The organism is Salipiger bermudensis HTCC2601 (genome assembly GCF_000153725.1).
Taxonomy (GTDB): Bacteria; Pseudomonadota; Alphaproteobacteria; order Rhodobacterales; family Rhodobacteraceae; genus Salipiger; species Salipiger bermudensis.
Genome location: NZ_DS022277.1, coordinates 95,342 through 152,243 on the forward strand (window position 1 = coordinate 95,342; position 56,902 = coordinate 152,243).

A 56,902-nucleotide genomic window follows, 5' to 3' on the forward strand; every position below is an offset into this window, starting at 1 on the left:
AGGCGATCTCGTAGAGCTGGCGCTCTTCCTCGGGGGTGGCGACCAGGAATGGGATCGACGACAGGATGAACACCGGGTCGATGCCCGACCACGGCGTCGCGAAGGAAGAGGCGAGATCAAGCGCGCCATCGCCCACCGCGTCGTACTGGTCGATGGATTTGTATCCCAGCGCCGCGCCGTGATGGGCGGTGACCACCACATCGCCATCGGAAACCTCTTTCAGCGCTTCGATGAAGGTGTCCGCGGATTGCGCGTGCACCGAGTTCGGCGGGTATTCATTGGCCAGATCCCAGGTAACCGATTGCGCCCAGGCGGGCAGCGCGGCGACGGCGAGCGCCCCGGCGAGAAGCGGTGTGGTCAATGCGTTGGTCATGTTCTGATTTCCCTGTTGCTATAGTTGTTCTTGATCTGGCGGGGCGGCATTGGTCCGCCCCGCCCATGCTCATCCGCGCCGCTGCGCGGGATAAATCCGGTCGAGAAAATCGGGGCTGTACTTGCCGGAAAGGGCATCCTCGGCGACGGCCTCGGGCGTGCGCTCGGCGGCGGGTCCGTAGCCGCCGGAGCCGGGCGTCTCGACGGCTATGGACTGATCGCGGCCAAGCGGCACGGCAGAGGGTTTGTTGGCCAGCACCGTCTCGTTGCCGTCGCCTTGCAGCACAAAGCGCCCGGGCCGCCCGTCGCCGCCGCCGAAGATCCCCCAGGGTGCGTGGGAAAACCGCTCGCCCGCGCCGTTGAAGGTACAGTCGTGATCCACCGGCGCGATCACTCGGCGCAAACCCGCGCCGCCGCGATACCGCCCTGCCCCGCCGGAGTCCGCGACAAAGCCGTAGCTGACCACTCGCAGCGGATATTCGGTCTCGATCGCCTCGATGGGCAGGTTGGAGGTGTTCGTGATATGGACCTGGACCCCGTCCTTTCCGTCACGATCGCTGCGCCCTCCGGCACCGCCGCCCAGCGTTTCGAGATAGAGATACGGCTTGCCGTTGCGCGGATCGATGCCCGAGAAGACGGCGGTGGTGTTGGCGCCGTTGGCGGCGCCAACGGCGGCATCGGGCAGCGCCGGGGCCAGGGCGCCGATGATCACATCCACCAGCCGCTGCGAGGTGTTCAGCCGCTGCGCCACCGGCGCGGGGGCGATGCAATCGACGATGCTGCCGCGCTCGGTCAGCAGTTCGCAACAGTCCAGAATGCCCTCGTTATTGGCGATCTCCGGGTCGAGCAGCGTGCGCAACGCGTAGGCCACCGCCGCCTTCGACGCGTTGCGCGTCAGGTTGATGTTGCCCCTCACCTGCGGCGCCGAGCCGCGCAGATCGAACACCGCCCGGTCGCCGGTCACGCGGATCTCCAGCTTCAACGGAATGTCCGACGTGCCGACGCCATCATCGTCCATCACGTCCTCGAAGCGATAGGCCCCGTCGGGCAGCTCGGCGATGGCGGCACGCATCCGGTCGTGGGTACGCAGCAGAAGCGACTCCCAGACCTGCTCGATCAGCTCGGCACCATAGCGCTCGACGATCTCGCCGACCCGCCGCAACCCGAGGCGGCATGCCGCGATCTGAGCGAAATGGTCCCCCCGGCGCTCTTCGGGAATGCGGGCGTTGAGCAGCAGCAGGTCGAGGATGTCCTGCTGCAATTCGCCCTCACGGAAGAGCCGCACAAGCGGAATGCGCAGCCCCTCCTGATAGATTTCGGACATGCCGCCTGCCATGGACCCCGGCACCATGCCGCCGATATCGGCATGGTGGGCGATGTTGCAGACAAAGCCCAAGAGCGCGCCATCGACAAAGATCGGCGCCGCATAGTTGATGTCGGGCAGGTGCGTGCCACCCGCCGCGTGCGGGTCGTTGGCGACAAAGATGTCGCCTTCACGGATGTCCTCTGGCGCATAGCGCGTCAGCACCGCCTGCATGAGCCCGGTCATCGAAGCAAGGTGAATGGGCAGCGACAGATCGGCCTGTACGATCAGCCGACCCTTGCGGTCGCAGATCGCCGTCGAATGGTCATGACGTTCCTTGATATTGGTGGAATAGGCGCTCTTCATCAGCGCGATGAAGGTCTCGTCCACCACCGAGCGGAAGGCCGACGAGACGATCTCGACGGTGATCGGATCGGGGCCGGCGTCGTTCGCGGCAGCTGGGGCGGTGAGTTTGTCATGAAGGGTCACAGGTCGGTCTCCCCGCGGGTGATGAGAATGTTGAGCGCGTCGTCGACGCGCGCGCGGTCGCCGGGAAACAGCAGCAGGGTCGAGTCGAACTGGTCGATCACGGCGGGGCCGCTCAGCTCCGCACCGGAGGCGAGTTCGGCGCGGTCATAAACCGGGGTGTCGAGCGCGCGCTGGCCGGTGAACCAGACCGGGCGCGTGGACTTGGGCTGCGGCTCTCGCGAGGCGGTCGGGCTTTGCGGCGGGCTGCCGATCTGCGGCCGGGCGCCCTGCGGCGTCATGCGCAGCGCCATGATCTCGACCGGATCCTCGGGGTTGAAGAAGCCATAGGCTTGGGTATGCGCCTCAAAGAACGCCTGCTTCAGCGCCTCCAGATCGGTGACGCTGTTGCCGCCAACCGGAATCTGAAGTTCGTAATTCTGGCTGGTGTAGCGCATGTCGGCGACCAGCTTTGAGCTGCGCTCATCCTCTGGGACGGCCTCGGCTTCGAACCAGCTTTCGGCCTCGGCACGCATCTCGTCCGCCAACCGCGACAGCAGCGATCCCGCCCGGTCGTCGAGCGCGATGCGCTGCGACCGCACGAGGCTCTCCGAGCGTCCGGCGACCAGCAGCCCCTCGGCGCAGAGGATGCCCGGAAGCAGCGGCACGAGGATCTGCCGGATCCCAAGCGCGCGGGCGCAGGCCTCGGCATGCAGTGGACCGGCACCGCCGAAGGGCATCAGCGCGAAATCGCGCGGATCGTGGCCGCGCTCGACCGAAATGGCGCGGATCGCGCGGACCATATTGGCGGCCATCACGTCGAGAATGCCGCGGGCGGCGGTCTCGACGGCGACTCCCAGGCGCTCGGCCACCTTGTTCACCACGCGGAAAGACGCATCCACATCGAGGGACATGTCGCCGCCGAGCAGACCGCTGGTCGACAGCCGTCCCAGCACAACGTTGGCATCCGTCACCGTGGCCTGGTCCCCGCCGCGCCCGTAGCAGGCAGGGCCTGGGCGCGCACCGGCGCTGGCGGGGCCGACCTTCATCAGCCCGTCGCGGTCGAACCAGGCGAGCGAGCCGCCCCCTGCCCCCACCGTGTTGATGTCGACCATGGGCATGCGCACCGGGAACTCCGCCACGTCGCGGTCGAAGGCCAGCCCGATGGTGTGGTCGCGGATCAGCGCCACATCGGCGCTGGTGCCGCCCACGTCGAAGGTGATCACATTGGCGATGCCCGACTGCATCGCGGTGTGGATCGCGCCGTTCGCCCCGGCCGCCGGTCCGGACATGGCGGTGCGGATCGGGAATTCCCACGCGGTCTCGACCGACATCAGCCCGCCGCTCGACTGGTTCACGCCAAGGCTCGAGCCGGGCGAGCGCGCCGCCACCTCGCGCTCCAGCGTGCGCATGTAGTCGGCGAAGGCCGGTTGCAGATAGGCGTTGAGCAGCGTCGTGGAGGAGCGTTCATACTCGCGGAATTCCGGCATCACATCGGAGGAGGCCGAGACCGCCACATTCGGCAGCGCCTCTTGGATGCGCGCCTTCACCGCCTGCTCATGCGACGGGTTGAGATAGGCGAAGAGGAAGGCGATGGCGACCGCCTCGACCTTTTCGGCGCGCAGCTCTGCGATCACCGCATCGACGCTGGCCATGTCGAGTGGCTCGACCACGGCACCGTCGGCGCCGACCCGTTCCGTCACCTCGAACCGCAGGTGGCGCGGGGCGAGCGGCGGCGGGAAATCCGCCTTGAGGTCGTACATCTTCGGGCGGATCTGACGGCCGATCTCGACCAGATCGCGAAAGTTGCGGGTGGTCACCATGGCCACCTTGGCGCCGGTGCGCTGGATCAGCGCGTTCGTTGCCACGGTCGTGCCGTGGCCGATGGCGCGCACGTCGGCAAGATCGAACCCCGCCTTTTCCGCCAGCGCGTCGAGCCCCGCAATGATCGCCTCCGCCGGGTTGGCGGGTGTGCTCGACACCTTGTTCAGCGCGATGCGCCCGCTGTCGCATTCGATGGCGCAAAGATCGGTGAACGTGCCTCCGACATCCACGCCTATCGTCCAGGTTCCGGCCATATTCTGCATCCTTGTCGTATTACAGTAAAATACACAGTGTATTTTTGATTCGAGTCAATGTGTTTCCGCCTGCAGCATTAGATCTTGGAAAACGCGCATGCGCGGATGTATACCGTGCTTGCAATTAATGCTGCGGAGGCAGGGAAATGGCGAAGAAGCCGGCAGTGTCGAAACCGGCTCCCGAGCGCGGCGCCGAGCATGTCTACCGCATGCTGCGGCAGGCGATTCTGTGCATGGAGCTGCGGCCCGGATCGGATCTGGACGAGCTGGAGATCTCGTCCCGCTACGCGGTGTCGCGCACGCCCGTGCGCGAGGCGCTGATCCGTCTGACCGCCGAGGGGCTGGTGCAGGCGGTACGCGGGCGCGGCTCACGCGTCGCGGCGATGAACCTCTTCGATTTGCGAGATTTTTTTGAATCTCTCGACCTGCTCCAGCGGGCCCAGACGACACTGGCCGCGCTGCGCCGGAGCGACGAGGAGCTGCGCGAGATCGAGGCCGCCGAACGCGATTTCGAAACGGCCGCGGCGGGACGCGACGTCGATGCGCTCACCGAGATGAATTTCCGCTTTCACCTGGCGATCAGCCAAGCGGCGCATTCGCGGCATCTGCATCACGGCTACGAGCGCGCGCTGATCGAGGGCATGCGCGTGGGCCATGTCAGTTTCATCGAACATGACGGCACGCATTCGCGCTTGCAGGAGCATCTCGACCGCACGATTGCCGATCATCGCGAAATGGTTTCTTTCATCCGCGATCAGGATACGGAGGGCGCCGAACGCGTCGCCACCCGCCATGTGGAGCTGTTCCGCAACCGCATCGTGACGACCGTACTGTCGCCGGACGCGACCCGCAGGGTGCAGATTCTGAACTGAGGCACCAAGGGCCACCCCAGGCGCCAGAGATCACCAAACGCGGTCGAGCAGGGACAGCCAGTTCTCGCCCATCACGCGGCGGATCTTGGTCTCGGTCCAGCCGGCGCGCTGCATGGCGGCGGTGAGGTTCGGGAAATCGGCAATCGAGCCGAGCCCATCGGGGAACTCGACCTCCCAGATTTCGGTGAGTTGACGGGCGTAACCCTTGTCGCGGTTGAGATACTCGAAGAACTTCGCGCCGTAACCCATGGTGAAATCGGTGCCGAAGCCCACGCGCTCCTCCCCCACGAGGTTTACGATGTAGTCGATGGCGGCAACGTAATCGTCGACCGTCGCACCGTTGCCGGCGGCGAGGAAGGGCGGGAACATGGTCACGCCGACGAACCCGTCATGCTCGGCGATGAAACGGAGCTGCTCGTCGCTCTTGTTGCGCGGGTGCGCCTTGAGCCCGGCGGGCAGGCAGTGCGAATAGGCTACGGGCTTCTTCGAGGCGAGGATCACCTCCTGCGAGGTCTTGGGACCCACATGGCTCAGGTCGCAGAGCATCCCCACCCTGTTCATCTCGTCCACCACCTCGTGACCGAAATCGGAGAGCCCGCTATCGGTGGTCTCGTAGCAGCCCGAGCCCACGAGGTTCTGGGTGTTGTAGGTCATCTGGACGATGCCCACACCTTGCTCCTTGAAGAGCTCGATGAACTCGAGCCGGTCCTCGAAGGCCGAGGTATTCTGAAAGCCCAGCACGATCCCGGTCTTGCCGGCGGCCTTGGCGGCGCGGATGTCGGCAACGGTCTTCGCCTTGACGATGAGGTCGGCATTGTCGCGGAACTGCGTGTTCCACGCGCCGATCGCCGACATGGTGTCGCGGAAATTCTCCCAGACCGAACAGGTGCAGTTGGCGGCGGTGAGCCCGCCCGCGGCCATCGCCTCGAAGACCGGGCGGCCCCAGTCTGAGATGATGAGCCCGTCGAAGACGATAAGATCGTCGTGCAGCGTGGTCATTTGGTGGTCCTTCGGTCAGAGATAGATGTTGCGCACGATGGCGTCGTGATCGCCCGCCATGGCGCGGACGTCGCCGCCATCCACCACCTCGCCGTCCCTCAGGACGATGAAGCGGTCGGCGGCGCGGAAGGCGAGGTTGAGGTTCTGCTCGACCATCAGCATGGTCACGCCGTCCTCTTTCAACGTGTCGATGATGCGGGCGATCTCTTCGCAGAACTGCGGCGAGAGGCCGCCCGAGGGCTCGTCGAGCAACAGGAGCCGTGGCCGGGACATCAGCGCGCGGCCGATGGCGACCATCTGTTGCTCGCCGCCCGAGAGCGTTCGGGTCGCTTGCTTCCGTCGCTCCTTCAGGCGCGGGAAGCGGTCGTAGATATGGGCCAGCGTCTGCGTCAGTTCCTTGCCGCCCCGGCGCATGGCGCCGAGGCGCAGGTTATCCTCGACGGTAAGGTCGGGAAAGAGATCCCGTGCCTGACTCACCTGCGCGATGCCAAGGGCGAAGATCCGGTGCGGCGGCAGTCCCGCGGTCTCCTGACCATCGAAGAGCACCGAGCCGGCGCTTGGGCGGACAAAGCCGCAGATCGCGTTCATTGAGGTCGACTTGCCCGAGCCGTTGGCCCCGAGCAGGGTGAGGCACTCGCCCGGCACCACGTCGTAGGAGGCGCCGCGCAGGATCGGCTTCTTGCCGTAACCCACGTGCAGGTCACGGATTTTCAGGAGCGGTTCAGGAGTGTCCAAGGTAAGCCTCCAGCACGGCGCGGTCTTCGCGGATTTCCTCTGGCGTGCCCTCGGCGATGCGCGCACCTGCGGCCATCACGAGGATCCGGTCGGCGGCGGCCATCACCAGCTCGACCGCATGTTCGATCAGCAGGATGCCGACGCCCTTCTCTCCGGCGAGACGGTGGATGATCTCCATCATCTGCGCGCGGGCCACCGGCGACAGCCCCACCGCCGGTTCGTCAAGCAGCAGCACCGGCGGGTCGGAGGCAACGGTGCGCACGATCTCGACGATGCGCTGCTGCCCGCCCGAGAGGTCCCCGGCCCGGGTGTCGGCCATGTGGTCCATCGACATGAGCTTCAGCAGCTCGCGGGCCCGGTGGATGTTGTCGGCCTCGGATTTCAGCGCCTTCGAGCGCCCGAGCAGGATGTCAAGGAACGAGCCGTGGGTCTGCGCGTGCAGCCCGGTCAGCACGTTCTCGAGCACGGTCAGGGCCGGGAACAGCCCGCCATTCTGGAAGGTGCGGCGGATGCCCTGCTCGGCGATCTCGTGCGGGGTGAGCCGGGTCAGCTCCTGCCCGCGCAGGTGTACGGTGCCTGCGGTCGGCGTGACATAGCCCGAGATCGCATTGAACAGCGTCGACTTGCCGGCGCCGTTCGGTCCGATCACCGCGCGGACGTTGCCGTCCTCGAGGGTGAAGGATACGTCGTCGAGCGCGGTCAGCCCCGAGAAGCGGACCGAGAGGCCCTCGACTGTCAGAAGCGTGCTCATGGGGCCTCCCGGTAGAAACGTTCGACGAAGATGGGCGAGACCCGGCGCAGCAGGCTCGCGAGGCCCATGGGCATGGCGACCAGCACGCCCGCAACGATCAGGCCGAAGAACAGTTCTTCCATGCCGGGGAAGGCGCGCAGGTATTCCGGCAGCGCGGTCAGCAGCACCGCGCCGAGCACGGCGCCGAGCACCGAGCCCAGCCCGCCCACCAGCACCATCGCGAAGGAGGCGATGAGATGCAGCATGCCGAAGCTCTCCGGAAAGACGTGTCCGACATGGCGGGCAAAGAGCGCCCCGGCGCAGCCCACCACGAAGCCCGACCACATGAAGGTCACGAGGATCACCCGCGCCGTGGGAATGGCAAGCGAGGCGGTGGCGATCTCGTTCTCGCGCACCGCCATCACGGCCCGGCCGAAATGCGAGCGCATCAGGTTCAGCGTGGCCTTCACCAGCAGCACGGTCACCGCGAGGAAGATGTAGAACTTCAGCGTGTCGTCGGTGAGCGAGATGCCCAGCAGCGTCTCGCGGGGCATCGGCATGCCATCGGTGCCTCCGGTCAACGGCTTGGCGTGCAGGTAGGCCCAACGCATCAGCTCGCCGAAGGCCAAGGTGATGATCGCGAGGTAATAGGTGCGGATGCCGCGCAGCGCCGCAGCAGAGGCGAGAAAGCCCCCCAGCGCGCCGAAGGCCCCGGCCAGCGGAATGGTCAGCAGCCACGGCACGCCGAGCTTGGCCGCTAGGATCGCCGAGCTGTAGGCGCCGATCCCGAAGAAGGCCGTGTTGGCAAAGGCGAGCTGGCCGAGATTGCCGATGGTGAGGGTGAAGCCGAGTGTCACCAGCACCGAGACCAGCATGCCGTTGGCGATGAACTGGGTGTAGGGGTTGGTGGTGAGCGGCAGCAGGAGCAGCACGGCGGGCACGGCCCAGAACAGCAGCGTGCGCGTCTTGCGTTGGCGGGCGGAGGGCATGATCTGGCTCATCGGATCACACCTTCACCACGGCCTTGCGGCCGAAGAGCCCCTGCGGCCGAATGAACAGCACCGCCACGATCACCACGTAGGCGGTGATCTCGATCAGCGCCGTATCGAGGTAAGCGCCGGCATATTGCTCGGCGATGCCCAGTAGCACGCCGCCCAGCACCGCGCCGCCCAGCGAGCCGAAGCCGCCCAGCGTCATGGCAGCGAACCCCTTGATCAGGAACGAGGCCCCAAGATCGGGATGCAGCAGCGAGACCGGCGCCACGAGGATGCCGCCAAGCGCGCCCAGGGCCGCGCCGACCCCCCAGGAGAAATCGTTGAACCGGTCGACATTGAGACCGATGAGCCGCGCGCCGCGCGGGCTCTGGTAGACCGCCTGCACCATCTTGCCGAGGTCGGTCAGGGCCATCAGCCCGAAGAACAGCAGCAGCAGGACAAGCACGGTGCCGATGATGAACACCGCGTCGCCGGTGATCACGAGGTCGCCGACGAAAATCGGGGCCATGTCGAAGACCGGCGGCATCGGCAGCACCTCTCGGCCCCAGACCATGCGCGCGATGCCGCGCAGCAGGTAGCCCGCCGCGATGCACATGAGCGCCAGCCCGATATGCGGGCCGCCGCGGATCGGACGGATCAGGCCGCGGTTGAACATCACCCCCAGCACGAACATCGCGATCATCGCCAGCGCCGCCGCGGGGAGGAAGGCCACGCCCGCCAGCACCACGAGCACGTAGGACAGGAAGGCCCCTGCCATGACGAAATCGCCATGTCCGAAATTCACCACTGTTGTCGAGCGGTAGACCACCGTCAGCGACAGCGCGATGAGCGCATAGATCATGCCCTGGGAGAGACCTCCCAAAGTCAGCTGCATCAGCATGTTGTCTGCTCCTTGAAAAGACCGGGCGCGACGGCTGCCGCGCCCGGCAGTCGGGGAGGTGTCAGTAGGGCTGGCCCCAGGCCTTGAGCACGGTCGGCTCGCCATCGACGAAGCCCGCCACCGCCGAGCCCTTGACGCCCTGATGGTCGTCGGCGGTCCAGGTGATCGGGTCCGACAGGATACCGGTGTCGAAGTCGCGCACCTCTTCCAGTGCCGCCATCAGCTTGGAGCGGGTGAGCTCGGGCCCCACCGCTTCCAGCGCCGAGACCAGCGCCTCGGCGGAACCGATCGAGACGAAGGAGAAGGTCGAGAGCTCTTCATCCGGGTAGTACTTGTGGATCATCTCGCCCCACGGCTGCATCAGCGGGCCGTCGAGATTGTCGACGTAGGAGTGGATCACGTAGTAGTTCTTCACCGTGTCGAAATCGCCGGTGCGCTTCAGGGTGTTCTCGAGGTCGGTGCCTGCGGTGCCCATGACCGGGACGTCACCCATGCCGTATTTCTTCAGATCCCGCAGGAAGATGGCGGTCTCGGCCTCGTAGAGCGCCGCGATGATGAAATCGGGCTTCTCCTGCCGCAGCTTCAGCACCTGCGCGGTGGCGTCGGTCTGGCCGCGCTCCATGGTCAGCTCGAGCGAGGGGGCGACGCCATTCTCTTCCAGGTAGTCGCGGGCCGGGTTCGAGTAGGAATGCGCCCAGTCGTTCGAGTGCTCGATGATCGCCACGTTGCTGGTGTCGGGCTTCGACAGCACGAAGGCGGCCATTGCGCGCCCGTTGGCGCGGCCGGTGGGAACGCCGTGGAAGATATTCCCGGCCAGAGGATCGGAGATCGAGTCGCTCACCGCGTGGGCGACGATCCACGGCAGGCCCGCCTCCTCGATGGTCGGCCGCAGCGCCAGCGCCACGCCCGAGCAGGAGTTGCCCTGCAGCATGAAGACCTCGTCTTGCGAGATCAGCTTCTTGGCGGCGGCGAGCCCCTTGGCGCTGTCGCAGGCGGTGTCTTCCTGCACCGCCACGAGCTTGCGCCCGTGCACGCCGCCCTCTTCATTGACCTTGTCGTAATAGGCCATCATGCCGATCAGCGCCTTGCTGTAGGACGAGGCGTTGCCCGAGAACGGCCCCATCACGCCGATGGTGATGGCATCGTCGGTCAGGCCCTCGGTTTCCCACTCCGCGTCCTGCGCAAGGAGCGGGCTTGCCGCAAGGCCGGCCGCAGCCAGTAGGGAGATATACTTCTTCATCGTGGTCTCCTGTTGGATCTCAGTTGGTGTGGTGCGATCTGACGCCGCATTGGGGGAAGGATATGCCCGTATATTTAAAACCGACCAGCTTGTTTGTTTTTGAGTTAACCGTTCTCCGCCGGCCGGACATGCACCGCGATCACCGCCTTCAGTGCCGCGAGCATCTCGAGGAAATAGGCTTCGTCCCGGCGCAGCACCGCCTGAACCGCCATGCCGCGGAAGACGTTCATCGCAAGGTTCAGCGCGACCCGCGACGACACCACGGCGGGATCGACCGCCACGAAGGTGCGCGACCAGGTGGTCTCGAAGCGCTCGTGCAGGTCGAGGATCAGTGGCGCAAGCTGGCGCCGCAGCTCGTCATCGCCGCGGGCGGCGACGATGATCTCGAGCGAGGAATAGAACCAGTCGCCGTTTAAGACGCCATCCCAGATTGCATCGAAAAAGGCGTCGTAGCTCAGCCGCCCGGCCCGCAGCTCGCCGGCGAGGGTTTCGAGACCGGTGGCGAAATTCGCGAACATTTCTTCGGTGGCCGCGACGATGAGGTCCATTTTGCCGGGGTAATGATGGGTCTGCGCCCCGCGCGAGACCCCTGCCCGCTTCGCGATCCCCGCGGTGCTGGTGTTGGCATAGCCAACCTCCATCAGCGACTGGATCGTCGCATCAAGCAACAGCCTCCGGGTCTTGGCGCTGCGCTGATCCTGGGTTCTGCGTGTGGTCACGGTCATATTGCCTCCATATACAAACAGGTCGGTTTGTTTTTATGATTCTGTCAAGTGTAGCGAACTCTCTCATGCAAGGGAGGACCGTCAGCCCCCTGGCGTGCTCAAGAAAACGGCACCGGGCCCGGGTATCCTTGAAGCTCGGCCGCGAGACCTGTGTCAAAGACACCGCGCCGGCCTGAGGGTCCCGCGCCTGTGTCGTGCTGTCGCCTTGGGCGATACGGGTATCTTCCGTCTGCTCGTGGTTCGGAAAATGGCGCAGCGTCTCGAGGCCGAAGGCCGCGAGAAAGCGCGCGGTGGTCACACAAGCAATAGACGCCCTGTGACGGGGCCTGCAGGGGCCCGTCCCGAGCAATCCCGATCCGTGCAGCCGCGAGATCGGGTCGCGGCTGATTTTCTCGCCGAAGATCTCTTACAGCGGGTCTGCCAACTTGGTCATGTCCGTGCCGAAAAGGCAGCGCAAGCGCAACCCATCAGGCGGTCGTTCCTGCATCATATCGAAAGGCCAGAGGGAAAGGCCGTCCGACCTAACCTTTCGATATTGGATTGCAGAGAGCTTATAAAGGCCCGGGCGCAAGGCGGCGCTGAACTCAGCGGCCCCGTCAAGGAGCCCCAAGCGCGCTGAGTTCGCGGATCTGGTCGACGTTGGCGGTGTCTGCAAAGACCCTCACGCTCTCGCCCCGGGGATCAGACCGCGAGGAAGCCGCCATCAACCGGCACCACCGCCCCAGTCATCATTTTCGCATCGTCCGAGAGCATCATGGCGATGGTCTCGGCCACCTCGTCTGCCTCTGCGAACCGCTCCATCGGGTGGCGCACCATCATCGGCTGTGCCTTGACCGGATCGGACCAGGCTTCGGCTGCAAGCTCGGTGAGAGTGATCGTAGGCGCGACACAATTGACCCGGATGCCGTGCGGGCCGAACTCCTTGGCCATGACCCGGCTCGCGCCTTCCAGCCCCGCCTTAGAGGCGGCATAGCAAAGATGTTCGGTAAACCCGCGATGCCCTGCGATCGAGGTGATGTTTACGATGGCCCCTCCGCCACCCGCTTCGACCCGCGCCCGGGCGAACTCCTGACAGGTGATCAAGGCGGCGCGCAGGTTGATGCCCATGACCGCGTCGAAGCCCGCCTCGGTCATGTCGAAACTCGACTCGAGCACGTTGATGCCTGCGCTGTTGATCAGCATGTCCGCGGGTCCGGCCTTGGCCATCGCGGCGCGCGTCGCGGCGGCACTGCCCAGATCGGCCTGAACGGTGGCGCAGCCGATCTCGGACGCGAGACTGTCCAGATCGGCCTGGGTGCGGGTGATCGCCACGACATCGGCGCCACGCGCGGCCATGAGACGCGCGCAAGCGCGCCCGATCCCTTTGCCGGCGCCGGTGATGATGACGGTCTTGCCAGTGAAATCCATCGCGGTTCTGTCCTTGTGTTTGCGTCTCTATTCGGTGAGGGCCGCCATCCGCGCGCGGCTCTCCCGCGCGAGCGTCTGGAAGGCGAGGAATGTGTCGTAGCGCGCGCCATGCAGCATTGCGGTCCGCCCTCCAGAGGGGGTGGAGCGGGTCGCGACACGCGACATGGCGGTCATGGCCTCGGGCAGGTCGTCAAAGGCGCCCGCGGCCACGGCGCCCAGCATGGCCGAGCCCAGCAGCACCGGCTCCTTGCATTCGATGATCTCGACCACGCGACCGGTGGCATCGGCCAGCATCTGCCGCGTGAGCGGATGCGCCCCAGCCCCGCCCGAGACCGAGATCGTCCGCGTCGGCGCACCGTTCGCATCCTGCGTCTCGATGATCTGTCGCAGCCCGTAGCACAGCCCGCACAGCCCCGCGACATAGAGGGCCACGAGCGCGTCGATGCCCTGCTCCATCCCCTGTCCCACGATGATCGCGCGCGCCTCGGGATCCGCAAAAGGGGCGCGGTTGCCGAGGAACTCGGGCACCACGTGCAGATCGTCGGCCAGCCGCAGCGCGCCGCATGCGTCGCCACCAAGCGCCAGCGCGCGATCGGCGAGAAACGGCATCAGCTCCTTGCCCTCGGCGCGCGCCATGCGTTCGGCCTCGGCATGGGCGGGGTGCAGCGTCACGAGATGCGCGAGCGCGGCCCCGGCGGCGCTTTGCCCACCTTCGTTGAGCCACATGCCCGGGACCATGGCGGAATAGTAGGGCCCCCAGACCCCGGGCACGAAGGCCGGCTCGGCGGTCGTGGTCATCGTGCAGGACGAGGTGCCGAAGACGTAGCCGAGGCAGTCGGACGCCGCGCCTCCCCCGCCTTCCGCGGCGACCGTGCCGATCCCGCCCGCATGGGCGTCGATCAGGCCCGCCGCCACGGCGATTCCGGGCCGCAGCCCCATCTGGGCCGCCGCCGCCGCAGTCAGCCCCTGCCCGAGCGCCGTGCCGGGGGTCACTACCGATGCCCCGATCCGGGCAAAGCTCTGCTCCGCGAGATCGCCAAGCCCGATGGCCTGGAAATAGGCGGGATCGAAGCGCCCCTCGTGGGCCAGGTAGGTCCATTTGCAGGTCAGCGTGCAGGACGATCGATCCAGCGCTCCGCTCGCTTTCCAGGTCAGGAAATCGGTCAGATCGAAGAACTGCTCCGCCGCTGCGTAGGTCTCGGGCCTGGTCTCCTTGAGCCACAGCAGCTTCGGCGTCTGCATCTCGGGCGAAATCCGCCCGCCGACATATTTCAGAACGTCGTGATGGCCCTCGTTGATCCGCGCCGCCTGCTCCGTGGCGCGATGGTCCATCCAGACGATGATATCGCGTTCGGGCGCGGCGTCGTCGCTGACCGGCAGGCCGCCCTCCGGCCCCATCACCACGAGCGAGCAGGTGGCATCGAAGCCGATGCCCGTCACCCGCGCCGCATCGAAGCCCGCGATCGCCTCCTGCACCGAGGCACAGACCGCGTCCCAGACCTGCGCCGAGCTCTGCTCGACGAGCCCCGCGTCGTCGCGGTGCATGGCGATGTCGCGCTTGGCGGTGGCGAGAAGCGCGCCCTCGCGGTCGAAGACACCCGCCCGTGCCGAGCCCGTGCCCACGTCGACGCCGATAAAGAGATCCGTCATGGTCATTCCTTCCTCTCCGGTGTCCCGGAAAGACCTGATGCGGCGGCCCCCAAGGGAGGAAAGGCGCCGCCGCGCCTTGCTCACATCCGCTCGAACGCCGACGGCATCACGATCAGGTCGCGCACCGTCACCTGCCGCTTGCGGGTGAGCATGTATTCCAGCGCGTCGGCGACCTCTTCCGGGTCCATGAGCGCGCCGGCTTCCTTGGCCTTGCGCAGGTTTTCCTCCGGCCAGTCGGCCAGCAGCGCCGAGACTACGGGCCCGGGCGAGACCTGCGCCACCTTCACGCCGTAGGGGATCATCTGCCGGCGAATGCCCTGCATGAAGCTGGTGATCGCCCATTTCGAGGCGGAATAGACCGGCTCCCAGTAGGCCGGGTAGTGCCCGGCGATGGAGTTCGTCACCACGATGTCGCCGGTCCTGCGCTCCATCATGTGGGGCAGCACGGCATGAATGTTCTTCATCACCGCGTTGACGTTGAGGTTCAGCATCCGGTCGATGGTGGCCGGATCGCTCTCCCACAGGTCGCCGCCGATATAGCTGCCCGCGTTGCAGTAGAGGATGTCGATCTGCCCGGTCTTGGCGAGGATCTCGGGGACCATGGCATCGCAGCTCTGCGGGTCCAGAAGGTCTGTCACCTGCGCCACGGCCTTGTCGCCGTACTTGGCGGTCAGCTCGGACAGCGCGGCCTCGTTGCGGTCGGTCATGACCACGGTGCAGCCGTTCTTCAGCAGCATCTCGGTGGCGGCAAGGCCGATGCCCGAGGCCGCGCCGGTGACGACGGCGACCTTGCCGTTCAGCTTCTCAGACATGTGTGTCTCTCCTTCGTATGTGCGGAGGCGGCAAAGGTGAGGGCCGTGCGGCCCGTCACCATTCGCGGCCGATATAGATGGCCAGCAGGATGATCAGGCCCTTGATGACATCCTGAAGGTACGGGTTGATCCCCATGAGGTTCAGACCGTTGTTGAGGATGCCCAGAAGCACCGCGCCGATCAGCGTGCCGAGGATCAATCCGCGACCACCGGCGATGGCGGTGCCGCCCAGTACGACCGCCGCGATGGCGTCGAGCTCGAAGCCGACCCCGGCATTGGGCTGGCCGGACATCAGGCGCCCGGTGAGGATCAGCGCGGCGAAAGCCGAGGTCAGGCCCGAGATGCCGTAGACCGTGAGCTTGACCATCTGGGTCTTCACGCCGGACAGCTTGGCCGCCAGCTCGTTGCCGCCGATGGCATAGACGTGGCGCCCGAACGGGGTGCGCTGCAGCAGGACCCAGGCGAGGGCGTAGACGATGACCATGGCGATGACGGGCACAGGCACGATGCCGATGCGACCGATGCCGAACCACGAGATCCACGACGGGATGCCCGAGATCGGGTAGCCGCCCGAGTAGAGCAGGCCGAGGCCACGCGCGATGCCCATGGTTGCCAGCGTCACGATGATGGCGGGCATCCGGCCCCAAGCCACCATCACGCCGTTGAAGATGCCGAGCCCGACACCGACCCCCAGCCCCGCCAGCAGGCCGACCCATCCGGGCAGCCCCATGTTGACCATGAGCCCCGCCGCGATGGTGCCCGACAGGGCCATGACCGCGCCGACCGACAGGTCGATGCCGCCGGTGAGGATCACGAAGGTCATGCCCACGGCGAGGATCGCCACGATGGACACCTGCCGCAGCACGTTCATGATATTGCCCACCGAGAAGAAGTTCTCGGACGCGAACCCCATCAGGATCGACACCACGATCAGCCCGATCAGTGGCAGCGCCAGCGGCGAGTGGAGCACCCACCGCAAGCTGAACCCGCCCTGCTTGCCGTCCTCTGCTGTGTTTGTTGCGTTATGCGACATGACGAACCCTCCCGGTCGTGGCGTGTGTCATGATTTCCTCGGCATTGATCGCGTCGCCCTCGAGGGTGGCGACGATGCCGCCCTGCCGGAACACGCAGACCCGGTCGGACATGCCGATGACTTCGGGCAGCTCCGAGGAAATCATGATGATGGCGTAGCCCTGCGCGGTGAACGCACGCATGAGCTGGTAGATCTCGGCCTTGGCGCCGACGTCGATGCCGCGGGTGGGCTCGTCGAAGATCAGCACCTTCATCTGGTGGTTCAGCCAGCGGGCGATGACCACCTTCTGCTGGTTGCCACCCGACAGCGTGTCGACCCGCGCCATCGGCCCCTGCGCCTTGACCCGGACCTGCCCCATGGCGGTCTGGGTCGCCTCGCGCTCCTTCTGGAGGTCGATGAACCAGTGACCCTTGCGGTACTTGCCGTAGTTGTTAAGCGAGATGTTCTGCAGGATCGAGAAGCTGGTGATCAGCCCCTGTTCCTTGCGGCTCTCGGGCAGCAGTCCGATGCCGTGGGCCAGCGCCTCGGCGGGCTCCTTGAAGCGGGTCTCCTCGCCGTCGACCATGACCTTGCACCTTGACGCCGGGTAGGCGCCGAGCATGGCCAGCGCTGTCTCGGTGCGCCCGGACCCGACCAACCCGGCAAAGCCGAGGATCTCGCCCTCACGCAGCAAGAAATCGGAGATCGGCCCGCCCTTGCGCAGCTGCACCTCCTCGCATTCGAGCATCACCTTGGCACCGGGACGGGGGCCGGGCTTCTCGGGAAAGCTGTTCTCGATCCGGCGCCCGACCATCATCTCGACCAGCCGGTCATTGTCGGTCTCGGACACCAGGCAATCGCCGACATACTCGCCGTCCCGCAGCACGGTGATGCGGTCGCAGATCTCGAAGATCTCCTCGAGATGGTGCGAGATGAAGATGATGGCCACGCCCTGCTTGCGCAGCTCGCGCATGACCTTGAAGAGGTGCTCGACCTCCGACGGGGTGAGCGTGGCGGTGGGCTCGTCCAGCACGAGGATCCGCGCGTTGAGCGACAGCGCCTTGGCGATCTCCACGAACTGCTGCTCGGCGACCGAAAGCTTGGCAATGGGCACGTCGAGCGGCACGTTCACCTCGAGCCGGGCGAGGATCTCCTTGGCGCGTTTGCGCATGGCCTTGCGGTCCAGCAGGCCGAAGGGGCCGCGGATCTCGCGAGCAAGGAACATGTTCTCGACCGCCGTCAGATATGGGATGAGGCTGAATTCCTGAAAGACGATGCCGATGCCGGCCTCGATGGCCTCGTCGTAATTGGCGAAGTGACGGGTCTCGCCCTCGATGGTGATGGTCCCCTCACTGGGCTTCAGGATGCCGGTGAGTATCTTCATCAGGGTCGACTTGCCGGCCCCGTTCTCGCCCAGCAGCGCGTGGACCTCGCCGGCGCGCACATCGAGGTCGACCCCGTGCAGCACTTGGATGCTGCCGAAGCGTTTCTTGATGCCGGTCAGTTGCAACATGGGAACGGTCCTTGGTCCTGAGGGGAAGCCCCGGGGGCTTGGGCCGGCCACCCCCGGGCGGGGATGGCCGGGGAAGCGGCTTACCAGCTGAAGTCGGCAGCGTTCTCGGCGTCGATCACGCTCACGTCGATCGGCACTTCGGAGGGCACCACGCGCGCGCCCCACTTCTGCGCCAGCGCCATCGCGAGGCCGACGCGCACCTGGTCACGCGGGAACTGGGCCGTGGTCTCGATGAACGGACCACCTTGCGCGATGGCGGCCACCGCTTCGGGGGCGCCGTCGACCGAGGTCAGCTTGATGTCTCGGCCAGAGCCCTGGATCGCGGCCAGCGCGCCCATCGCACCGCCGTCGTTGACCGAGAAGATGCCCTTCAGATCCTGGTGCGACTGGATCATGTTCTCGACCACGCCAAGCGCCACCGAGCGGTCCTGGCGGCCGTTCTGGGTGTCGACGAGGGTGACGCCGTCGAACTCGTCCAGCGCCGCCTTGCAGCCCTCGACCCTCTCGAGGATCGGCACAACCGGGATCCCGTCGAGGATCGCCACCTCGCCTTCGCCTCCGATGGCCTCGGCCAGGTACTTGCAGGACTGGTAACCTGCGTCGCGGTTCTTGGAGCCGACGAAGGTGTCGACCGGGCCGTTCGCGTTGGCATCCACGGCGACGACGATCACGTCCTGCGCCTTGGCCATGTGCACGGCGCTCTCGATGCCAGCGCTGTCGGTCGGGTTGAGCAGCAGGATGTCGATGCCTTGGGTCAGCATGTCCTCGACGTCCGAGATCTGTTTGGCCACGTCATGACCCGCGTCGGTCACCACGACCTCGGCGCCCAGATCCTCGGCGGCGGCCATCAGGGCCTCCTGCATCGAGACGAAATAGGGGTTGTTCATCTCCTGGAAGGTCATGCCGATCTTTAGCCCGTCCTCCTGGGCAGAGGTCGGCACGGCCAGGGCGAGGGAAAGCGCGGCCGCGGATGCGGCTCCGAGCAGATGTTTCATAAAAGGGTTCCTCCCGTTTTAATGTGACAGGCAAGGCCTGCCCGTGTCCGGTCGGCAGCACGCCGTCCGAATTCCTGAAATCCTGATTGCCCGCCGGGGATCAGTCCGCTTCGGAGAACACTCCGTTGGCGGCGAAGGTCGCGCGGAACTGCGAGGGCGACATGCCCTTGAGCCGCACGAAATGTCGGTTGAAGTTCGAGAGGTTGGAGAAGCCGACATCAAAGCAGATCTCGGCCACCTTGGCCTCCGGTTGGGTCAGGAGCATCTGGCAGGCCAGATCCACCCGAAGCTGGTTCTTGTAGCGCACGAGGGTCGAGCCCGTATGCCGCTTGAACGCGCGCGAAAAAGCACTTGGGCTTTGATTGACCATCTCGGCCAGGTCCTTTTCATCGATGCTCTCGGTCAGGTTCTCGCGCAGATGCGCAATGGCCTTGTTCACGCCGACATCCTTGAGCGCGTCGAGGTCCAGCTCGTAGCTGAGGCTGGCCAGCACCTCGGGCTCGGGCGCGTTGGCGAGCTGGTCGAGGATCTCCCAGAACAACGCGAGACGGCGCAGCCCACGGGCTTCGAAGAGCTCGGTCATCAGCGGCTTGACCGCCTCGGCGGTGGCCGGGCTGAACAGCAGCCCGCGGTGGCTGCGCTCGAGCAGCGGGCGGATCGCATCCATCTCGGGCATCGCAGCGGCGGCATCCTCGATGAACGTCTCGGGGAACTGGACCACGAAGGAGCGCGCCGGCACGATCTCGTCAGGCGCGATGTCGGAAATCCAGTTCTGCGGCAGGTTCGGCCCGGTCATGATGAGCTGGCCGGGGCCGAACGCGCCGATGTGGTCGCCGATGTAGAAGGTGCCATGCGTGTCCACGACGAGATGGATCTCGTACTCGGGATGATAGTGCCAGCGCACCGTGCGGAACGGGTAGCCGTGCATCCAGGCAGCGAAGCTTTCGCCTTTGCGGATATGGACCAGTTCCAGGTCGGGTTGCATGACAGTCTCTCCTCCGTCGCGGTGCCCCCTGCCGTCTCCACCCGGAAGGGCCGCTTTTCTCGACGGTACCCTGCGCCGTGGTGACGCTCTACCTCAGATCGGGTTTTTGACCGATACTTTTTTGACGCGATGCGCGCCGCGAATGCAAAAATGAAGCTATGAAAGACGCTGAGGCGCAGAAATTACGGCGCCGCAGCGCAGCATAAACGGCCACGTATAGGGGGCTTATTGGGTTAAGCTCTCGAAAGCGCTCAAAATTCCAGCGATTTGAAGGCTGAGTATCCGCGCATCCAGCGATCATACTTTTTCGCATATGAAACGATCAGATCGGTATCGCGAAGGCTCTCCCACCCGACTTCAGGTTGTGCGAGTGCCGCGCCCCCTTGGTCGCCCGTGGCCACCGCCTTGGCTCGCGCGGCGCGCGTCCGGCGCCGCCTCGTTGGCAGCAATCCGGTCCTCTTGAGGCTTGTCCGGACCAGCCCGTAGGCGAGCGCGAGACGGTGCGCGTCGCGCGAGCCACGGCGACGGCGGCAAAGCGTCGTCCCCCGGAACCGCGTTGATGCCGGGGGTGCAGGGGAGCCTCTATCGATCCCGACAGACGTGGCCTACTCGGGCATCACGATCTGAAGTTTCACATCCGTGTCTCGAGCCTCGACCGCGCGGTCGAACCCCGCGATGCTGTCAGCAAAGGGAATGCTGTCCGAGATCAGCGGCTTGAGATCCACCTTGCCCGACGCCATGAGGGCAATGGCGCGGTCATAGACATTGGCATAGCGAAACACGGTCTCGACCCGCAGCTCCTTGGCCTGCAAGCCGACGATGTCCACGGGAACCGGATCCACCGGCATGCCGACCAGCACAATCGTGCCGCCGGGCCTTGCCAGTTGGTGCATCCCCAGAACCGCAGGCGCGGCCCCAGAGCATTCAAAGACCACGTCTGCGCCCCATCCGCCGGTGGTAGCGGCCACGGCTTCGGCGACCGGCGTCTCGCGGATATTGACCACCTCGATCCCGTCGTACCCGGCGATGATGTCAAGCTTCTGCTGGGCCAGATCCGCGACGATCACCTTGGCGCACCCGCCGGCAAGCGCCGCAAGCGCCACCATCATGCCGATGGGTCCCGCACCCGTGACCACCGCGACATCGCCTGGCTGGATGCGGGCGCGCAGCGCGGCCTGCATGCCGATGGCGAAGGGCTCGACCATGGCGCCCTCGGCAAAGCTCACATTGTCCGGCAACTTGTAGGTGAAGGCGGCGGGATGAATGACTTCCGGCGTGAGGCATCCATGAACCGGCGGTGTCGCCCAGAAGCGCACCGCCGGATCGACGTTGTAGATGCCTAGCTTGCTGGCCCGGCTTTCGGGGTCGGGAATGCCTGGTTCCATGCAAACCCGATCCCCGGGCTTGAGATCGGTCACATCCGCGCCGCACTCGATGACAATCCCCGACGCTTCATGACCGAGAACCATCGGCTCGTTCACGACGAAATGGCCGATCTTCCCGTGGGTGTAATAATGCACGTCTGAGCCGCAAATGCCGACCGTGTGCGTTTTGATCCGCACGTCACGCGGCCTCAGTTCACCGGGAATTTCGAACTCGCGCAGGGCAAGCTTGCCTTTCTCTTCCAGAACCAGCGCCTTCATCTCGTGCTCCTCCATCAGATGACCGTTTTCGGCAGGCCTCCCTGGCCCGGCCCCTGTGCTCTCCTTGCTTAAAGGAGAAGTAAATCAAAACCTGTGAGCCAGGATGGATTCGGCGCCGCGGCGGAAAAATAGTATCGCCCTCCTGCCAGGAACCGCCCGAAAGCCAAGGCACTCTGCAGCTTGCGCTGAATTCCTACATGCACTCCGCATCTGATTCGCTCGTCACCCAAGGCAATGGGATTGACTGTCGACCAAGGCCTTGGCGCAGACGAAACGGCTCGCCGCGGCGTATCTACAACTCGAACAAGCCCAAGGCGCTCACGACGTCACGCTTGGTCGCCTCGGTGCGCTCGCGTGCCCTTTGCGTCCCTTCCCTGATCACATCGAAGACGTATCCACGGTCTTGGACGAGCTCTGCCCTGCGCGCGCGAATGGGCGCAATCAGGTCCTGAAGGATCGCCTCCAGTCGCGCCTTGAGTTTGCCATCGCCAAGCCCGCCCCGCTGATACTGCGTCTTGAGCTCGGCAAGCGTGTCCTGGTTCGGGTCGAAGGCGTCGAGATAGGTGAAGACGACATTGCCCTCGACGCGGCCCGGGTCTTCGACACGCAGGTGGTTGGGATCGGTGAACATCGCCTTGACCGCGTTGCGAATCTCGTCGGGCGACGCGGACAGCGCAATCGCGTTGCCACCGGATTTCGACATTTTGGCCTTGCCATCGATACCGGGCAAGCGGCCCCCCTTGGGGATGACCGCCCTGGCCTCGGGCAGCACGGCGCAGCCCGCGGTCGTATTGATCCGCCGCACGATCTCGTTGGTTTGCTCGATCAGCGGGGCCTGATCCTCTCCGACCGGCACAACCGTCGCCTTGAAGGCCGTGATGTCCGCCGCCTGTGCCGCAGGATAGCACAGGAAGCCGGCGGGAGTATCCCGCCCGAACCCGCGCGCTCGGATTTCGTCCTTGATCGTCGGGTTCCGTTCAAGCCGCGCGACAGTGACGAAGTTCAGGTAAAGCATCGAAAGCTCGGCCAGCGCCGGCAGATGCGATTGCAGACAGATCGTCGTGCGCGCGGGATCAATGCCCACCGCCAGGTAATCCAGGGCGACCTCAATTACGCTTCGCCGCACCTTCTCTGGATCGTGGGCGTTGTCCGTGAGGGCCTGGGTATCCGCCAGCAGCAGGAATTGGTCATGGCTGTCCTGATACCGCAGCCGATTTGCCAGCGAGCCGGCATAATGCCCGATGTGAAGCGGCCCCGTGGTGCGGTCGCCAGTGAGAATGGTTGGTCTGTTCATTTGCGTCCCCTCATGAAACGAGAGACCGCGCATCGGGGAGCTTGGAAAACAAAAGGCCGCCCGTGCGGCGGCCTCGGAAATTGATTGGTCATCCGGCCACCTTGTCAGGAGGCCAGCCACCAGGTCATTGCGATGATCATCGTGTTTTCCATGCAGGATCCGTAGCGCCGAGGAAGGCGCGCGTCAATCGCATGATCGGACCGCGACAGCCCTGACCAGAGCCCGTGCAGCCCGCCCCGCGCCAGATCCCTCTCGGACCCTGCCGCTCAGCTTCGTGGGAGCTATTGGCGGCACCTGCACGCTCATCGGCCCTCGAGGAACATCCTCATGGGCGGGGTCCGCGTCCGCGTCTGACGCGCTGACCTGCGACGCCCTTCCCCCTTGGCATCAAGGGCCCGCCAATTGCGGGCCCTTTTCTTTCATATCCCGGCGTGCACGCCCAGCAGGGCATGATCAGGCGGGCACGATCACGCCGGGCAGCGAGTTCGTCAGCATCGTCTCGTTGGGCTGGAAGTGGATCACCGAGCGGATCGACTTGCCCGCATGCAGCAGGTCGAAAGCCGTGTTGATCTGCTCGTGGGTCATGTTGTGGGTGATGTAGGGATCGACGTCGAAGTCGCCCCGAAGCCACTCGTCCACCATGCCCGGCAGCTGGCTGCGCCCCAGCACGCCGCCAAAGGCGGACCCGCGCCAGACCCGGCCCGTGACCAGCTGGAAGGGGCGCGTGGCGATCTCTTCGCCCGCACCGGCCACCCCGATCACGGTGCACTCGCCCCAGCCCTTGTGGCAGCATTCCAGCGCCGATCGCATGACGTTCACGTTGCCGATACACTCGAAGGAATAATCGACGCCGCCATCCGTCATCTCGACGATGACATCCTGAATCGGCTGGGAAAAATCGCTCGGGCTGATGCATTCATGCGCGCCCAGTTGCTGCGCCAGCGCGAACTTGTTGGGGTTGGTGTCGATACCGATGATGCGCAAGGCACCCTGCATCTTGGCCCCTTGGATTACCGCCATGCCCACGGCACCGAGGCCGAAGACCGCGACGGTCGCGCCCGGCTCGACCTTGGCGGTGTTGCGCACCGCGCCCATGCCGGTAGGGATCGCGCAGCCCATGACCGATGCCTTGGCCAGCGGGGCCTCCTTGGAGATCTTGGCCACGGCGATCTCGGGCAGCACGGTGTATTCCGCGAAGGTCGAGGTGCCCATGTAGTGGTGGATCTTCTTGCCCTTGTAGCTGAAGCGCGAGGTCCCGTCAGGCATCACACCGGCACCCTGGGTCTTGCGGATGGTCTGGCAAAGGTTGGTCTTGCCGGACTTGATGTAGGGGCAGTTCGGGTCCTCTGGCGTGTAGAGCGGGATCACGTGGTCGCCCGGCTTGAGCGAGGTGACGCCGGCCCCCAGCTCTTCGACGATGCCCACCGCCTCGTGGCCGAGAACGGCCGGAAACAGCCCTTCGGGATCGGCGCCCGAGAGGGTGAACATGTCGGTGTGACACAGGCTGGTCGTGACGATCCGGATCAGGACTTCGCCTTCCTTTGGACCATCTAGGTCGATTTCCTCGATCTCAAGCGGGCGGTTGGCTTCCCAGGCGACGGCGGCGCGGATTTTCATCGGCTCATTCCTCTTGTTGCTGTCCGGGAGGGTGTTACACAGTAACGCTCCCCGCGCGACGGCGCAGACCCACGCCATCTGGCCAATCACCGCGCCATACTGGCCACCGCAGGATTTGAAGATGCCGACAGAGCAAGACCGGTCCGAGACTTCCGATCACATGCGCCGGGTGACGCTGATCCTCTACCCCGGCTTCAAGACACTCGAGGCCACGGGGCCGCTGAGCGTTCTTGGCTATGCCACCCAGCACCTTGCGGCGGTGGGGCGTCCCGGCGGCTACGACGTGCAGATCGCCGCACCCGAGGCCGGCCCCGTTCCCTCGGACACGCTGATGTCGATCGAGGCCAGCGTCGCCCTGCGCGATCTCGGCGTGCCGGACACCGTGATGATCGCCGGGGCCGCTCGGATCGAAGAGGCCCTCGAGCGCGAGGCGGCGCTGGTCGCCTGGTGCCGGACGAGCGGCGCCAAGGTGCCGCGCTGCGCGGCGCTTTGCACCGGGTCATTCTTTCTGGCCGAGGCCGGCCTTCTGGATGGCAAGCGCGCGGCGACGCACTGGAACTACGCGGACCGGCTCCGCCAGCGTTTTCCGCAGGTCGAGGTGGATGCCGACGCGGTCTTCGTGCGAGCGGGCCAGATCTGGACCTCGGCCGGGGTGACGGCGGCGATCGACCTGACGCTGGCGTTCGTCGAACAGGATTGCGGCCGCGACATCGCGCTCGCGGTGGCGCGCGACATGGTGATGTATCTCAAGCGGCCCGGCGGGCAGTCGCAGTTCAGCACCCTGCTGACCGGCCAGATGTCAGACCCGGCGGGGATGCGCGACGTGCTCGACTGGATGAACGCCCGGCTCGACCAGCCCCTGACGCTGGAGGAGATCGCCTCTGCGCAGGGCATGAGCGTCCGCACCCTCACCCGCGCCTTCACGGCCGAATTCGGCGCCTCGCCCATGGCCACGCTCGAGCGCCTGCGCTGCGACCGGGCAAAGGCGCTGCTGCTAGACACCGACCTTCCGCTGAAGGTTGTCGCTTTTCGCGCCGGCTTCCGCAGCGACGAGCAGATGCGCAAGACCTTCCGGCGCCGGTTCTCGCTGTCGCCGCGCGACTACCGGGCGCGCTTCGCGACTTCGGGCACGCAGGTGGAGTGAGATGCGCGCGCCCCGGGACAGCATCCGCATCCCCGGGGGCGCGGCGATCAGTGCATATAGCCGGTGCCGTCTGCCTTTTCGGGATCTTCGACCGGGTCGAGCACCAGCAACAGGCGTGTTTCTCCGGTCCCGGCGATCGGGGGCGACCGGTGCAGCAGCCCGGACAGCGGCGTTTCCGGCCAGCGCGTCCCGCGCAGGATGATCGGAGACCCGGTCGGCACAGTCAGGATCTCCGCCGGATCGGCGCCATCCTCAGAGATCCCGTATTGCGTGCCGGTCCCACGATAGGTGCAGATCAGCCGCGCACTCACCGCGTCGATATGGAACTTGCGGCAGGCGTTGCTCTGGATCACGTCGAGACGCAGCTGCAGGTGATCGCACTTCATCACATCGGCGAAAATCAGCGCCAGCGCCGAGATATCCTCGATCAGCAGGTTGCGCTCCGGGCAGTCCGGGATGCCGTGGAGGCGGGCGATCTCGAGCAGTGCATCGCACACCGCTTCGGACCGCAGGATAACGCGGGCGCGGGGCAGTTGCTCGGGCGGCAACGCGTCGATCCAGCTCTGGAACCCGCTCAACGGCGTCCGCTCCCAGACCGTGGCGGCCGTGCCGGGCTGGTGGATGGCCGACAGACCGGAGGGCCCGGAGGCGTGTTCGGTGCAGTGGTTCAGGTCTGCGGGGGTATCGAGGATCATGCGCTGGCCTCCGGCGGCTGGTAGGGAAGCGACGAGTGGTGCAGGACAATGCGCAGCGTGCCGGCCGCGTCCTTCTTGTAGCCGAAGCTCTTGTCGACCGTGGTGATCGAACCGTCCTTGTTGGTGAGCCGGATCCAGCCCATCCACATCGCGATATCACCCTGAACGAACGTCGCCGACGTGGTGTTCTCACAGGCCCGCCAGCCCATGATCGCGAAGCCGTTGTCGAGCGGGTACTCCTCGGAATGACCACAGAAATAGGCCAGAGCTCCGGCCTTAGTCGGGCGGAAGGTCTGCGCGCCGCTGGCCATGGTCGGCTTGAACAGCACCGGGCCGAGATTGTAGCCGTAATAGGCATCGATATTGGCCGAGGCGACGGCGCGTGCGGCGTCGATGCCACCCTCCTCGAAGGCCTTGGAAATGGCGATCTTGCCATTGCCCCAGGTCATGAGGGCCTGTGCGATCTCGTCTTGGGTGATGTTCATTCGGTGCTCCTTTCCTTGTCCTGTCTCGCCCGTCACGCGGCGCCGGGAATCCGCGCCTTGGCCACCAGCGCCTCTACGGCCTCTGGCTCAAGGATGAGACGCCTCAGAAGCGTTGTCTTCCCGGCCCCCAAGGGCCCCCGTCAGCAAGGTGACGGGATTGCGCATGTCATCCAACGTCATAGCGCTGCTCATCTCTGTACGCTTCGTCCATCATGGCGCCACGCGTTATGTTATACACTAACACCAAACAAGAGGGCAAACGCGACGATGAACACAGACGAGCAGTTCCAGGCACGGCAGAGCATCGAACGGGTCTTGGAAGGCACCGGGCTCGCGCCGAAACTCGGCCCAGACGGGCTCATGCCCTGCCGAACGACCGATGCCGAAAGCGGCGAGCTGCTGATGCTCGGCTGGATGAAAGCCGAGGCCTTTCGCCCGACGATCGAGACCGGCGAGGCGCAGTATTTCAGCCGCGCGCGGCAGGTTCTGTGGCACGAGGGTGCGGCCTCGGGCCTGGTGCTGAAGCTGGTCGAGGCGCGCATCGAAGACGCTCAGTTGCGCGCAAACCGCTCCCGTGGCAGACACTCTAAGTCAGATAACCACATGTATTATAAAAGACGTCGGGCTGCAGGGTGCCCCCCATCCTATTTCGACCGGACCGGCCGGGATATGAAGGCACCGAACAGCACGAGTGGTCCGGCAATGAAGAAAGCGAGCCCCGGTATCTCGGCGAAGACGGCAAATCCCAGAACCACGGCCCAGAGCACCGACAGGTATTCGAAGGGCGCCAGCGCCGAGGCATCCGCGTAGGAAAACGACAGCGTCATGAGAATCTGTGCAAGGCCCCCTGAGAGGCCGATCGCGATCAGGAGAGCAAGGCCTGTCGGACCGGGCCAAATCCAGCCCCACGGCAGCGTCGCAAGGCCGCCAAGCGCCGACACGAGCGCGAACCAGAACGCGATAGCGCCGGAGCCTTCACCAAGCAGAGTAAGCCTGCGCACCTGCACAAGCGCTCCTGCCGTCAGCGCGGCCGTCACAAGACCAAGAAACACGCCCAGACCGCCGGCGTCCGGCAAAACACCCGCGAAGGCGGGAAGGCAGAAGGCCGTCGCACCCGCAAGGCCCAGTGACACGCCTGCAATGCGCCGCGCCGTCAGCCGCTCTCCCAGAAGTGCCCATGCAAGAACTGCGAGCACGACCGGCGCAAGATAGGACAACATCGTCGCTTCAGCGAGCGGCAGGAGCCGGATCGTCGCGAACGAGGTGAACATGGCGGCGGCGCCCATCAGGCAGCGCCCGATATGCCCCATTGGGCGGGAGGTCCTGAGGCCGCGCGGCCAGTCCCCGCGCCACCACAGGTAGGCCACAAGCGGCAGCATCGCGACAGCGGACCGGAAGAACACCACCTGCCCGAGCGGCACGGTGTCTCCCAGCGCCTTCACGAAGACCCCCATCAACGCGAAGGCCAGGGTCGACAGGATACGCAGGACGACCCCGACCCTTTCATTCGAGACATCAAGCGATGTGGGCGTCTGCGGCAGGGTCATGGCTTGGCTCCTGAGCTGGGCAGAGCAACGAACGCGTCCACGCCCGCCTCTGGTGCGGGTGCATCACCCCGCGCTGAAACGGATGTGTGGTCGTCCCGCATCCGCGGATGCGTCGACATGGGCAGAGACCCGGAAGACATCCTTCAGAAGCTGTGGCGTGAGAACCTCTTCAGGTGTGCCGCAGGCGTGGATCTGTCCGTCCTGAAGCACCACGATCCGATCGCAATACATGGCAGCGAGGTTCAGGTCATGCAGGGCGATGACGCTGGTCAGGTCGAGGTCGCGCACCATGCGCAGGATCTCGATCTGGTGATGAATGTCGAGGTGGTTGGTCGGCTCGTCGAGGAACATCACCTGCGGGGCCTGCGCCAAGGCGCGCGCGATATGCACACGCTGGCGCTCCCCTCCAGACAGGGTCTGCCAGGCCTGTGTCCGGCGCGATGTCATGCCGACCCGCTGGAGCGCGTCGGTCACCGCGGCTTCGTCGCCTTCGGACCACCCCGCGAGGGCCGATCGGTGCGGCGTCCGTCCAAGCCGCACCACATCCTCCACCGAGACGTTGGTGTCGGTCGCAGCGCTTTGCTGCACGAAGGCCACGTGGCGCGACAAGGCTTTGCGCGCCACCCCGGCGATGTCCTGACCGTTGATCTCGACCCGTCCCGAGGCAGGGCGCCGCAGCCCGGCCAGAAGCCGCAGGAGCGAGGACTTGCCCGATCCGTTGGGCCCAATCAGGCCAAGGGTCTCTCCCGGGGCAACACTCAGCGACACGTCCGACACAATGATCTTGCGCCGCACGCCCCAACGCAGGTTCTCGGCAACGACGCTCATGCCTGTGGCCTCGCGCGGTAGAGGATGATGGCGAAGAAGGGCACGCCGACCAGCGCCGTGACGACCCCGATGGGCACCGTCTGCTGCGTGGCGATGATGCGCGACACGATATCGGCGACGACCATGAAGATCGCCCCGGTCAGCGCGCTTGCCGGAAGCAGCCGCAGATGCATCGGCCCCACCACGTAGCGCGCGGCATGGGGCACCACGAGGCCGACGAACCCGATCGCGCCGACCATGCTGACGATCGTCGCGGTCAGCAGCGCCGTCACCGCAAAGAGCACGAGGCGAATGCGGGCGACGGGCACCCCCAGAGAGGCGGCATCCTCATCGCCGAAGGTGAAGGCATCGAGAGACCGTGCCATCAGGATGCAGACCGCGAGCGCGAAGAGGACCACCACGAGCAGGAGCTGGAAGTCCGGCCAACGCACGCCCCCGAAGCTGCCCAGCAGCCAGAACATCACGTCGCGCGCCTGCTGGGCATTGCCAGAGGTCGTCACGATATAGGAAGTCAGCGCGTTGAACAGCTGCGAGGCCGCGACGCCCGCAAGGATCGTGTGGTTCGGCCCGCTGGTTGCGCCGTTCGACAGCAGCGCCACCAGCCCGAAGGCGGCAAAAGCCCCGGCAAAGGCGCCCAGAGACAGCGACAGGCTCCCCGCGCCGATCCCCAGAACGATGACGCAGACCGCCCCGGTCGAAGCCCCGGCCGAGACGCCGAGCACGAAGGGCTCTGCCAGCGCGTTGCGCAGCAGCGCCTGCAGGATCGCGCCGCAAAGCGCCAGCCCGGCCCCGGCCAGCGCCGCGATCAGGGCCCGGCTCAGGCGCAGGTTCCAGACCACGCTCTGCTCGATCGGAGGGATATCGGCACCGGTCAGCCCCAACTCGTTGGTGACCGACAGGAACACCGTCGTGAGCGCGATGTTGTAATCCCCGATTGCCGTCGCGCTCGCGACGGCAAAGACCAAAACGATCAGCGACAGGAACAGCAAAAGGGCGAGGCGCGCGGCCCCGCCCTTGGACAGGCTTGCCGGCATCACGGAAGATCAAGCGTCTCGAGCTGCTCGGCGATCTGCTCGGCGCCGTAGAGCGTGCGGATGCTCGGGTTCATCGCGGCGCCGCTCATGGTGACGATCCGGCCGGTCCGCACCGCCTCCATCTGGCTGACCGTCGGGTCGGAGGTCAGGAAGTCGATCTTGTTCTCGGCGGTGTCCAGATCCCAGCGGTTGCGGTCGACCTGCGTCGCGACAAAGACCGTCGGATCGGCCGCCATGATGCCTTCCCAGCCGACCGCGGGCCAGTCGGCCTCGGCCTGGATGGCATTGCGGCCCCCGAGGACGTCCGCGATATAGCCCGACGGGCCGTTGCCGCCGCCGAGATAGGCATCATCGGCGGGCGACGGGCTGGAGAACCAGAACAGGAAGGTCAGGTCCTCGTTCTCGGAGAACCGCGCGCGCAGCGCCGCTTCACGTGCCTTGAAATCCTCGATCAGCGCCTCTCCGCGATCGGCGACATCAAAGATCCGCGACAGATCGTCGATCTCCTTGTAGAGCAGGTCCATGCTCCACAGTTCGCCGCGCGACCCATAGGCGTCGCCCGCATTCAGCGTCGTCGAGCAAGCACTGGGCGACAGGTAGGTCGGGATCCCGAGTTCCTCGAAATCCGACCGCTTGGCGACCTTGCTATCGGGCCCGAGCAGTGTCGTCAGCATCGCGGCGACGAAGTCCGGCTGCTTCGACAGCACGGCTTCCAGGGTCGGGAACTCCACCGTGAGAACCTCGACCTTGTCGTTGGCCTCGGCAACGTCCGGGAGCACCGAATTCGGCCAGAAGGCGGTCGCCTTCATCTGATCCTCGAGCCCGAGCAGCAGCATGATCTCGGCACTGTTCTGACCAAGGGCCACGGCGTTCTGCGGCGCCTGCTCGAATGTCACCGTCTGGCCGCAGTTTTCAATCGTCAGCGGGTAGCTCGTCTGCGCCTGCGCCGAGGCGACCGAGAGGGTCAGCGCGGCGGCTACAGATGCAAGGGTCGAAGTGTTCAGCATGTCGGAGACCACTTTACTGAGTGTTTTTGTCGGAGATGCGTTACAGGCTTCTGGAAATGCCTGCAAGCGCATTGCCACTCAGTCTGCACCGGCGTCATGGCGCCGATGGCAGGGACAATGCGCGCCATCTTGCGCCGCGCTTTTACTGCCCAGGCAAGCCGGGCATTGCGTCGGTTCGTGAAGGTCACAGGCGACGCAGAGCGCGAGCCATCAGCTCTGCTAAGGCGCACCGCGCGCGCCATCATCCACGGACGGCGCGCTAACGCTACTGGCGCGATCAGAGCCCGGCGAAGTGGAAGGCCTTTGTCTCGAGATACTCCTCGATGCCCTCCTGCGCCCCCTCGCGCCCGAGGCCCGAAGATTTCACCCCTCCGAAAGGCGCCTCGGCGTGGCTCACGGCGCCGGTGTTGAGCCCCACCAGCCCGGCTTCGAGCGCTTCACCAAAGCGGAAGGCGCGGGCCATGTCGGTGGTGTAGAAATACGCCGCCAGTCCGAACGGGGTGCCGTTGGCGATGGCAAGGGCCTCCTCCTCGGTCTCGAAGCGAAAGATCGGCGCCACCGGACCGAAGGTCTCTTCGCTGGCCAGCCGCATCTCGGGCGTGGCTCCGGTAAGCACCATCGGATCGGCGAACTGCTCGGGCAGATCGCGCGAGGCGGTGGCGCGGGTTGCGCCTCTGGCGAGCGCATCCTCGACATGGGCGGAAATCTTCTCGATCGCGGCGGCGTTGATCATCGGGCCGATCTCGGCCCCGGCCTCGGTGCCCGCCGCAACCTTGAGCGCATCGACCCGCGCCGCCAGCACGGCGACAAAGGCGTCATGGATGCCCGACTGCACGAGGATGCGGTTGGCGCAGACGCAGGTTTGGCCGCCATTGCGGAACTTGGACGCCATCGCGCCCTCGACCGCGGCGTCGAGATCGGCGTCGTCGAACACGATGAAGGGCGCGTTTCCGCCCAGCTCGAGGCTCATCTTCTTCAGCGTTGGCGCGCATTGCTCGGCCAGCAGCGCCCCCACCCGGGTCGAGCCGGTAAAGCTCAGCTTGCGCACCACCGGCGACGCGGTCAGCGTCGCGCCGATCTCTTCCGGGCGGCCGGTGAGCACGTTGAGCACGCCCTTGGGAATGCCCGCCCGTTCGGCCAGCACGCAGAGCGCCAGCGCCGAGTAGGGGGTGAAGTCCGAGGGTTTGATCACCATGGTGCAGCCCGCGGCCAGCCCCGGGGCCACCTTGCGGGTGATCATCGCGTTGGGGAAGTTCCACGGCGTGATGATGGCGCAGACACCCACCGGCTCCTTCATCGCGAAAATCTTCTTGCCCGGCACCGGGCTCGGGATGATGTGGCCGTTGATCCGACGCGCTTCCTCGGCGAACCAGCGCATGAAGGAGGCGCCGTAGAGGATCTCGCCCTTTGCTTCGGCCAGCGGTTTGCCCTGCTCGGCGGTGAGGATCAGCGCAAGGTCGTCGGCATGGTCGAGCATGAGCTGATACCACGCCATCAGCAGGTCAGCGCGCTCGGCGTGGGTCTTCTTCTTCCAGTCGACCATCGCGGCCTCTGCCGCGGCAATGGCCTGCGTCGTCTCGTCGGCCGTGCAGTCGGGCATGTGGCCCAAAGCACCGCCGGTCGCAGGGTTGGAGACTTCCATGTCGGCACGGGCGATCCACGCGCCATCGATCAGCGCCGCTTCGCGGAACAGGTCGGGATCGGACAGGCTATCGCGGATGTCGGCGGCAAATGCGCTGTGCAGGGTCATGTCTCAGGCCTCCAGGGCGGCGATGACCGCCGCGGTGATCTCTTGCGTGCTGCTCGCGCCCGGGCGGCAGCCGAGACCCTTCGCGGTCGCCGCCTCGATGGCGGACAGGACCGCGGAAGAGGCCTCGCCCTCGCCCAGATGTTCTAGCATCTGGGCCACCGACCAGATCGCGGCGATCGGGTTGGCGATGTTCAGGCCTGCGATGTCTGGGGCCGAGCCGTGCACCGGCTCGAACATCGACGGCGCCGTGCGGTCGGGGTTGATGTTGGCCGAGGCGGCGAAGCCGAGACCGCCCTGAATGGCGGCCCCGAGATCAGTGAGGATGTCACCAAAGAGGTTCGACGCCACCACCACATCAAGATCCTGCGGCGCCATGACCATCTTGGCGGCCATGGCATCAATATGCATCTGGCTGACGGTCACGTCCGGATACTCGGCGGCCAGCTCGCGCGTCACCTCGTCCCAGAACACCATCGAGTATTTCTGCGCGTTCGATTTCGTCACGCTGGTCAGGTGCTTGCGGCGGGCGCGCGCCTGCTCGAAGCCGAAGCGCAGGATGCGCTCGACACCCACACGCGTGAAGACCGAGGTCTCGACCGCCACCTCGTTGTCCTTGCCCTCGTGCACGCGACCGCCGGCGCCGGAATACTCGCCTTCGGTGTTCTCGCGGATGCACAGGATGTCGAAGCCCTCGGCCTTGAGCGGGCCCTCGACCCCCGCCAGCAGCCGGTGCGGACGGATATTGGCGTATTGGTTGAACGCCTTGCGGATCGGCAGCAGCAGCCCGTGCAGCGACACCGAGTCCGGCACCGTCTCGGGCCAGCCCACCGCGCCGAGATAGATCGCATCGAAGCCGCGCAGGGTCTCGATCCCGTCGGCCGGCATCATGGTGCCGTGCTCGAGATAATACTCGCAGGACCACGGAAAGCGCGTGGTCTCGAAGCTGAAGCGGCCCTTGGCGGCGGCGGCAAGCACTTCCATGGCGGCATCGGTCACGTCGGTGCCAATCCCGTCGCCGGGGATCAGGGCAAGAGTGTAGGTGGTCATCGGTCAGTCCCCGTTCAAAGGTCGATCAGCACGGACTTGGTCCGGCGGTTGGCGAGAAAGGCCTCACGGCCCAGATCCTTGCCGAGTCCCGAGGCCTTCCAGCCCCCGGTCGGCAGGATGTGGTCGCGCGTGCGGCCGTAGCGATTGACCCAGACCGTGCCGGCCTCGAGCCGCCGCGTCAGGCGCAGCGCGCGGCTGAGATCGCGGGTGAAGAGCCCCGCGGCAAGGCCGTAGGTCTGGTGCGCGGCCAGCGCCATCGCCTCGTCTTCGTCCTTGAAGGTCTGGAACGTGGCGACCGGGCCGAAGATCTCCTGCGTCACGGCGGGGCTGTCCTGCGTGACGTTGGCAATCAGCGTCGGCTGGTAGAAGCTGCCCTCGCGGTCGAAGGGCGCGCCGCCGCAGAGCAGCTCGGCGCCCTGCCCCACCGCCGCCTGCACGATGCCGTCGATACGCTGCAGCTGACCGGCGGAGATGATCGGCGAGAAACCGGCCTCGGGGGCCAGCGTGTCCTCGGGACGATACTTGGCAAAGCGCGCCGCGAGACGCTCGGCCAGCGACCCGGCGATACTCTCCTCGACCAGGATGCGCGAGCCGGCAACGCAGAACTGCCCGGCATTGGGCATGATGCCCCGGTCGAGACACTCGGCCGCAAGATCGAGATCGGCATCGGCGAACACCACCATCGGGCTCTTGCCGCCAAGCTCGAGCGTCATGGGCTTGATGCCGGTCCGGGCGATGTTCTCCATGATCGCGGCGCCGGCGCGGGTCGAGCCGGTGAACGAGACCTTGTCGATCTGCGGGTGACCGGTGATCGCGGTGCCGGTGATGGGTCCGTCGCCCAGCACGATGTTGATCAGGCCGGCGGGGATGCCCGCCCGCACCGACAGTTCGGCCATGTAAAGCGTGCTGTAAGGGGTCATCTCGGAGGGCTTGAGCACCACCGCGTTGCCCGCTGCGAGCGCCGGTCCGAGCTTCCAGCCCGCCATCGACATCGGGAAGTTCCACGGCGTGATCGCGCCGATGACCCCGTAGGGCTCGTCGGCGATGAAGCCGAAGGCGCTGTCGGCGGTCGGCACGAGATCGCCGCCTTCCTTGTCGGCGAACTCGGCAAAGAAGCGGATCTGCTCGGCCGTCACCATCACATCGCCGGTTTTCGCCTGCGCCAGCGGTCTCGACGAGCAAATCGCCTCGAGATAGGCGAGGCGCTCGGCTTCGGCCTCGATCAGGTCGGCCCAGGCGTGCATGGCCCTGACCCGCTCGCGGGGGGCGATGCCGCCCCAGTTCGACGCCTCCCGCGCCGCGCGCGCCGCCTGGACCGCCTCGTCGACCAGCGCCGCGTCGGCGCGGGGAATGGCGCCGATCCGCTGCCCGGTGGAGGGCGAGATGACGTCGATCTCGGCCGGGGCGGTCACGGTGCGACCCGCGATGAAATGTCCCGTCGGAAGCGGGGCGTCGAAGCCGGGCATGGGCTACTCCTGTCGTTACTTGGGATCACCTTCGGCGAAGCGGCCCGGACAAAGCTGCCGAATGCCGCGCAGACGCAGAATTCTCTGCGGGATGCGTCGGGCTGGCAGCTTATTCTGCCTCGGCCTCGCACTCGGTTGGCGCCTCGCTCAGCCACGCGCCGACAGGGGCCGGGCGCGCGGGAGGCTGCGCCCTCAGCCGTCCGACCTCGGACGGTGGCCGGCCCGATGCGGCGGCGATGATCTCGGCCCCGGCCAGCTGGCAATAGCGTCCCTGGCAGCGCCCCATGCCAACGCGCCCGAGCGACTTGGCCCGGTTGGCCTCGGGCCCCGAGAGCGGCAGCGTGTTGCGCAGGTCGCCGGCACGAACACCCTCGCAGCGGCAGATCACCGTGTCATCGGGCAGCCTTCCGATCGCCTCGTCGGGCCACGGAAAGGCACACGCCATGGCCTCGGCAAAGCGGCGCATCCGCGCCAGCTGGCGCAGCAGCGGCGCGGGCTCGGGATGCGGCAGGCCAAGGTCCTGAAGGCAGGCGATGGCGGCGACCTGCCCGGCAAGTTCGGCGCCGTCGGCCCCGAGAATGCGCAGCCCGTCCCCCGCGAGGTAAAGCCCTTCACCGGCGCGCCCAAGTGCATCCGCACGCGGCAGCCACTGGTGAAACGCCCGGTCCCAGTCAAAGCGGGCGCCCGCGATGTCGGCCAGCGTCCCGTCGGCGCGCAGGTGCCAGCCGAGCCCGACCATGTCGCAGCGCGTCTCGTGGCGGCGCCCGCGCGCGTCGCACCAAACCATCGCGGTGGGGCCGCTCTCGTCTGTCTCGATGCGCTCGAGCGTAACACCGGCGTGGTAGATGCGGCCAAGCCCCACGCGCAGGCGAAGGCCGCGCAAGGTCACCAGCGGCCGCGCCAGCGCCATGCCGACCCCGCCGGTGAGCTGAGCGCGCAACGGCGCGGTGTCGAGCACCGCCGCGACCTGCGCGCCGGCGGCCTGCAGCTGCGAGGCCAGAAGGGTGAGCAGCGGCCCGGTCCCGGCCAGCACGATGCGCCGGCCAAGCGCCACGCCCTGCGTCTTGAGCGCGATCTGCGCCGCACCGAGCGAATAGACCCCGCCCGCCTGCCAGCCCGGCACCGGCGCCAGCCGGTCGGTCGCGCCGGTGGCGAGGATCAGGCGGTCATGGCGGATCTCCTCCCGCGCCTCGCCCAGCACATACGCAACCCCGTCGCGCAGCGCCAGAACCGAGCGTCCGGGCAGATGGGTGATGCGTCCCTCGGCGACCAGCGCATCGAAGCTGCCATGCAGGGCGCGGGCCTTGGCGGCCTCGGACCCGTAGAGTTTCTCGGGCGGGCGTGTGAAGCCCACCGGCGGGCGGCGGTAGATCTGACCACCGGCGCGGGCGGCTTCGTCCACCACGACCGGGTGCAGCCCGGCCCCGGCCAGCGTCTCGGCAGCGCGGATGCCCGCCGGTCCCGCGCCCGCGATCAGAACCCGGCTCATGCGGAGCGCGCCGGCCACTGCGCGGGCGCGGCGCTCAGCAGCCGCATGCCCTCGGCAAGCGGTGTCGAGCAGGCCCGCAGACGCGGCCCCTCTTCCTGCCAGACCCAGCAATCCTGGCAGGCTCCCATCAGGCAGAACCCGGCCCGCGCCTCGGGGCCGAACTCGGAGGCGCGCAGGGCGCCGCGCGACAGCAGGATCGCGGTCAGCACCGTGTCGCCCTCGAGCCCGGTCAGCGCCTCGCCGTCGAAGGTGAACCCCACCGGGGCGCGGGCGGTCTCGGCCAGCCGGACAAGCCGCCCGGTGCTGAACCCGGCTGCACTCATTCCGCAGCCTCGGCGAAGCCTTGCGGGCGCGGCAGCTCGGGAAAGCGGGCGCAGGTGGCTTCGAACGCGGCATCGACCGCCACGGCGCCGCTGCCCTCGATGCGGCGGAAGATCTCGGTCTTGGTGAAGAACCGCCAGTGGATCGGCAGGCTGCCCAAGATCTCGGTGAGCCTGTCATAGGCCTCGTCGGTCCAGCGCGCCTCGTAGCTCTCGCGCTCGGGGCCGTAATGGAAGAACGCCGCCGACGGCGCCGGCATGGCCGCGCGCGCCGCCTCTGTCGCGGCCTCGTCGACCTCGCCGTCCCTGAGGATCACGCCGTAGTCGCGCTCTGCCGCCTCGGGCGAAACGTAGCCCCGCGCCACGTCGCGGGCGACCCGCCACGGCTCGCGCTCGGCCGGGTTGCCGCGCCCGCCGCCGCCGGCTGACCGCACCTCGAGCACATCGCCGGGCTGAAGGATGGCGGTGTCTTTCGATCCCATGCGGCGCGCGTCGGGAGTGTCGGGATTGACCACCATGTCCGCGAGCCCCGCCGCGCGGCCGCCATCGGTGCCCCAGGGCCGGAAGAACGAGCGGTCGCGGTTGCGCGCGGTGATGCGGCTGTCGGGGGTGAAGACCCGGAACGCCATCTCGGTCGCCAGACCGCCACGCCAGCGCCCCGCGCCGCCGGTGTCCCGGGCCAGCCCGTATTTCACGAACTCCACCGGCACCTCGGTCTCGGTGATCTCGATCGGCGTGTTCTTGAGATAGGCGGCGTCGGCGCCCGAGCCGTTGGTGCCGTCGCGATGCGGCATGCCGCCGCCACCGCCCACGACCGGGTTCACCGCCGCGATCACCGTGCGTTGCGAGCGCTCGTCGCGGGTCATCACGTTGACGATGCAGTTGTTGCCGGCGGGGGCGGCGGGCATCCGGTCGGGGATCGCTTGCACGAAGGCCCCGAAGATCACCGAGCGCAGCCGCGCGCAGGTCAGCGAGCGCATGCCCACCGCCGCCGGCGCGACCGGGTTCAGCACCGTGCCCTCCGGGGCGATGCAGGTGAAGGGCCGTGTCAGGCCGGTGTTGAGCAAGATACGCGGGTTGAGCGTGTAGAGCACGTAATAGACGCCAACCAGCAGCATCGTGTGGCGCGGATCTCCGCCCGAGGGAACGTTCAGGGACGATGCGAGCTGCGGGTCCGAGCCGGTAAAGTCAAGGATCGCCTCATCGCCCCGGATCGTCAGCGTGAGCTTCAGCCGACAGGGATTGGCCTCGTCGCTGTCCTCGTCGGCGTAATCGGCAAAGACGTACTCACCATCGGGGATCTCGGTGAGAATGGCACGGGCCTGCGCCTCGGCCTGGCTCATCAGCGCCGCGACGCCGCTGACAAAGCCCTGCTTGCCGAAGCGGTCGATCATCGCGTGAACCTTGCGCTCGCCGGTGTTGAGCGCGCCGACCAGCGCCTTGATGTCGCCGATATTGAGCGCAGGCTTACGCACGTTGGTCGACATGATCTTCATGATCTGCTCGTCGAACACGCCCTCGCGCACCAGCTTCATCGGCGGAAAGCGCAGGCCCTCCTGATGGATCTCGGTCAGCGAGCGCGACAGCGAGGCGGGCACGGCGCCGCCCATGTCGGTGTTGTGGATGTGCCCGCCGGTCCACGCGACAATCTCGTCATCGGCGAAGACCGGCTTCCACAGGTGGGTGTCGGGGGCGTGGGTGGCCACGTGGCCGGAATACGGATCGTTGGTGAAGGCCACGTCGCCGGGGCGGTAATCGTCGACCATGTCGATCGCCCGGCCATAGGTCAGCCCGGGATACCACGTCGCGCCCAGCTCCATCGGCACGGCGAACGTGTCGCCGCTGCGGTCCATCAGCATGACGGTGAAGTCCTGGGTTTCCTTGACGAAGGCGGAATGCGCGGTGCGGTGCAGCGTATGGGCCATGTTCTCGGCCGCCGCGCGGGCATGGTTGGCGAGCACCTGGAGGGTCATCTTGTCGAACATGGATCAGTCCTCGAACTGCAGGTGGATGTTGAGATGGCCGTCGACCCGGGCGCTGGCGCCCGCGGGGATGGCGAAGGTGGTGTCTTCCTGTGCAACGATCGCCGGCCCGTCAAAGACCGCCCCCGCCGCGAGCGCGGCGCGCGGATAGAGCGGCACCGGACGCCAGCCGCCGATATGGACCTGCACCTCGCGGCTGTCGCCGGCCTCGACACGGGCCGGCTCGGTGAGATCGGGCTTTGGCCCGGCCCCCACCGCCGAGAGCCGCAGGTTGACCATCTCGATCCGGCCCTCGGCGTCGTGGAAATCGTAGATCCGGCGATGGGTCTCGTGGAACGCATCGGTCAGCCGGTCGAGATCGGACAGCCAGTCGGGCTCGAGGGCCACCTCGATCTCGTAGCTCTGCCCCGCATAGCGCATGTCGCCGGAGAGCCGCAGTTCGATGGCCCCGTCATGGCCCTGCGCCGCGAGCCAGTCGCGGCCCTCGTCCGCCAGCGCCTTGAAGTGCTCCCGCAGCACCGGCAGGCGCGCGGCATCGAGATCGGCAAAGACGGTGCGGATGAAATCGCCCTTCAGATCGGCCACCAGCCCGCCGAGCGCCGAGACCACGCCGGGGCGTCGTGGCGCCACGACCCGCGGCATCCCGAGCTCGCGGGCGAGGAAGGCGCCCAGCATCGGGCCGCCGCCGCCGAAGGGCATCAGTGCGAAGTCGCGCAGGTCGACCCCGGCCCGCGACGACAGCTTCTCGACCTCGACGAACATCTCCGAGATCGCGATGTCGAGGATCGCCTGAGCGGTCTCCTCGACGCCTCGCCCGAGCGTCTGCGCCAGCGCCCCCACCACCTCGCGCGCCAGATCCACCTTCGTGTCGAGCTGGCCATAGGCCATCTCCGAGTGCCCGAGCCAGCCGCAGACCGCCATCGCGTCGGTGACGGTGGCGCGGGTGCCGCCGCGCCCGTAGCAGGCCGGGCCGGGCACCGAGCCCGCGCTTTCGGGGCCCACGCGCAGCACGCCGTGCTCATCCACCGAGGCGATCGAGCCGCCGCCGATGCCGATCGAGCTGACCGAGACCGAGGGGATGTGCAGAGGGAACTCTCCCACCAGCTCGTCCGAGCCGAACTGCACCTCGCCGTCGATGATCAGCGCGAAATCCGCCGAGGTGCCGCCGATATCGAGCGTCAGGATGCGGCTCTCGCCCGCCTGCCGCGCCAGCCATGCCGCGCCGATGACCCCCGAGGCGGTGCCCGAGAGCAGCATCGAGACGCAGTCGCGGCGCCCCTCGCCGGCCGTCATCACGCCTCCGTTCGACTTGGTCAGCATGGCCCGCGCCGGCACGCCCTGTGCCTTCAGCCGTGCCTCGAGCGCCTCGAGATAGCCAGCGACGCGGGGGTGCACGTAGCCGTTGAGGATCGCGGTCGAGCTGCGCTCATATTCGCGGATCACCGGCCAGACCTCGGAGGAGGTGAAGACGAAGAGCTCCGGGGCAAGCGCCTCGATCTCCTCGCGCACCGCGATCTCCTGCGCGGGGTCCCGCCATGCGTGCAGCAGCGAGACGATGACGCCCTCTGCCCCGGCGGCCCGGGCCTGCGCCACGGCCTCGGCGACGGCGCCCTCGGGCGCATCGCTGCGGCGTCCGTCGGCGCGCGTCCGCAGCGGCAGGCCGAAGATCATGTCGCGCGGCACCAGCGGATCGGGGCGCTGGCAGAACAGCGAGTACATGTCGGGCATCCGCAGGCGGGCCAGTTCGATCACGTCCTCGAAGCCCGCGTTGGTGAACATCGCAAGCCGTGCGCCCTTGCGCTGGATGATGGTGTTGATGCCCACGGTGGTGCCATGAACGAAGCGGCTCACCGCCGCCGCGTCCAGCCCTTCGCGCTCGGCCAGCAGGTCGAGGCCGGTGCGCAGCTCGGCGCCGGGATCATCCGGCGTGGTCAGCACCTTGAGCGAGGCGATGCGGCCCGAGTTGGCCTCCAGCGCGCAGAAATCCATGAAGGTGCCGCCGATATCGACACCGATCTTCCAGTCTTCGCCCTGAGGGTCCCTGCCGGGGAGTTGGCCGTCCATGGGTCATCGCCTTTCGTTCCGTTTGCCCCAGTCGAGCAGAGCACGGCCCGATGGTCCAAGTCGGATGCGGCGCAAAACCATAAGTCCGGCCTATGGCGGCGCGAGCCCCGACGGCAACAGCGCCCGAACCTGGCCCCGCATCAGCTCTTCAGCCCGCGAGAGCGCCCTCCCCCGCAAGGTCAGCAGCGACAGCGGCAAGGCCGGCGAGGCGGTGAGCGGGCGCACCTCGATCCCGTCGAACTGCTCCCAAGGCAGCAGCGAGTCGACAACCGCGATGCCGAGCCCCGCCTGCACGAACCCCACCGCAGAGATCGAAGTGTCGATCTCGAGCCGTGGCTCGAAGCGACCGCCCTCGCGGCGCGCCGCCCTGTCGAGCTCATCATAGGGTCGGGTCGCGTTGCGGTAGGAAATGACAAAAGCATCGCTGAGCTGTCCCAGACCGATGCTCTCCTGCCCGGCCAGCGGATGCTCCGCCGGCAACAGGCAGCAAAACCCCGTGCGGCCCAGCACCTCGACCTCGATCTCCTGCGGCATCTGGTCGGTCAGCGCCAACGCCATCGCAGCATCGCCTTCACGGAGCATGGTGTGAAGGGACTGCACCGGCGCGACGTTGCAACGCAGCGCGATGTCGGGATGCCGGGCGCGAAACGCCGCCATCACGCGCGGCAGTAGCGACATGGCGGGCGGGGTCGAGCAGCCGATGCGCACCAGACCGGCACGCCCGAGCCTGAGGTCGGCGGTCTTGCGCCGCAGCCCCTCAAGCTCTCCGAAGAGGCGCTCGGCCTCGGGATAAAGTTCCTGGGCCTCCGGTGTCGGTTTCAGCCGCCCCTTCTCGCGGGTGAACAGCGCAAAGCCCAGATCGTCCTCGGTGTGGCGCAACACCTGGCTCAGCGCCGGTTGCGAGATGTTCAGCAGGCGCGCTGCCTCGGTCACTGTCCCCGCCCGCATCACCGCGGTGAACACCTCAAGCTGCCGTGCCCGCATGTCGCTCTCCATAGGTTGGACTTATGACCATGCCCGTTTCCCGTCTTTGACCCAAGGCCCCTTGCCGGGTTCTCTTGGGGCAAGATGCAAAGGAGCTTTCATGCAGGTCATCGTACTTGGCGGCGGGCTGATGGGCACGGCCACGGCCTTCTTCCTGGCCCGGCGCGGTGTCCGCGTGCGGCTGATCGAGCGCGGCCTCATCGGGGCCGGCGCAACGGTGGCCTCGTTCGGCAACATCCGCCGCAGCGGGCGAGCGCTCGAGCAGATGCCGCTGGCGAACCGCGCGCTGGCGCTCTGGACCCAGTCCGAGGCACTGCTTGGCCGCGACGTCGAGTTTCGCGCCACGGGGCACCTGCGGCTGATCTTCGACGAAGCCTCGCGCGCGGACATGCTCCGCTTCGCCGACGCAGCACGGCCGCTGGACCTCGCGCTCGAGGAGCTGGCGCCCGCCGAGATCGCCCGCCGCTTTCCGGGACTCGGCCCGACGGCCATTGCTGCCAGCTTCTCTCCGCAGGACGGCAGCGCCAACCCGCGGCTGGTTGGGCCGGCCTTTGCCGATGCCGCCGCCCGTGCCGGCGCCGAGATCGTGGCGGAGGCCGGCGTGCCCGACATCGCCCGCACCGAGACCGGCTTCGAGCTCAGCACCAGACAGGGCGTCTTCGGGGCCGATGTGCTGGTGAATTGCGCCGGGGCCTGGGGCGCCGAGGTTGCGGGCCGCTTCGGCGAGGCGGTTCCGCTGGGGATGCACGGCCCGCAGATGGGCGTGACCGAGCCCCTGCCGCATCGCATCCTGCCGGTGGTCGGTGTCTGGTCGCAGCAGAGCGGCGCCTACCTGCGCCAGGTCGAGCGCGGCAACATCGTCTTCGGCGGCGGCGTGCCGCGACTGCCCGTCGACGAGAGCGGTTTCGGCCGTTTCGATCCCTCGGGCCTGTCGCGGCAGCTCGGAAAACTGGTGCGGATGTGCCCGGCGCTGCGCGACGTGGCGATCATCCGGCACTGGTCGGGCTGCGAAGGGTATGTCGATGACGGGCTCCCGGTGATGGGGGGCTCGGCCACCACGCCCGGTCTGTTCCACGCCTTCGGCTTCTGCGGCCACGGCTTCCAGCTTGGCCCCGGCGTCGGAGACGCCATGGCCGAACTGGTGGCAACCGGGGCCTGTGAGACCCCGATCGAGGCCATGTCGATCGCCAGGTTCGCCGCGTGACCTCAGAATTTCGCCACCTTGCCCCATTGCGAGCCGTCGAAGCGGTTCAGCTTGTACTGGTCGGTTTCGGTGATCGGCGCGCGCCCGGTGAGCATGTCCGCCACCAGATGACCAACCCCCGGCCCGATGCCGAAGCCGTGGCCCGAGAGCCCGGCCGCCAGTGTCAGCCCCGGGATGCCGATGTCGGCGTCGATGACCGGCACGCCGTCCGGGGTGCTGTCGATGTAGCCCGCCCACTTGGCCTGGACGGTCGCCTTCTCCAGCGCCGGCAGCAGGCGTCGGGCGCGGTTCAGGGTTTCGTCCACCAGCCGCTCGGATGGCTTGGGATCAAGGATGCGCACCTGCTCCATCGGGGTCTCTCGGTCGAGCGCCCAGATCTTGCGGGTCTCGAACTCGGCCTGCCAGGCCTGCAACCCGCCCGGCGCCAGCGCGCGCCAGCGCTTGGCGAACATCGGCAGGAAGTGCTTGGCCCCGCGCAGCGTGCCGGGGGTCGGGTCGACATGGCTGCGCCCGGAGATCGCCAGTGTGTGCCCGCCATCGCCGCGCCGGGTCACCGAGACGGCGGCGGTGTGAAGCGCCGGCGGCAGATCCTCGATGCCCGGCGCCAGCGACAGGATCGAGCTGCGCACCGAGGCCTGCGGAAAGACGATGCCCAACTGATGCAGGAAGCTTCCCGCCCAGGCGCCGCCCGAGAGCACGACCTGCTTGGTGCGGATGCGGCCCTTCTCGGTCACCACCGCGGAAACTGCACCGGCCTCGGTCTCGATGCCGCGCGCGGCGCAGCTCTGGATCACCTGCCCGCCATGCTTGAGGATGCCCTCGGCAATCAGGGGCGCGGCGCGCGAGGGATCGGCCACGCCGTCGCTGGGCGACCAGACGCCGCCGGCCCAGCTCTGGCCGGTGGCGGCGCCGCGCTCGGTGGCCTCTGCGGCGCTCAGCATCCGAGTGTCGACGCCTTCGCCGCGGGCGAAGCGGCCCCAGCGCGCCCAGCCCTCCAGCTCGGCCGCATCGTTCGACAGGTAGAGCAAGCCGCAACGGCGAAACCCGAGGTCTTCTCCGATGTCGCGCGTCATCTCTTCCCAAAGCGCCAGGCTGCGGGTCGAGAGCGGCAGTTCGCGGGCATCGCGGTTCTGCTGGCGGCACCAGCCCCAGTTTCGGCTCGACTGTTCGGCCCCGACGCGGCCCTTTTCGAGCAGAACCACCTTCATCCCCGCCCGTGCCAGCCAGTAGGCGGCCGAGGTGCCGACGATGCCAGCGCCGATCACCACGCAATCGGCGGTCTCTGGCAGCTCGGTCTGGGTGTCGATATGCAGCAAGGGGGCGGTCATGTCAGTCTCCTGTAATCCCCTCATTTTCTATGCCGGACGGCCCAGTTGCATCTGCCGGATCACCCGGCCGTCACGGCATTTCCTGTCGAATGCGGTTGACTCGCAGACGCCCCTGCCCTTGAGAAGATCGAACCGGCGCGCAGACCCCGAAGGAAAGACACGATGAGCCCCAGCTACAAGCTCGACCGGATCGACCTGAAGATTCTCGCCGAGTTGCAGCGCAACGGGCGTATCACCAATGTCGAGCTCGCGGACTTGGTGAACCTGTCACCCTCGCCCTGCCTCATGCGGGTGAAGAAGCTGCAGAAGGCCGGCTACATCACCGGCTACGCGGCGCAGGTCGACATGGCCAAGCTCGGCGAGACGCTGACCGTGTTCACCGAGTTCACCTTGCGCAACCACCGCCAGATCGACTTTGCCCGCTTCCAGGAGGCGTTGGAGCAGGTCGAATGCTGCGTTGAATGCCACCTCGTTTCGGGCGGCTACGACTATCTGGCAAAATTCGTTACCGCGTCGATCTCGGATTACCAGACGATTGTCGAGGAACTCATCGACCGCGATGTCGGGATCGACAAGTATTTCAGCTTCGTGGTGATGAAGACCCCGTTCTCCAAGACCCGGATGCCGCTCACGCATCTCTTCGCCGATAAGATCTGAGACCGGGGCCACGCGATCAGCGCGCAGCCCCGGCGGGTCTCGGGCTCAGCGGTTGGCGAATTGCGCCACCAGCTCGGGATCCTGCTCGAGCCCGGCAAGCCAGCCAGTGTCGAGCTTCGGCACCGACGAGATCAGCAGCCGCGAGTAGGGATGCGTGGCCTCGCTCGACATCGTCGCGGCGGGCAGCGCCTCGACCACCTCGCCCTTGTACATCACCAGCACGTCATCGCAGATCGCCTCGACCGTCGAGAGATCGTGGCTGATGAACATATAGCTCAGCCCCAGTTCGCTTTGCAGTTCTTTGAGCAGCTCGAGGATCGCCGCGGCCACCACCGTGTCGAGCGCCGAGGTGATCTCGTCGCAGAGAATGAGCTCCGGTTTCGCCGCCAGCGCGCGGGCCAGGTTCACCCGCTGCTTCTGGCCACCCGACAGTTCGCCCGGCAGGCGATGCCGGAGGCTGGCCGGCAGGTGGACCATGTCGAGAAGCTCGGTCACCCGGGCCTCGCGTGCCTTGCCGCGCAGGCCTTCGTAGAAGGTCAGCGGCCGGGCGAGGATGGCGCCGATGGAATGTGCCGGGTTGAGCGCGGTATCGGCCAGCTGGAAGACCATCTGCATCCGCCGCAGCTCGGCCTTGGAGCGATCCTTGAGATCGGGCTTCATCTCCGTGCCATCGACGATGACGCCACCGCGATAGGCGGGCAGGATGCCGGCCACGGCGCGGGCCAGTGTCGATTTTCCCGAGCCGGACTCGCCGATGACGCCAAGATTGCGCCCGCGCTCGATCTTGAAGCTGACGTCCTTGAGGATCTTTGCCGCCGGCTCACCGTTGCGTATGGCCCCATAGCCGGCACACAGATCGAAGACCTCGAGCACCGGCTTGGGCTTGGCGGACTGCGCCGGCTGTTCCTCCGGCTGGTGCGGCACCGGCTCGAAGGCCGCGAGAAGCTGCTTGGTATAGGCGTCGCGGGGCGCATTCAGGATTTGCTCGGCACCGCCGACCTCCTGGATCTCGCCGCCCTTGAGCACGATGATGCGGTCGGCGATCTGCGCCACGACGGCAAGGTCGTGGCTGACATAGACACCCGCGATGCCGCCCGCGCGCATCACCGACTTGAACGCCCGCAGCACCTCGATCTGGGTGGTCACGTCGAGCGCCGTGGTGGGCTCGTCGAAGATCACCAGCTTGGGATCGCCGATCAGCGCCATCGCCGCCGACAGGCGCTGAAGCTGCCCGCCCGAAACCTGGTGCGGATAGCGCTGGCCGATCGTGTCGGCATCCGGCAGCGCCAGCGCGCGGAACAGCTCCACCGCCTTCTTCTCGGCCTCGGCGCGCGGCATCAGCTCGTGGATCGCGGCGATCTCGATGACCTGATCCATGATCCGCTTCGAGGGGTTGAACGCCGCCGCGGCCGATTGCGGCACGTAGGAGACCTCGGTGCCGCGCAGCGCGGCACGGGCACGGTTCGACATGGCGGTCATATCGCAGTCGCCAATGCGGATCGTGCCGCCCTCGATCTTGCAGCCGGTCCGGGTATGGCCCATCAGCGACAGCGCGATCGTGGTCTTGCCCGAGCCGCTCTCGCCGATCAGCGCGACGATTTCTCCCGGTGCGATCTCGAAATCCACGCCCTTGATGATCTCGACCTTGCGGCCGGAGTCGGTGGTTGCGCCGATGCGCAGCTTCTCGACGGTGACGAGGGGATCGGTCATCATTCGCTCCTGTCGCGGATCTTGGTGGGCAGGTTGTCGATGAACATGTTCACCGAGATGGTCAGCGAGGCGATGGCGACCGACGGGAAGATCACCGCCGGCGCACCGAGGCTCAGCCCTTCGATGTTCTCGCGCACCAAGCCGCCCCAGTCGGCATTGGGCGGCTGCACCCCGAGCCCGAGGAAGGACAGCCCCGACAGCACCAGCACGATGAACACGAAACGCAGGCCGAGATCGGCGAGCACCGGACCGAGGATGTTGGGGAAGATCTCCTGCAGGATCAGGTAGCGCGTGCTCTCGCCGCGGGCCCGTGCCACGGTGACGAAATCCATGGTGTTCACGTTGACCGCCAGCGCGCGGGCAAAGCGGTAGGCGCCGGGCATGTAGATCGCCGTCAGGGTCAGGATCAGAACCGGGATCGACGAACCCACGGCAGCCACGACGACCAGCCCGAAAAGCAGCGAGGGGATGCCGTTGAAGGCATCGAGCAGCCGCGACAGCACCATGTCGAACCAGCCGCCGGCAACGGCGGCGATCATGCCGAGGATGACGCCCAGCGTGCAGGCCAGCGTGACGGCGGCGAGCGCGATGCCAACGGTGTAGCGCGCGCCCATCAGGATGCGCGAGAAGATGTCGCGACCGAGATAATCGGTGCCCATCCAGTAGTCACCGCTGACCGGGCCGAAGTAGTCCCAGTCGACGATCTCGCCCGGCGGGTGCGGCGCGAGCCACGGGCCGACGAAGGCCACGAGCCCCCAGAACAGCATGATCGCGAGGCCGATGCGGCCGACCCAGTTGAAACTCCAGCCCGGCCCCTTCGGCTTGGGCGCATCCTTGGCGGCGGTGGTGGTCTGGTACTCTGCCATCATCGACGCAGCCTCGGGTTGGACAGGATTGCAATCAGGTCGGCGAGCGTGATCAGCATCAGGTAGCTGACGCAGAAGATCATCGCGCAGGACTGGATCAGCGGCAGGTCCCGGGTGCTCACCGCATCGACCATCAGTTTGGCGACGCCGGGATAGTTGAAGATCGTCTCGACGATGATCACGCCGCCCACCAGATAGCTCAGCGACAGCGCCACCGCGTTGGCGATCGGCCCCAGCGCGTTCGGCAGCGCGTGCACGAGCACCATGCGCTTGCGCGAGGCCCCCTTGAGCAGCGCCATCTCGACATAAGGCGTGTTGATCGTCTCGATCACCGCGGCGCGGGTCATCCGGATCATCTGCGCAGAGACCACGAAGGAGAGCGTGATCACAGGCATCGCGTAGGCCTTCAGCATCGTTCCGAGCGAGCTCATGTCTGCCCCGTAGCTCAGCGCCGGCAGCCAGTCGAGCCAGACCGCGAAGATCAGCACCGCCAATGTCGCGACCATGAATTCCGGCACCGAGATCACCGAGATCGTCAGCACCGTGACCACGCGGTCGAACAGCGAGCCGCGCCACATGGCGGCACCGATGCCGAGGCTCAGCGCGATCGGCACCGAGACCAGCGTCGTCACCCCGGCAAGCTGCAGCGAGTTTCTCAGCCGGCCCGAGAGCAGTTCCACGATCTCCATCTTGTTGACGTAGGAGGTGCCGAGATCCCCGCTTGCCAGCCCCGCAAGCCAACCGATGAAGCGGCTGAGCGCCGGCTCGTCGAGCCCCATCGCGGCGCGGAGGCCTGCGACGGCCTCGGGCGTGGCCGCTTGACCAAGCAGGATTTCGGCAACGTCCCCGGGCAAAAGCTCGGTGGCGAAGAAGACGGCAAAGGAGACGATGATCAACGTGAGCAAGGCAATGCCGAGCCGCTGTATCACAAGAAACCATGGCAGAAGCGATTGGGGCAAGCGAAGCACCTCTTTCGGCCGGTGGGAAGGTCAGGCGAAGGGCCCGCACCTGCAGTGCGGGCCCCGATTGTGCGCGAGGATCAGTCGTTCAGCCAAACGTATTCGGCGAAGGCATAGCCCATCATGCCGCCAAGCGGGTTCGGCTTGAGACCGCCGAGCTTGCTGGTGTGGGCGTCCATGTTGGAGATCCAGACCGGGATGCCGGTGCCCGCCTCGTTGGAGACCATCTCCTGCATGTCCCAGTAGATCTCCTTCCGGCGCTCTTCGTCGAGCGCGCCGCGCGCCTCGACCAGCATCGAGTCGAACTTCTCGGACTTGTACTGGCTCTCGTTCCACGGCGCGTCGGAAGAGTAGAGCAGCGAGAACAGGATATCCGGCGTGGGCCGCGGGTTGATGTTGCCGAAGTGGACCGGCGCCTTGAGCCAGTAGTTCGACCAGTAGCCGTCGGAGGGCACGCGGTCGACCTTGAGGTTCATGCCGATCTCGCTGCCGGCCTGCTGCACGATGGTCGCCATGTCGACCGATGCGGTGGCCGCATCGGAGGCCACGATCGGAATCTCGACGCCCAGAAGACCGGCCTTCTCGAACAGCGACTTGGCGCGCTCGGGATCGAACTCGCGCGCCGGCAGGTTCGGATTGTAGTAGCGGTTCGACGGCGACACCGGCTGGTCGTTGGCGATTTCCGCAAGGCCGCGGAAGGCGGATTTCTGGATCGCCTCGCGGTTCATCAGGTACTTCATGCCCTCGACGAAGCCGGCCTTTTCACCCGGGTTCAGGTCAAGGCGCATGTTGAGGTTGGTGTAGTTGCCCGCGGTGCTGATCAGCGTCGAGACGCTGTCATTGCTGTCGAGCAGACGGGCCGAGCGCGGATTGACCGAGGCTGCGTACTGGATATCGCCGGACATCAGCGCATTGACGCGGGCGTTGTTGTCGGGGATCGCGAAGAACTCGAACGTGTCGAGATACGGCCCCTCGGCCTTGAAGTAATTCGGGTTCTTCACCCCGATCGAGCGCACGCCCGGCTCGAAGCTCTCGCAGATGAAGGCACCGGTGCCGTTGGCGGTGGAGAAATCCGTGGTGCCTTCGGCGATGATCATGAAGTGGTGCAGCGCGAGGATCGTCGGCAGGTCGGCGTTGGGCGAATCGAGCACGATCTTCACGGTCAGGTCGTCGACCTTGGAAATCTCGGTCATCTGCTTGGCGATCGAGTTCACCTTCGAGCCGACCGCCTCGTCGAGGTGACGCTGCAGCGAGAACACAACGTCCTCGGCTGCGAGGGTCTTGCCGTCGTGGAAGGTGACGCCGGATTTCAGCTTCACTTCCCAGGTCTGGGCGTCGTCCGAGGACACGCTCTCGGCCAGCTCCATGTTCACCTGGCCTTCTTCGTCGAGGAAGGTCAGCCGGTTGTAGAAGGCACAGCAGCGCGCGTAATCGGTCGACAGCGACGCCTTGGCCGGGTCGAGCGTGTCGGCGGTCGAGGAGGACCAGCCCGCCGCCCGCAGCGTCCCGCCGGTGACCGGGGTCGCGGCAACCGCGGCCGAGGCGCGCATCAGAAGCGAGCCGCCCGCAGCGGCGGCCACGCCGGAGGACATCAGCATTTTCAGCAGATCCCGGCGCGATGCGCCACGGCGGATCATCTGCTCGACCATTGCGTCATCGCGGCCGGTCCAGTTGGTGGGGGTCTTGGTCATGTCTTTGCTTCCCTGTTGTGATGCGTGGATGGCTGCCGCGGTCTTGTCGCCGCATTCAGCCGGGTTGGTTCAGGATGTCTGCGCGTCAAAGGCCGCGTCGGCGGCGCGGGCCAGCTCGATCAGCGCATGGAAATGGTAGTCGGGCTCGGTGAACTCCTTGGGCTCGATGGTTCCGCCATAGCCCTGCTGCGCGTGCCGACGCTGGATCCAGGCATTTGTCATGCCAAGGGCGCGCGAGATGCCGATATCGTGGTACTGGCTCTGCGCCGTGTGCAGGATCGCGTCCTTGCTGCCACCCTCGCGGCCCACATGCTCGAAAACCTGTTCGAAATAGGCCGGGTCGGGCTTCTCACAGCCGGTGTCGTCGGTGGTGAACCCGGCCCAGAACGGCTGGCCCAGCTTCTCGGCGTATTTCTCGAAGGCCCAGCGGCGGGCATTGGTCATCGCGATGAGCTTGTAGCGCGCCTTGAGCCGCGCCATCGCCTCGACGCTGTCGGGAAACGGCTTGGCCTCGCCCACGGTGTCGATCATCAGCTGGCGGTATGCCTCGGTGTCGGGCAGGCCGAAGGCCGCGGCGATGCGGGAATAGCAGCGCCCGAGATCATCGGGGAACAGACCCGCGCCGGGTTCGTAGCGGGCATCGCGATAGACCGAGAGCGCCGCCTCGCCGTCGATCTCGACGCCCTCGCGCTCGGCGATCTTGGCCAGCCCCTCCTTGATCGCGCCCTCGAAGTCGATCAGCGTGCCGACCACGTCGAAGGTGACGTAGCCAAAGGCGGTCAGGGGTTTCACGGCGGTGGTCGTTGCCATCTCGGCAGTCCTTTCTGCGATGCGCCGGCGCGGGGAGTGCGCCTTGGTCCTTTTCGGGAGGCCCGGGCTTCGCAGCATCTTCTGCTGTGGCTGCGAAACGGGCAGTTTCTCCCGGTTTTGCGTCGATTTCTCCGGGTTTGCGGTGAAATCCATGGTGCTTCTTGGTTCAGACCCGCGCTCCGGTCTCTGAGAGCTTGTCCCAAATTGGCACTCCGGAATCTCCGAAAGAGGCGGCGGGTGCGGCATATTGTTCTGTATTCCCGCAGGCCGCGGCATTTCCGGGCGCGGTCCGCGAGCGCGTCTCAGTAGCCTCGCCCCTGATCCACAAGGCCGGGAAGCGCCTGCCCGGCGCGATCGGCGCGGATCACTGCCAGCGCGTGTTCGATGCCCTCGCGGGCGTCGGTCTGGCCGGCGACATGCGGCGTGACGATGACGCGCGGATGGCGCCACGCCCAGTGATCCGCGGGCAGGGGCTCGGGCTCGGTGACGTCGAGCATGGCCGAAGAAAGCTGGCCGCTGTCGAGCGCGCGGCGCAGTGCGTCGAGCGACAGCTGCGCTCCCCGTCCCGCCTGCACCAACCGTGCGCCCTTTGGCAGCTTGGCGAGGAAGGCGTCGTCCATCAGACCCTGCGTGGCAGGCGTCAGCGGCAGCAGGCAGATCAGGATCTCGGCCTCGGACAGGAAGCGCTCCATGCCGCCCGAGTCGAACATCCGCACGCCTTCCGGCCCGCGCCCCGAGCGCGACCAGCCGAGCACGTCGAAGCCCATGCCGCCCAACGTCTCTGCGGCAAGCGAGCCGATGCGGCCCATGCCCATGATGCCGACCTTCGCGCCGCGCGACAGCGGGATCGTCCCGGCCTGCCACAGCCCGTCGCGCGCCTGCGCGAGGTAGCCCGGCATGTCGCGGTGCAACATCAGCGTCGCCATCACGACCCAGTCACGCACCATCTCGTCGACGCTGGCCGCATGGGTGCGCACCAACGACACCCCCTCCGGCATCAGAGGCATCTGGTCGACACCGGCGCCGACGCAGATCACCACCCGCAGGTTGGGGTAAACCGAAAGATCCTCGGGCGGCACCCAGCAGGCGAGATGGGTCACCTCCTCGGCCGGGGCGGTCTCGTGGTAGAAGACCTCGCCTGCCTCGGCGCAGACCTCCGACCAGACGCTGGCGCGCGCGGCGGGTCCGAGCAGCAGCAGCGCCATCAGCGCAGCACCGCGCGGATCTCGGGATCCTCGAGCGTCTGGTCGAGCACCGTGCGGGTGCGCTCGACAATGGCGTCGATCTCCGCTTCGGTGCAGCACAGAGGCGGCGCGTAGCCGAAGATACCCTGCGGGAAGCTGCGGACGATCAGGCCTTGCTCCCAAGCCCGGTCGAAGAGCCTTGTGGCGGGCTGCACGCTGGCGGGCAGCGGGGTCTTCTTTTCCTTGTCCGTGACCAGCTCGACCGCGGCCAGCATGCCACGCCCGCGCACGTCGCCGACCAGCGGGTGATCGCGCAGCGTCTCGAGTCCGGCCATCAGGCGCGCACCGGCCTTGCGGCCATTCTCGAGCAATCCGCCCTCGTAGAGATACAGCACCTCGAGCGCCACCGCCGCCGAGACCGGATGCGCCGAGTAGGTGAAGCCGTGACCGACCGCCTTGGCGCCGGCACCATCGGCGATGGTCTCATAGACATGGTTGCGCATGAAGACCGCGCCCATCGGCACGTAGCCCGAGGTCAGGCCCTTGGCGGTGGTCATCAGGTCGGGGACGATGCCCTCGTCCTCGCAGGCAAACAGTGGCCCGGTGCGACCGAAGGCGGTGATCACCTCGTCGGCGACAAACAGGATCTCGAGCTCGGCGCAAACATCGCGCATCGCCTTCATCCAGCCCTTCGGCGGCACAAGGATGCCGCCCGAGCCCTGGATCGGCTCGACATAGAAGGCCGCGACCTTGTCCTCGCCGATCTCGGACACCTTGGCGCGCAGCTCGGCCACCGATGCGGCGACGATCTCTTCCGCGGATTGCGCCGGGTTGCGGTAGGCATAATGCGACGAGATCTTGTGCTGCCACTGATAGGGGATGCCAAAGCCTTCGTGAAAGCCGGGCAGCGCGGTGAGACCCGCGGCCATGCTGGTCGAGCCGTGATAGCCCTGCTCGACCGAGATGAACTGGTCGCGCTGCGGCTGGCCCTTGGCGTGCCAGTAGTAGCGGATGAAGCGGATCGTGCTGTCGACCGCGTCCGAGCCGCCGAGGCTGAAATAGATGTGGTTGAGATCGCCCGGGCTGCGCTCGGCAAGCTCGGCGGCAAGTCGGATCGGGGCTTCGGCGCCGAGGTCGAAATAGCCGGTGGCGTAGGGCAGCTTGCGCATCTGGTCGGCGGCGGCCTCGACCACGCTTTCGTGGCCATAGCCCGCGTTGACGCACCACAGGCCCGCGAAACCGTCGAGCAGCTCTCGCCCCTCGGTATCGGTGACGGTCGCACCCTTGGCCGAGCGCAGCACGCGCACGCCGCGCGCCTCATGGCCGCGGAAGGAGGAGACCGGATGAACGAGGTGCTGGCGGTCCAGCTCGACGAGGGAGTTTGTCAGCATGATGTGCTCCGTGGGTCAGCCGAGGGCCTGCGAGGCCAGGGCGTAGGTTTTGAAGACAGGGGCGCAAGCGGGGGCCGCGCCTTTGGCCATGGCGGTGCCGCCCCCCACATGGACAAGTCCGAGGCCTGTCGCATGGTCGGCAAGGGCCGGATCGGTGAGATCGACGCGCAGGAAGCCGCCCGCCGCGCGCGTGGCCCCGGCAGACAGCAGCGCCCGCGCGGTCGCCATATCTCTGGCCACGACCGGTCCCAGCACTTGCCCGCGTCCGAAATCGCGCAGCAGCGCAAAGCCGCCCTCCGCACGCAGCACCATGCCGCGCTCGGCGATGCCGGCCAGAAGCGTCGCGCGCTCCATGCCACCGGCCGCAAGATCCATCGCGGCAATGCCGTCCGCATCGCCCTCGAAGACCGGCAGCTCTGGCTCGCCGCGCAGGGCAATACCCTGATGTTGCAGAATTTCGCCAGTACACTGAAAGCCCAACTTCTGGTAGAGCGGCAGCCCGTCCGTGGTGGCAGTGAGGCGCAGCTCGCGGGTGCCGGCTAGGTCAAGAACCGCCTGCATCAGCTTGCGGCCAAGCCCGTGCCCGCGCATCCGCGCATCGACGATGATCATGTTGACCGAGGCGACCTCGCCAAAGATCGAACACAGCGCCGTACCGACGATCTCACCGTCGCGCAGCGCCACGACACCCTGCGACACCGACAGCGTCAGCGCCCAGTCCTCGGCGCGGTGAGGCCAGCCCGCCTCCTGCGACAGGCGCAACGCGCCCGGAATATGCTCGGGGGTGAAGGCCCTCAGGGCCAGATCGGACGCGGGCGTCGTGGTGGGAGAAGCTGCGGTCATGGGCATCTCTGAACTTGGGTCGTTTCTTGTTCTGAGCTTAGGGCCGCGCGGGCGGCAGGTTCCGCCTGATCCTTCGCCCGTGCGGCAGGTTCGCGCTGCGGCGGCGCCGGGCCGCCGCAGGATATGCCGCCGTCAGATCAGACGGCGGCCAAGCGCCAGAACCATCTCGACGGCGCCCGAAAGCTCGGCCTCGGTGAGGTATTCCTCGGGCTTGTGGGCGCGCCCGATGTCGCCGGGGCCGCAGATCACCGAAGCCACTCCGGCCTGCTGGAACAGCCCCGCCTCGGTGCCATAGGACACCGCCTGAAGCGGTGCGTGCCCCGAGATTGCGGCGCTCAGCGCCGCCAGCGGATGGTCGGCATCAAGCGCCAGCGCCGGGTAGCTGGCCAGCCACTCCGCCGCGACGCCCGGAATCTCGAGCAGCGGCGACAGGATCTTCCGCGGGTCGACCCCGGCGATGGCGCGCGCCTCGATCCGGGCTTCGGCCTGCTCGGGGATGATGTTGAGCGCCTGCCCGCCCGAGACCGTGCCCACCTGCAGCGAGGAATAGGGCGGCTCGAACCGCAGATCCTGCGGCCCGTCCTTGAGGTCTCCGGCCAGCGCGACGGCCTCGGCCAGCGCCGGGATCAGCGCATGGATCGCGTTGCTGCCGAGATCCGGGCGCGAGGAATGCCCCGCCACGCCCGCAGCACTCAGCCGCAACGCCGCCTTGCCCTTGTGCGCCAGCACCGGGACCAGCCCGGACGGCTCGCCAACGATGCAGCCCAGAGGCGCGGTGCAGAGGTCTGGCAGCGCCTCGAGCAGGTGCGGCACGCCGCGGCACCCCGCCTCTTCATCATAGGACAGCGCGATATGTATCGGCGCCCCGAGCGGCATCCGCGACAGCTCCGGCACGGCCGCGAGCACCGCGGCGACAAAGCCCTTCATGTCGCAGGCCCCGCGCCCGATCAGCCGCTCGCCGCTTTGGCGCAGCACGAACGGATCGCCAAGCCAGTCGGGCTCGCCCGCGGGCACCACATCGACATGGCCCGACAGGATATAGCCGGGACGCGACGGATCGCCGAGCGTCGCGAAGAGGTTCTCGCGATCCCCCTCGGGCCCCATCAGCCGCGTCACCCTCGCGCCATGCGCGCCGAGATAGTCCGCCACCCAGTCGATCAGCGCACCGTTCGGGCCGCCCACCACCGTGGGGAACCCGACCAGCCGCTCCAGAATCTCCGCCGCCTGCATCAGGAGGCGATCACGAAGATCTTCTTCACCGTCTCGAGCGTGTTCCGGCTGCCGGTGAAGCCGGGCTTCATGACGAAGCTGTCGCCCGCGCCGAAGACATGGGTCTCGCCGCCGTCCTCGCTGATCTCGCAGCGCCCCGAGAGGATATGGCAGAACTCGAAGGTCTCGCCCTTGATCGAGATGGTCTTGCCGGCGGTCGCTTCCCAGATCCCGGTGCGGATCTTGCCCCACTTGGCGGCCTCGGCCAGAGCGGTGTCCAGCTCCCATGTCTTGAAAGAGGGCGCGCCCTCGAGCAAACGCTCCGGGGCGGCGGTCGCCTCCTTCGGTGCGAAATCGGGGCTGGGGTCGAGCGGAACGAGCAGGCTCATCGGGGTCTCCGGGTTGGGAATGTCGGTCTGCGGGCAGAATGCCCCCTGCCCCGCCGCGGCAGTCACCGAATGCCGGGCCCAGGCGGCAGACCGTGCCGCGCCTTCTGTGACAAACGAAATTTCATGCGCTGAAAGCGGGAAACGCGGCAGGCGCTGTGGCCGGGGTCGGGCCAAGATGACCGCATCAAGGACCCCCGGAGACTGACATGCCCTTCCGCCCCAAATTCATCACCTTCGACTGCCACGGCACGATGATCTATTTTGACATGGCCGGCGCCGCGCGCGATTTCTACGGCGAGCAGCTTGGCGCCGAGAAGATCGAGGTCTTCATCCGCGATTTCTCGGCCTACCGCCTCGACGAGGTTCTGGGGGCGTGGAAGCCCTATGCCGAGGTGGTGCACAACGCGCTCGAGCGCACCTGCAAGCGCAACGGCGTCGCCTTCGATCCCGAGATCGCCGCCAAGATCTATGACCGCGTGCCGACCTGGGGCCCCAAC

General features: G+C 66.9%; 49 protein-coding genes and 2 pseudogenes (1 of these 51 only partly in view). 6 read left to right on the plus strand and 45 right to left on the minus strand.

What is annotated here, in order from left to right; all coding sequences use genetic code 11:
• From R2601_RS19695 to R2601_RS19705, 3 genes and pseudogenes are all read right to left on the minus strand, one after another.
• A pseudogene (locus R2601_RS19695) lies at positions 1 to 373 on the minus strand (TRAP transporter substrate-binding protein); the annotation flags it as partial.
• 69 nt (positions 374 to 442) lie between these two features.
• Complete coding sequence (locus R2601_RS19700; RefSeq protein WP_007801599.1) at positions 443 to 2,164, minus strand: hydantoinase B/oxoprolinase family protein; 1,722 nt, start codon at positions 2,162 to 2,164, stop codon at positions 443 to 445.
• The gene (locus R2601_RS19705; protein ID WP_007801600.1) at positions 2,161 to 4,218 is read right to left on the minus strand and encodes a hydantoinase/oxoprolinase family protein; all 2,058 of its coding nucleotides are present in this window, start codon (positions 4,216 to 4,218) and stop codon (positions 2,161 to 2,163) included. The genes R2601_RS19700 and R2601_RS19705 overlap by 4 nt, the downstream gene beginning before the upstream one ends.
• A 146-nt stretch (positions 4,219 to 4,364) precedes the next feature.
• Here R2601_RS19705 and R2601_RS19710 point away from each other — a divergent pair, with 146 nt between their 5' ends.
• Complete coding sequence (locus tag R2601_RS19710) at positions 4,365 to 5,090, plus strand: GntR family transcriptional regulator (protein WP_007801602.1); 726 nt, start codon at positions 4,365 to 4,367, stop codon at positions 5,088 to 5,090.
• 30 nt (positions 5,091 to 5,120) lie between these two features.
• On the opposite strand, the gene R2601_RS19715 is transcribed toward R2601_RS19710, so the two are convergent.
• The 17 genes from R2601_RS19715 to R2601_RS19800 all read right to left on the minus strand — a co-directional run bounded on the left by R2601_RS19715 (position 5,121) and on the right by R2601_RS19800 (position 24,322).
• On the minus strand, positions 5,121 to 6,089 hold the full coding sequence (locus R2601_RS19715) for a dipeptidase (RefSeq protein ID WP_007801604.1): 969 nt from the start codon (positions 6,087 to 6,089) through the stop codon (positions 5,121 to 5,123).
• A gap of 15 nt (positions 6,090 to 6,104) precedes the next feature.
• Positions 6,105 to 6,824 (minus strand): ABC transporter ATP-binding protein, encoded by a 720-nt coding sequence (locus R2601_RS19720; RefSeq protein WP_007801606.1) that lies wholly within the window; start codon positions 6,822 to 6,824, stop codon positions 6,105 to 6,107.
• Positions 6,811 to 7,575, minus strand: a complete 765-nt coding sequence (locus R2601_RS19725) for an ABC transporter ATP-binding protein (protein ID WP_007801608.1) — start codon at positions 7,573 to 7,575, stop codon at positions 6,811 to 6,813. The genes R2601_RS19720 and R2601_RS19725 overlap by 14 nt, the downstream gene beginning before the upstream one ends.
• Positions 7,572 to 8,555: a branched-chain amino acid ABC transporter permease gene (locus R2601_RS19730; protein WP_007801610.1), complete on the minus strand. Its 984-nt coding sequence runs from the start codon at positions 8,553 to 8,555 to the stop codon at positions 7,572 to 7,574. Before R2601_RS19730 ends, R2601_RS19725 begins: the two co-directional genes overlap by 4 nt.
• 4 nt (positions 8,556 to 8,559) lie before the next feature.
• On the minus strand, positions 8,560 to 9,429 hold the full coding sequence (locus R2601_RS19735) for a branched-chain amino acid ABC transporter permease (protein WP_007801612.1): 870 nt from the start codon (positions 9,427 to 9,429) through the stop codon (positions 8,560 to 8,562).
• A gap of 61 nt (positions 9,430 to 9,490) precedes the next feature.
• Positions 9,491 to 10,669 (minus strand): ABC transporter substrate-binding protein, encoded by a 1,179-nt coding sequence (locus tag R2601_RS19740; RefSeq protein ID WP_007801614.1) that lies wholly within the window; start codon positions 10,667 to 10,669, stop codon positions 9,491 to 9,493.
• 104 nt (positions 10,670 to 10,773) lie between these two features.
• A complete protein-coding gene (locus tag R2601_RS19745) occupies positions 10,774 to 11,394 on the minus strand; it encodes a TetR/AcrR family transcriptional regulator (RefSeq protein WP_007801615.1) in 621 nt (206 codons plus the stop codon).
• A 681-nt stretch (positions 11,395 to 12,075) separates the two neighbouring features.
• Positions 12,076 to 12,801: an SDR family oxidoreductase gene (locus R2601_RS19755; RefSeq protein WP_007801619.1), complete on the minus strand. Its 726-nt coding sequence runs from the start codon at positions 12,799 to 12,801 to the stop codon at positions 12,076 to 12,078.
• Between the two features lie 27 nt (positions 12,802 to 12,828).
• The gene (locus tag R2601_RS19760; RefSeq protein WP_040545743.1) at positions 12,829 to 14,451 is read right to left on the minus strand and encodes an FGGY-family carbohydrate kinase; all 1,623 of its coding nucleotides are present in this window, start codon (positions 14,449 to 14,451) and stop codon (positions 12,829 to 12,831) included.
• Between the two features lie 80 nt (positions 14,452 to 14,531).
• Entirely contained in the window at positions 14,532 to 15,263 is a 732-nt protein-coding gene (locus tag R2601_RS19765; protein WP_007801622.1) for an SDR family oxidoreductase, read from the minus strand.
• Positions 15,264 to 15,318: 55 nt separating this feature from the next.
• Positions 15,319 to 16,296, minus strand: coding sequence for an ABC transporter permease (locus R2601_RS19770; RefSeq protein WP_040545583.1), 978 nt, complete (start codon positions 16,294 to 16,296; stop codon positions 15,319 to 15,321).
• Positions 16,286 to 17,788, minus strand: a complete 1,503-nt coding sequence (locus R2601_RS19775; protein WP_007801627.1) for a sugar ABC transporter ATP-binding protein — start codon at positions 17,786 to 17,788, stop codon at positions 16,286 to 16,288. The genes R2601_RS19770 and R2601_RS19775 overlap by 11 nt, the downstream gene beginning before the upstream one ends.
• Before the next feature lie 80 nt (positions 17,789 to 17,868).
• On the minus strand, positions 17,869 to 18,783 hold the full coding sequence (locus R2601_RS19780; RefSeq protein ID WP_007801629.1) for an ABC transporter substrate-binding protein: 915 nt from the start codon (positions 18,781 to 18,783) through the stop codon (positions 17,869 to 17,871).
• 100 nt (positions 18,784 to 18,883) lie between these two features.
• A complete protein-coding gene (locus R2601_RS19785; RefSeq protein ID WP_007801630.1) occupies positions 18,884 to 19,768 on the minus strand; it encodes an AraC family transcriptional regulator in 885 nt (294 codons plus the stop codon).
• A 605-nt stretch (positions 19,769 to 20,373) separates the two neighbouring features.
• Complete coding sequence (locus tag R2601_RS19790) at positions 20,374 to 21,411, minus strand: NAD(P)-dependent alcohol dehydrogenase (RefSeq protein WP_040545744.1); 1,038 nt, start codon at positions 21,409 to 21,411, stop codon at positions 20,374 to 20,376.
• Positions 21,412 to 21,703: 292 nt separating this feature from the next.
• A complete protein-coding gene (gene trpS, locus R2601_RS19795) occupies positions 21,704 to 22,705 on the minus strand; it encodes a tryptophan--tRNA ligase (protein ID WP_007801634.1) in 1,002 nt (333 codons plus the stop codon).
• A gap of 453 nt (positions 22,706 to 23,158) precedes the next feature.
• Positions 23,159 to 24,322, minus strand: coding sequence for an S-(hydroxymethyl)glutathione dehydrogenase/class III alcohol dehydrogenase (locus tag R2601_RS19800; protein ID WP_007801636.1), 1,164 nt, complete (start codon positions 24,320 to 24,322; stop codon positions 23,159 to 23,161).
• A 121-nt stretch (positions 24,323 to 24,443) separates the two neighbouring features.
• Between R2601_RS19800 and R2601_RS19805 the strand changes: the two genes are divergently transcribed.
• Entirely contained in the window at positions 24,444 to 25,466 is a 1,023-nt protein-coding gene (locus R2601_RS19805; RefSeq protein WP_007801639.1) for a GlxA family transcriptional regulator, read from the plus strand.
• A gap of 47 nt (positions 25,467 to 25,513) precedes the next feature.
• On the opposite strand, the gene R2601_RS19810 is transcribed toward R2601_RS19805, so the two are convergent.
• Positions 25,514 to 26,161, minus strand: coding sequence for a DUF1826 domain-containing protein (locus R2601_RS19810; RefSeq protein ID WP_007801641.1), 648 nt, complete (start codon positions 26,159 to 26,161; stop codon positions 25,514 to 25,516).
• Positions 26,158 to 26,646 carry a metal-independent carbonic anhydrase family protein gene (locus R2601_RS19815; RefSeq protein ID WP_007801643.1) on the minus strand — a complete coding sequence of 163 codons (489 nt, stop codon included), beginning with the start codon at positions 26,644 to 26,646 and terminating at the stop codon, positions 26,158 to 26,160. Before R2601_RS19815 ends, R2601_RS19810 begins: the two co-directional genes overlap by 4 nt.
• Before the next feature lie 414 nt (positions 26,647 to 27,060).
• On the opposite strand from R2601_RS19815, the pseudogene R2601_RS27600 reads away from it, so the two are divergent.
• A pseudogene (locus tag R2601_RS27600) lies at positions 27,061 to 27,180 on the plus strand (phosphoribosyl-AMP cyclohydrolase); the annotation flags it as partial.
• A 110-nt stretch (positions 27,181 to 27,290) separates the two neighbouring features.
• Here R2601_RS27600 and R2601_RS19820 read toward each other — a convergent pair.
• From R2601_RS19820 to R2601_RS19875, 12 genes are all read right to left on the minus strand, one after another.
• Positions 27,291 to 28,193, minus strand: a complete 903-nt coding sequence (locus R2601_RS19820) for a DMT family transporter (RefSeq protein WP_007801649.1) — start codon at positions 28,191 to 28,193, stop codon at positions 27,291 to 27,293.
• 63 nt (positions 28,194 to 28,256) lie between these two features.
• Entirely contained in the window at positions 28,257 to 29,021 is a 765-nt protein-coding gene (locus tag R2601_RS19825; protein ID WP_007801650.1) for an ABC transporter ATP-binding protein, read from the minus strand.
• Positions 29,018 to 30,055: a FecCD family ABC transporter permease gene (locus R2601_RS19830; protein WP_007801651.1), complete on the minus strand. Its 1,038-nt coding sequence runs from the start codon at positions 30,053 to 30,055 to the stop codon at positions 29,018 to 29,020. The genes R2601_RS19825 and R2601_RS19830 overlap by 4 nt, the downstream gene beginning before the upstream one ends.
• On the minus strand, positions 30,055 to 31,062 hold the full coding sequence (locus R2601_RS19835) for an ABC transporter substrate-binding protein (protein ID WP_040545749.1): 1,008 nt from the start codon (positions 31,060 to 31,062) through the stop codon (positions 30,055 to 30,057). Before R2601_RS19835 ends, R2601_RS19830 begins: the two co-directional genes overlap by 1 nt.
• 277 nt (positions 31,063 to 31,339) lie before the next feature.
• A complete protein-coding gene (locus R2601_RS19840) occupies positions 31,340 to 32,812 on the minus strand; it encodes an NAD-dependent succinate-semialdehyde dehydrogenase (protein WP_007801653.1) in 1,473 nt (490 codons plus the stop codon).
• Positions 32,813 to 32,815: 3 nt separating this feature from the next.
• The gene (locus R2601_RS19845; protein WP_007801654.1) at positions 32,816 to 33,859 is read right to left on the minus strand and encodes a tartrate dehydrogenase; all 1,044 of its coding nucleotides are present in this window, start codon (positions 33,857 to 33,859) and stop codon (positions 32,816 to 32,818) included.
• Between the two features lie 14 nt (positions 33,860 to 33,873).
• Complete coding sequence (locus R2601_RS19850) at positions 33,874 to 35,325, minus strand: aldehyde dehydrogenase family protein (protein ID WP_007801655.1); 1,452 nt, start codon at positions 35,323 to 35,325, stop codon at positions 33,874 to 33,876.
• A 109-nt stretch (positions 35,326 to 35,434) separates the two neighbouring features.
• On the minus strand, positions 35,435 to 36,814 hold the full coding sequence (locus R2601_RS19855; protein ID WP_040545751.1) for an NAD(P)/FAD-dependent oxidoreductase: 1,380 nt from the start codon (positions 36,812 to 36,814) through the stop codon (positions 35,435 to 35,437).
• The gene (locus tag R2601_RS19860) at positions 36,811 to 37,137 is read right to left on the minus strand and encodes a (2Fe-2S)-binding protein (protein WP_007801657.1); all 327 of its coding nucleotides are present in this window, start codon (positions 37,135 to 37,137) and stop codon (positions 36,811 to 36,813) included. Before R2601_RS19860 ends, R2601_RS19855 begins: the two co-directional genes overlap by 4 nt.
• On the minus strand, positions 37,134 to 39,119 hold the full coding sequence (locus R2601_RS19865) for a hydantoinase B/oxoprolinase family protein (protein ID WP_007801658.1): 1,986 nt from the start codon (positions 39,117 to 39,119) through the stop codon (positions 37,134 to 37,136). The genes R2601_RS19860 and R2601_RS19865 overlap by 4 nt, the downstream gene beginning before the upstream one ends.
• Positions 39,120 to 39,122: 3 nt before the next feature.
• Positions 39,123 to 41,180 carry a hydantoinase/oxoprolinase family protein gene (locus R2601_RS19870; RefSeq protein WP_007801659.1) on the minus strand — a complete coding sequence of 686 codons (2,058 nt, stop codon included), beginning with the start codon at positions 41,178 to 41,180 and terminating at the stop codon, positions 39,123 to 39,125.
• 90 nt (positions 41,181 to 41,270) lie between these two features.
• A complete protein-coding gene (locus R2601_RS19875) occupies positions 41,271 to 42,164 on the minus strand; it encodes a LysR family transcriptional regulator (protein WP_040545752.1) in 894 nt (297 codons plus the stop codon).
• Positions 42,165 to 42,264: 100 nt separating this feature from the next.
• On the opposite strand from R2601_RS19875, the gene R2601_RS19880 reads away from it, so the two are divergent.
• Positions 42,265 to 43,368, plus strand: a complete 1,104-nt coding sequence (locus R2601_RS19880; protein WP_007801661.1) for an NAD(P)/FAD-dependent oxidoreductase — start codon at positions 42,265 to 42,267, stop codon at positions 43,366 to 43,368.
• A gap of 2 nt (positions 43,369 to 43,370) precedes the next feature.
• Here the strand turns inward: R2601_RS19880 and R2601_RS19885 are convergent, their stop codons facing one another.
• Entirely contained in the window at positions 43,371 to 44,696 is a 1,326-nt protein-coding gene (locus R2601_RS19885) for an NAD(P)/FAD-dependent oxidoreductase (protein WP_007801663.1), read from the minus strand.
• A 162-nt stretch (positions 44,697 to 44,858) separates the two neighbouring features.
• Here R2601_RS19885 and R2601_RS19890 point away from each other — a divergent pair, with 162 nt between their 5' ends.
• On the plus strand, positions 44,859 to 45,353 hold the full coding sequence (locus R2601_RS19890) for an Lrp/AsnC family transcriptional regulator (protein ID WP_007801665.1): 495 nt from the start codon (positions 44,859 to 44,861) through the stop codon (positions 45,351 to 45,353).
• Positions 45,354 to 45,398: 45 nt separating this feature from the next.
• Here R2601_RS19890 and R2601_RS19895 read toward each other — a convergent pair whose 3' ends face one another.
• From R2601_RS19895 to R2601_RS19940, 10 genes are all read right to left on the minus strand, one after another.
• Positions 45,399 to 47,063, minus strand: coding sequence for an ABC transporter ATP-binding protein (locus tag R2601_RS19895; RefSeq protein WP_007801666.1), 1,665 nt, complete (start codon positions 47,061 to 47,063; stop codon positions 45,399 to 45,401).
• Entirely contained in the window at positions 47,063 to 47,929 is an 867-nt protein-coding gene (locus R2601_RS19900; RefSeq protein ID WP_050768490.1) for an ABC transporter permease, read from the minus strand. The genes R2601_RS19895 and R2601_RS19900 overlap by 1 nt, the downstream gene beginning before the upstream one ends.
• Positions 47,929 to 48,888, minus strand: coding sequence for an ABC transporter permease (locus R2601_RS19905; RefSeq protein ID WP_007801670.1), 960 nt, complete (start codon positions 48,886 to 48,888; stop codon positions 47,929 to 47,931). Before R2601_RS19905 ends, R2601_RS19900 begins: the two co-directional genes overlap by 1 nt.
• Before the next feature lie 80 nt (positions 48,889 to 48,968).
• Positions 48,969 to 50,579: an ABC transporter substrate-binding protein gene (locus R2601_RS19910; RefSeq protein WP_007801672.1), complete on the minus strand. Its 1,611-nt coding sequence runs from the start codon at positions 50,577 to 50,579 to the stop codon at positions 48,969 to 48,971.
• Between the two features lie 69 nt (positions 50,580 to 50,648).
• Positions 50,649 to 51,389 carry an HAD-IA family hydrolase gene (locus tag R2601_RS19915; protein ID WP_007801674.1) on the minus strand — a complete coding sequence of 247 codons (741 nt, stop codon included), beginning with the start codon at positions 51,387 to 51,389 and terminating at the stop codon, positions 50,649 to 50,651.
• A 302-nt stretch (positions 51,390 to 51,691) separates the two neighbouring features.
• Positions 51,692 to 52,594 (minus strand): 2-hydroxyacid dehydrogenase, encoded by a 903-nt coding sequence (locus R2601_RS19920; protein WP_007801676.1) that lies wholly within the window; start codon positions 52,592 to 52,594, stop codon positions 51,692 to 51,694.
• Complete coding sequence (locus tag R2601_RS19925) at positions 52,594 to 53,964, minus strand: aspartate aminotransferase family protein (protein ID WP_007801677.1); 1,371 nt, start codon at positions 53,962 to 53,964, stop codon at positions 52,594 to 52,596. Before R2601_RS19925 ends, R2601_RS19920 begins: the two co-directional genes overlap by 1 nt.
• A gap of 15 nt (positions 53,965 to 53,979) precedes the next feature.
• Positions 53,980 to 54,807, minus strand: a complete 828-nt coding sequence (locus R2601_RS19930) for a GNAT family N-acetyltransferase (protein WP_040545754.1) — start codon at positions 54,805 to 54,807, stop codon at positions 53,980 to 53,982.
• A 132-nt stretch (positions 54,808 to 54,939) separates the two neighbouring features.
• The gene (gene argE, locus R2601_RS19935) at positions 54,940 to 56,037 is read right to left on the minus strand and encodes an acetylornithine deacetylase (protein WP_007801681.1); all 1,098 of its coding nucleotides are present in this window, start codon (positions 56,035 to 56,037) and stop codon (positions 54,940 to 54,942) included.
• Positions 56,037 to 56,405, minus strand: coding sequence for a cupin domain-containing protein (locus tag R2601_RS19940; protein WP_040545584.1), 369 nt, complete (start codon positions 56,403 to 56,405; stop codon positions 56,037 to 56,039). The genes argE and R2601_RS19940 overlap by 1 nt, the downstream gene beginning before the upstream one ends.
• Positions 56,406 to 56,611: 206 nt before the next feature.
• On the opposite strand from R2601_RS19940, the gene R2601_RS19945 reads away from it, so the two are divergent.
• Positions 56,612 to 56,902, plus strand: partial view of a haloacid dehalogenase type II gene (locus R2601_RS19945; RefSeq protein ID WP_007801685.1) — the start only. It continues 375 nt past the right edge of the window; the window shows 291 of its 666 coding nt (coding positions 1–291); its start codon is at positions 56,612 to 56,614; its stop codon lies beyond the right edge, outside the window.

Excerpts from the sequence above, each read along its gene's own strand:
- R2601_RS19705 (WP_007801600.1), bottom strand. The coding sequence starts at position 4,218 with ATGGCCGGAACCTGGACGATAGGCGTGGATGTCGGAGGCACGTTCACC.
- R2601_RS19710 (WP_007801602.1), top strand. The coding sequence starts at position 4,365 with ATGGCGAAGAAGCCGGCAGTGTCGAAACCGGCTCCCGAGCGCGGCGCC.
- R2601_RS19715 (WP_007801604.1), bottom strand. The coding sequence starts at position 6,089 with ATGACCACGCTGCACGACGATCTTATCGTCTTCGACGGGCTCATCATC.
- R2601_RS19725 (WP_007801608.1), bottom strand. The coding sequence starts at position 7,575 with ATGAGCACGCTTCTGACAGTCGAGGGCCTCTCGGTCCGCTTCTCGGGG.
- R2601_RS19730 (WP_007801610.1), bottom strand. The coding sequence starts at position 8,555 with ATGAGCCAGATCATGCCCTCCGCCCGCCAACGCAAGACGCGCACGCTG.
- R2601_RS19735 (WP_007801612.1), bottom strand. The coding sequence starts at position 9,429 with ATGCTGATGCAGCTGACTTTGGGAGGTCTCTCCCAGGGCATGATCTAT.
- R2601_RS19740 (WP_007801614.1), bottom strand. The coding sequence starts at position 10,669 with ATGAAGAAGTATATCTCCCTACTGGCTGCGGCCGGCCTTGCGGCAAGC.
- R2601_RS19745 (WP_007801615.1), bottom strand. The coding sequence starts at position 11,394 with ATGACCGTGACCACACGCAGAACCCAGGATCAGCGCAGCGCCAAGACC.
- R2601_RS19755 (WP_007801619.1), bottom strand. The coding sequence starts at position 12,801 with ATGGATTTCACTGGCAAGACCGTCATCATCACCGGCGCCGGCAAAGGG.
- R2601_RS19760 (WP_040545743.1), bottom strand. The coding sequence starts at position 14,451 with ATGACGGATCTCTTTATCGGCGTCGACGTGGGCACGGGCTCGGCACGG.
- R2601_RS19765 (WP_007801622.1), bottom strand. The coding sequence starts at position 15,263 with ATGTCTGAGAAGCTGAACGGCAAGGTCGCCGTCGTCACCGGCGCGGCC.
- R2601_RS19770 (WP_040545583.1), bottom strand. The coding sequence starts at position 16,296 with ATGTCGCATAACGCAACAAACACAGCAGAGGACGGCAAGCAGGGCGGG.
- R2601_RS19775 (WP_007801627.1), bottom strand. The coding sequence starts at position 17,788 with ATGTTGCAACTGACCGGCATCAAGAAACGCTTCGGCAGCATCCAAGTG.
- R2601_RS19780 (WP_007801629.1), bottom strand. The coding sequence starts at position 18,783 with ATGAAACATCTGCTCGGAGCCGCATCCGCGGCCGCGCTTTCCCTCGCC.
- R2601_RS19785 (WP_007801630.1), bottom strand. The coding sequence starts at position 19,768 with ATGCAACCCGACCTGGAACTGGTCCATATCCGCAAAGGCGAAAGCTTC.
- R2601_RS19790 (WP_040545744.1), bottom strand. The coding sequence starts at position 21,411 with ATGAAGGCGCTGGTTCTGGAAGAGAAAGGCAAGCTTGCCCTGCGCGAG.
- trpS (WP_007801634.1), bottom strand. The coding sequence starts at position 22,705 with ATGAACAGACCAACCATTCTCACTGGCGACCGCACCACGGGGCCGCTT.
- R2601_RS19800 (WP_007801636.1), bottom strand. The coding sequence starts at position 24,322 with ATGAAAATCCGCGCCGCCGTCGCCTGGGAAGCCAACCGCCCGCTTGAG.
- R2601_RS19805 (WP_007801639.1), top strand. The coding sequence starts at position 24,444 with ATGCCGACAGAGCAAGACCGGTCCGAGACTTCCGATCACATGCGCCGG.
- R2601_RS19810 (WP_007801641.1), bottom strand. The coding sequence starts at position 26,161 with ATGATCCTCGATACCCCCGCAGACCTGAACCACTGCACCGAACACGCC.
- R2601_RS19815 (WP_007801643.1), bottom strand. The coding sequence starts at position 26,646 with ATGAACATCACCCAAGACGAGATCGCACAGGCCCTCATGACCTGGGGC.
- R2601_RS19820 (WP_007801649.1), bottom strand. The coding sequence starts at position 28,193 with ATGACCCTGCCGCAGACGCCCACATCGCTTGATGTCTCGAATGAAAGG.
- R2601_RS19825 (WP_007801650.1), bottom strand. The coding sequence starts at position 29,021 with ATGAGCGTCGTTGCCGAGAACCTGCGTTGGGGCGTGCGGCGCAAGATC.
- R2601_RS19830 (WP_007801651.1), bottom strand. The coding sequence starts at position 30,055 with ATGCCGGCAAGCCTGTCCAAGGGCGGGGCCGCGCGCCTCGCCCTTTTG.
- R2601_RS19835 (WP_040545749.1), bottom strand. The coding sequence starts at position 31,062 with ATGCTGAACACTTCGACCCTTGCATCTGTAGCCGCCGCGCTGACCCTC.
- R2601_RS19840 (WP_007801653.1), bottom strand. The coding sequence starts at position 32,812 with ATGACCCTGCACAGCGCATTTGCCGCCGACATCCGCGATAGCCTGTCC.
- R2601_RS19845 (WP_007801654.1), bottom strand. The coding sequence starts at position 33,859 with ATGACCACCTACACTCTTGCCCTGATCCCCGGCGACGGGATTGGCACC.
- R2601_RS19850 (WP_007801655.1), bottom strand. The coding sequence starts at position 35,325 with ATGCCCGGCTTCGACGCCCCGCTTCCGACGGGACATTTCATCGCGGGT.
- R2601_RS19855 (WP_040545751.1), bottom strand. The coding sequence starts at position 36,814 with ATGAGCCGGGTTCTGATCGCGGGCGCGGGACCGGCGGGCATCCGCGCT.
- R2601_RS19860 (WP_007801657.1), bottom strand. The coding sequence starts at position 37,137 with ATGAGTGCAGCCGGGTTCAGCACCGGGCGGCTTGTCCGGCTGGCCGAG.
- R2601_RS19865 (WP_007801658.1), bottom strand. The coding sequence starts at position 39,119 with ATGTTCGACAAGATGACCCTCCAGGTGCTCGCCAACCATGCCCGCGCG.
- R2601_RS19870 (WP_007801659.1), bottom strand. The coding sequence starts at position 41,180 with ATGGACGGCCAACTCCCCGGCAGGGACCCTCAGGGCGAAGACTGGAAG.
- R2601_RS19875 (WP_040545752.1), bottom strand. The coding sequence starts at position 42,164 with ATGCGGGCACGGCAGCTTGAGGTGTTCACCGCGGTGATGCGGGCGGGG.
- R2601_RS19880 (WP_007801661.1), top strand. The coding sequence starts at position 42,265 with ATGCAGGTCATCGTACTTGGCGGCGGGCTGATGGGCACGGCCACGGCC.
- R2601_RS19885 (WP_007801663.1), bottom strand. The coding sequence starts at position 44,696 with ATGACCGCCCCCTTGCTGCATATCGACACCCAGACCGAGCTGCCAGAG.
- R2601_RS19890 (WP_007801665.1), top strand. The coding sequence starts at position 44,859 with ATGAGCCCCAGCTACAAGCTCGACCGGATCGACCTGAAGATTCTCGCC.
- R2601_RS19895 (WP_007801666.1), bottom strand. The coding sequence starts at position 47,063 with ATGACCGATCCCCTCGTCACCGTCGAGAAGCTGCGCATCGGCGCAACC.
- R2601_RS19900 (WP_050768490.1), bottom strand. The coding sequence starts at position 47,929 with ATGGCAGAGTACCAGACCACCACCGCCGCCAAGGATGCGCCCAAGCCG.
- R2601_RS19910 (WP_007801672.1), bottom strand. The coding sequence starts at position 50,579 with ATGACCAAGACCCCCACCAACTGGACCGGCCGCGATGACGCAATGGTC.
- R2601_RS19915 (WP_007801674.1), bottom strand. The coding sequence starts at position 51,389 with ATGGCAACGACCACCGCCGTGAAACCCCTGACCGCCTTTGGCTACGTC.
- R2601_RS19920 (WP_007801676.1), bottom strand. The coding sequence starts at position 52,594 with ATGGCGCTGCTGCTGCTCGGACCCGCCGCGCGCGCCAGCGTCTGGTCG.
- R2601_RS19925 (WP_007801677.1), bottom strand. The coding sequence starts at position 53,964 with ATGCTGACAAACTCCCTCGTCGAGCTGGACCGCCAGCACCTCGTTCAT.
- R2601_RS19930 (WP_040545754.1), bottom strand. The coding sequence starts at position 54,807 with ATGACCGCAGCTTCTCCCACCACGACGCCCGCGTCCGATCTGGCCCTG.
- argE (WP_007801681.1), bottom strand. The coding sequence starts at position 56,037 with ATGCAGGCGGCGGAGATTCTGGAGCGGCTGGTCGGGTTCCCCACGGTG.
- R2601_RS19940 (WP_040545584.1), bottom strand. The coding sequence starts at position 56,405 with ATGAGCCTGCTCGTTCCGCTCGACCCCAGCCCCGATTTCGCACCGAAG.